The organism is Brevibacillus sp. SYP-B805 (assembly GCF_011059135.1).
In the GTDB taxonomy this organism is placed as follows: Bacteria; Bacillota; Bacilli; order Brevibacillales; family Brevibacillaceae; genus Brevibacillus_F.
Window position 1 is genome coordinate 399,083 of record NZ_JAALGD010000001.1, and the last position, 57,671, is coordinate 456,753.

At 53.2% G+C, this 57,671-nt stretch carries 57 protein-coding genes, 1 pseudogene and 1 riboswitch (2 of these 59 running past the window's edge); of the genes and pseudogenes, 39 read left to right on the forward strand and 19 right to left on the reverse strand.

What is annotated here, in order from left to right; translation table 11 throughout:
- The 3 genes in view from G3578_RS02020 to G3578_RS02030 are tightly spaced (at most 49 nt apart) and all read right to left on the reverse strand, a layout consistent with a single transcriptional unit that may run on beyond the window.
- On the reverse strand, positions 1–905 hold the 5' portion of the coding sequence (locus tag G3578_RS02020; protein WP_165208097.1) for an MFS transporter. It extends 259 nt beyond the left edge of the window; 905 of the gene's 1,164 nt are visible here — the first part of the coding sequence; it begins with the start codon at positions 903–905; its stop codon lies beyond the left edge, outside the window.
- A 24-nt stretch (positions 906–929) separates the two neighbouring features.
- The gene (locus G3578_RS02025; RefSeq protein ID WP_165208099.1) at positions 930–2,021 is read right to left on the reverse strand and encodes a citrate synthase/methylcitrate synthase; all 1,092 of its coding nucleotides are present in this window, start codon (positions 2,019–2,021) and stop codon (positions 930–932) included.
- A 49-nt stretch (positions 2,022–2,070) separates the two neighbouring features.
- A complete protein-coding gene (locus G3578_RS02030; protein WP_165208101.1) occupies positions 2,071–3,267 on the reverse strand; it encodes an acyl-CoA dehydrogenase family protein in 1,197 nt (398 codons plus the stop codon).
- Positions 3,268–3,424: 157 nt separating this feature from the next.
- Positions 3,425–3,510: riboswitch (cyclic di-GMP riboswitch) on the reverse strand.
- A 385-nt stretch (positions 3,511–3,895) separates the two neighbouring features.
- Between G3578_RS02030 and hemE the strand changes: the two genes are divergently transcribed.
- The 8 genes from hemE to G3578_RS02070 all read left to right on the forward strand — a co-directional run bounded on the left by hemE (position 3,896) and on the right by G3578_RS02070 (position 12,761).
- Positions 3,896–4,963, forward strand: coding sequence for a uroporphyrinogen decarboxylase (gene hemE / locus G3578_RS02035; protein ID WP_165208103.1), 1,068 nt, complete (start codon positions 3,896–3,898; stop codon positions 4,961–4,963).
- The gene (gene hemH, locus G3578_RS02040) at positions 4,960–5,895 is read left to right on the forward strand and encodes a ferrochelatase (RefSeq protein ID WP_165208105.1); all 936 of its coding nucleotides are present in this window, start codon (positions 4,960–4,962) and stop codon (positions 5,893–5,895) included. Before hemE ends, hemH begins: the two co-directional genes overlap by 4 nt.
- 6 nt (positions 5,896–5,901) lie before the next feature.
- Entirely contained in the window at positions 5,902–7,362 is a 1,461-nt protein-coding gene (gene hemG / locus G3578_RS02045) for a protoporphyrinogen oxidase (RefSeq protein ID WP_165208107.1), read from the forward strand.
- Between the two features lie 25 nt (positions 7,363–7,387).
- Positions 7,388–8,110: a YwiC-like family protein gene (locus G3578_RS02050; protein ID WP_165208110.1), complete on the forward strand. Its 723-nt coding sequence runs from the start codon at positions 7,388–7,390 to the stop codon at positions 8,108–8,110.
- 185 nt (positions 8,111–8,295) lie between these two features.
- The gene (locus tag G3578_RS02055) at positions 8,296–9,414 is read left to right on the forward strand and encodes a TIGR04053 family radical SAM/SPASM domain-containing protein (RefSeq protein ID WP_165208415.1); all 1,119 of its coding nucleotides are present in this window, start codon (positions 8,296–8,298) and stop codon (positions 9,412–9,414) included.
- Positions 9,415–9,418: 4 nt separating this feature from the next.
- Positions 9,419–11,701, forward strand: coding sequence for a nitric-oxide reductase large subunit (locus tag G3578_RS02060; RefSeq protein WP_165208112.1), 2,283 nt, complete (start codon positions 9,419–9,421; stop codon positions 11,699–11,701).
- A gap of 168 nt (positions 11,702–11,869) precedes the next feature.
- Positions 11,870–12,424, forward strand: coding sequence for a hemerythrin domain-containing protein (locus G3578_RS02065; protein WP_241254400.1), 555 nt, complete (start codon positions 11,870–11,872; stop codon positions 12,422–12,424).
- A gap of 25 nt (positions 12,425–12,449) precedes the next feature.
- On the forward strand, positions 12,450–12,761 hold the full coding sequence (locus G3578_RS02070; RefSeq protein WP_165208114.1) for a cupin domain-containing protein: 312 nt from the start codon (positions 12,450–12,452) through the stop codon (positions 12,759–12,761).
- A gap of 22 nt (positions 12,762–12,783) precedes the next feature.
- On the opposite strand, the gene G3578_RS02075 is transcribed toward G3578_RS02070, so the two are convergent.
- Complete coding sequence (locus G3578_RS02075; RefSeq protein WP_165208116.1) at positions 12,784–13,164, reverse strand: DUF488 family protein, N3 subclade; 381 nt, start codon at positions 13,162–13,164, stop codon at positions 12,784–12,786.
- 256 nt (positions 13,165–13,420) lie between these two features.
- On the opposite strand from G3578_RS02075, the gene G3578_RS02080 reads away from it, so the two are divergent.
- On the forward strand, positions 13,421–14,566 hold the full coding sequence (locus G3578_RS02080) for a hypothetical protein (RefSeq protein ID WP_165208118.1): 1,146 nt from the start codon (positions 13,421–13,423) through the stop codon (positions 14,564–14,566).
- Between the two features lie 12 nt (positions 14,567–14,578).
- Here G3578_RS02080 and G3578_RS02085 read toward each other — a convergent pair whose 3' ends face one another.
- From G3578_RS02085 to G3578_RS02110, 6 genes are all read right to left on the reverse strand, one after another.
- Positions 14,579–15,253, reverse strand: a complete 675-nt coding sequence (locus G3578_RS02085; RefSeq protein ID WP_165208120.1) for a Crp/Fnr family transcriptional regulator — start codon at positions 15,251–15,253, stop codon at positions 14,579–14,581.
- Positions 15,254–15,401: 148 nt separating this feature from the next.
- The gene (locus tag G3578_RS02090; protein ID WP_165208122.1) at positions 15,402–15,698 is read right to left on the reverse strand and encodes a metal-sulfur cluster assembly factor; all 297 of its coding nucleotides are present in this window, start codon (positions 15,696–15,698) and stop codon (positions 15,402–15,404) included.
- Positions 15,699–15,737: 39 nt separating this feature from the next.
- Positions 15,738–16,970 carry a hypothetical protein gene (locus G3578_RS02095; RefSeq protein ID WP_165208124.1) on the reverse strand — a complete coding sequence of 411 codons (1,233 nt, stop codon included), beginning with the start codon at positions 16,968–16,970 and terminating at the stop codon, positions 15,738–15,740.
- Between the two features lie 13 nt (positions 16,971–16,983).
- Positions 16,984–17,526 carry a DUF2249 domain-containing protein gene (locus G3578_RS02100; RefSeq protein WP_165208126.1) on the reverse strand — a complete coding sequence of 181 codons (543 nt, stop codon included), beginning with the start codon at positions 17,524–17,526 and terminating at the stop codon, positions 16,984–16,986.
- Positions 17,501–17,887, reverse strand: coding sequence for a hypothetical protein (locus G3578_RS02105; RefSeq protein ID WP_206529404.1), 387 nt, complete (start codon positions 17,885–17,887; stop codon positions 17,501–17,503). Before G3578_RS02105 ends, G3578_RS02100 begins: the two co-directional genes overlap by 26 nt.
- Before the next feature lie 14 nt (positions 17,888–17,901).
- Positions 17,902–18,135, reverse strand: a complete 234-nt coding sequence (locus tag G3578_RS02110) for a DUF2249 domain-containing protein (RefSeq protein ID WP_165208128.1) — start codon at positions 18,133–18,135, stop codon at positions 17,902–17,904.
- A 525-nt stretch (positions 18,136–18,660) separates the two neighbouring features.
- Here G3578_RS02110 and G3578_RS21240 point away from each other — a divergent pair.
- The 3 genes from G3578_RS21240 (at position 18,661) to hcp (ending at position 22,108) form a co-directional block, all read left to right on the forward strand.
- Complete coding sequence (locus G3578_RS21240; protein ID WP_346773940.1) at positions 18,661–18,951, forward strand: cytochrome c oxidase subunit II; 291 nt, start codon at positions 18,661–18,663, stop codon at positions 18,949–18,951.
- A gap of 33 nt (positions 18,952–18,984) precedes the next feature.
- Positions 18,985–20,670, forward strand: coding sequence for a b(o/a)3-type cytochrome-c oxidase subunit 1 (locus tag G3578_RS02120; RefSeq protein ID WP_165208132.1), 1,686 nt, complete (start codon positions 18,985–18,987; stop codon positions 20,668–20,670).
- 145 nt (positions 20,671–20,815) lie between these two features.
- Positions 20,816–22,108 (forward strand): hydroxylamine reductase, encoded by a 1,293-nt coding sequence (gene hcp / locus G3578_RS02125; RefSeq protein ID WP_165208134.1) that lies wholly within the window; start codon positions 20,816–20,818, stop codon positions 22,106–22,108.
- A gap of 127 nt (positions 22,109–22,235) precedes the next feature.
- Here the strand turns inward: hcp and G3578_RS02130 are convergent, their stop codons facing one another.
- The 3 genes from G3578_RS02130 to G3578_RS02140 all read right to left on the reverse strand — a co-directional run bounded on the left by G3578_RS02130 (position 22,236) and on the right by G3578_RS02140 (position 28,285).
- Positions 22,236–23,879, reverse strand: coding sequence for a 2-hydroxyglutaryl-CoA dehydratase (locus tag G3578_RS02130; protein WP_165208136.1), 1,644 nt, complete (start codon positions 23,877–23,879; stop codon positions 22,236–22,238).
- 27 nt (positions 23,880–23,906) lie between these two features.
- Entirely contained in the window at positions 23,907–27,404 is a 3,498-nt protein-coding gene (locus G3578_RS02135) for a BadF/BadG/BcrA/BcrD ATPase family protein (RefSeq protein ID WP_206529405.1), read from the reverse strand.
- Positions 27,405–27,607: 203 nt separating this feature from the next.
- Positions 27,608–28,285, reverse strand: a complete 678-nt coding sequence (locus G3578_RS02140) for a GntR family transcriptional regulator (protein ID WP_165208138.1) — start codon at positions 28,283–28,285, stop codon at positions 27,608–27,610.
- Positions 28,286–28,592: 307 nt separating this feature from the next.
- Between G3578_RS02140 and G3578_RS02145 the strand changes: the two genes are divergently transcribed.
- The 4 genes from G3578_RS02145 to G3578_RS02160 are packed head-to-tail and all read left to right on the forward strand — an operon-like array spanning position 28,593 to position 32,025.
- Positions 28,593–29,483, forward strand: coding sequence for a DUF6282 family protein (locus G3578_RS02145; protein WP_165208140.1), 891 nt, complete (start codon positions 28,593–28,595; stop codon positions 29,481–29,483).
- A 58-nt stretch (positions 29,484–29,541) separates the two neighbouring features.
- Entirely contained in the window at positions 29,542–29,880 is a 339-nt protein-coding gene (locus G3578_RS02150) for a cupin domain-containing protein (RefSeq protein ID WP_165208142.1), read from the forward strand.
- 16 nt (positions 29,881–29,896) lie between these two features.
- Complete coding sequence (locus tag G3578_RS02155) at positions 29,897–30,649, forward strand: HpcH/HpaI aldolase family protein (protein ID WP_165208144.1); 753 nt, start codon at positions 29,897–29,899, stop codon at positions 30,647–30,649.
- Between the two features lie 44 nt (positions 30,650–30,693).
- A complete protein-coding gene (locus G3578_RS02160; protein WP_165208146.1) occupies positions 30,694–32,025 on the forward strand; it encodes an MFS transporter in 1,332 nt (443 codons plus the stop codon).
- Between the two features lie 154 nt (positions 32,026–32,179).
- Here the strand turns inward: G3578_RS02160 and G3578_RS02165 are convergent, their stop codons facing one another.
- Complete coding sequence (locus G3578_RS02165) at positions 32,180–32,536, reverse strand: hypothetical protein (protein ID WP_206529406.1); 357 nt, start codon at positions 32,534–32,536, stop codon at positions 32,180–32,182.
- Positions 32,537–32,578: 42 nt separating this feature from the next.
- Positions 32,579–32,854 (reverse strand): hypothetical protein, encoded by a 276-nt coding sequence (locus G3578_RS02170; protein ID WP_165208148.1) that lies wholly within the window; start codon positions 32,852–32,854, stop codon positions 32,579–32,581.
- A gap of 176 nt (positions 32,855–33,030) precedes the next feature.
- Between G3578_RS02170 and G3578_RS02175 the strand changes: the two are divergent.
- A pseudogene (locus tag G3578_RS02175) lies at positions 33,031–33,382 on the forward strand (DUF4931 domain-containing protein); the annotation flags it as partial.
- 122 nt (positions 33,383–33,504) lie between these two features.
- On the opposite strand, the gene G3578_RS02180 reads toward G3578_RS02175, so the two are convergent.
- Positions 33,505–34,062 (reverse strand): DUF3231 family protein, encoded by a 558-nt coding sequence (locus G3578_RS02180; RefSeq protein ID WP_165208150.1) that lies wholly within the window; start codon positions 34,060–34,062, stop codon positions 33,505–33,507.
- 358 nt (positions 34,063–34,420) lie between these two features.
- Between G3578_RS02180 and G3578_RS02185 the strand changes: the two genes are divergently transcribed.
- Entirely contained in the window at positions 34,421–34,678 is a 258-nt protein-coding gene (locus G3578_RS02185) for a WGxxGxxG family protein (protein WP_165208152.1), read from the forward strand.
- Between the two features lie 207 nt (positions 34,679–34,885).
- Complete coding sequence (locus G3578_RS02190; protein WP_165208154.1) at positions 34,886–35,971, forward strand: S-layer homology domain-containing protein; 1,086 nt, start codon at positions 34,886–34,888, stop codon at positions 35,969–35,971.
- Between the two features lie 61 nt (positions 35,972–36,032).
- Here G3578_RS02190 and G3578_RS02195 read toward each other — a convergent pair whose 3' ends face one another.
- Positions 36,033–36,845 carry a polysaccharide deacetylase family protein gene (locus G3578_RS02195; RefSeq protein ID WP_165208156.1) on the reverse strand — a complete coding sequence of 271 codons (813 nt, stop codon included), beginning with the start codon at positions 36,843–36,845 and terminating at the stop codon, positions 36,033–36,035.
- 266 nt (positions 36,846–37,111) lie between these two features.
- Here G3578_RS02195 and G3578_RS02200 point away from each other — a divergent pair, with 266 nt between their 5' ends.
- The 5 genes from G3578_RS02200 (at position 37,112) to G3578_RS02220 (ending at position 42,076) form a co-directional block, all read left to right on the forward strand.
- The gene (locus G3578_RS02200; protein WP_165208158.1) at positions 37,112–37,561 is read left to right on the forward strand and encodes a YhcN/YlaJ family sporulation lipoprotein; all 450 of its coding nucleotides are present in this window, start codon (positions 37,112–37,114) and stop codon (positions 37,559–37,561) included.
- Between the two features lie 94 nt (positions 37,562–37,655).
- Positions 37,656–37,946, forward strand: coding sequence for a c-type cytochrome (locus G3578_RS20825; RefSeq protein WP_165208160.1), 291 nt, complete (start codon positions 37,656–37,658; stop codon positions 37,944–37,946).
- 74 nt (positions 37,947–38,020) lie between these two features.
- Positions 38,021–39,139 (forward strand): alpha-hydroxy-acid oxidizing protein, encoded by a 1,119-nt coding sequence (locus G3578_RS02210; RefSeq protein WP_241254401.1) that lies wholly within the window; start codon positions 38,021–38,023, stop codon positions 39,137–39,139.
- 64 nt (positions 39,140–39,203) lie between these two features.
- Positions 39,204–40,010, forward strand: coding sequence for a DUF2935 domain-containing protein (locus G3578_RS02215; protein ID WP_165208164.1), 807 nt, complete (start codon positions 39,204–39,206; stop codon positions 40,008–40,010).
- Positions 40,011–40,114: 104 nt separating this feature from the next.
- Positions 40,115–42,076: an electron transport protein gene (locus G3578_RS02220; RefSeq protein ID WP_165208166.1), complete on the forward strand. Its 1,962-nt coding sequence runs from the start codon at positions 40,115–40,117 to the stop codon at positions 42,074–42,076.
- A gap of 86 nt (positions 42,077–42,162) precedes the next feature.
- Here G3578_RS02220 and G3578_RS02225 read toward each other — a convergent pair whose 3' ends face one another.
- Positions 42,163–42,327 (reverse strand): hypothetical protein, encoded by a 165-nt coding sequence (locus tag G3578_RS02225; protein ID WP_165208168.1) that lies wholly within the window; start codon positions 42,325–42,327, stop codon positions 42,163–42,165.
- A gap of 302 nt (positions 42,328–42,629) precedes the next feature.
- On the opposite strand from G3578_RS02225, the gene G3578_RS02230 reads away from it, so the two are divergent.
- Entirely contained in the window at positions 42,630–42,947 is a 318-nt protein-coding gene (locus G3578_RS02230; protein WP_165208170.1) for a YbjQ family protein, read from the forward strand.
- A gap of 69 nt (positions 42,948–43,016) precedes the next feature.
- Here G3578_RS02230 and G3578_RS02235 read toward each other — a convergent pair whose 3' ends face one another.
- Positions 43,017–43,484: an SRPBCC domain-containing protein gene (locus G3578_RS02235; RefSeq protein ID WP_165208172.1), complete on the reverse strand. Its 468-nt coding sequence runs from the start codon at positions 43,482–43,484 to the stop codon at positions 43,017–43,019.
- Positions 43,485–43,617: 133 nt separating this feature from the next.
- Here G3578_RS02235 and G3578_RS02240 point away from each other — a divergent pair, with 133 nt between their 5' ends.
- The 14 genes from G3578_RS02240 to flgC form a co-directional block, all read left to right on the forward strand.
- Positions 43,618–43,776 carry a hypothetical protein gene (locus G3578_RS02240; protein WP_165208174.1) on the forward strand — a complete coding sequence of 53 codons (159 nt, stop codon included), beginning with the start codon at positions 43,618–43,620 and terminating at the stop codon, positions 43,774–43,776.
- 71 nt (positions 43,777–43,847) lie between these two features.
- Positions 43,848–44,126, forward strand: coding sequence for a hypothetical protein (locus G3578_RS02245; protein ID WP_165208176.1), 279 nt, complete (start codon positions 43,848–43,850; stop codon positions 44,124–44,126).
- Between the two features lie 490 nt (positions 44,127–44,616).
- Entirely contained in the window at positions 44,617–45,663 is a 1,047-nt protein-coding gene (locus tag G3578_RS02250; RefSeq protein ID WP_165208178.1) for a hypothetical protein, read from the forward strand.
- A 186-nt stretch (positions 45,664–45,849) separates the two neighbouring features.
- On the forward strand, positions 45,850–47,010 hold the full coding sequence (gene sucC, locus G3578_RS02255; RefSeq protein WP_165208179.1) for an ADP-forming succinate--CoA ligase subunit beta: 1,161 nt from the start codon (positions 45,850–45,852) through the stop codon (positions 47,008–47,010).
- Positions 47,011–47,058: 48 nt separating this feature from the next.
- The gene (gene sucD, locus G3578_RS02260; protein ID WP_165208180.1) at positions 47,059–47,970 is read left to right on the forward strand and encodes a succinate--CoA ligase subunit alpha; all 912 of its coding nucleotides are present in this window, start codon (positions 47,059–47,061) and stop codon (positions 47,968–47,970) included.
- A gap of 181 nt (positions 47,971–48,151) precedes the next feature.
- The gene (gene dprA, locus G3578_RS02265; RefSeq protein ID WP_165208181.1) at positions 48,152–49,264 is read left to right on the forward strand and encodes a DNA-processing protein DprA; all 1,113 of its coding nucleotides are present in this window, start codon (positions 48,152–48,154) and stop codon (positions 49,262–49,264) included.
- A gap of 83 nt (positions 49,265–49,347) precedes the next feature.
- Positions 49,348–51,426, forward strand: a complete 2,079-nt coding sequence (gene topA / locus G3578_RS02270; protein ID WP_165208182.1) for a type I DNA topoisomerase — start codon at positions 49,348–49,350, stop codon at positions 51,424–51,426.
- A gap of 36 nt (positions 51,427–51,462) precedes the next feature.
- On the forward strand, positions 51,463–52,767 hold the full coding sequence (gene trmFO / locus G3578_RS02275; RefSeq protein ID WP_165208183.1) for an FADH(2)-oxidizing methylenetetrahydrofolate--tRNA-(uracil(54)-C(5))-methyltransferase TrmFO: 1,305 nt from the start codon (positions 51,463–51,465) through the stop codon (positions 52,765–52,767).
- Positions 52,768–52,837: 70 nt separating this feature from the next.
- Positions 52,838–53,761, forward strand: coding sequence for a tyrosine recombinase XerC (xerC, locus tag G3578_RS02280; RefSeq protein WP_165208184.1), 924 nt, complete (start codon positions 52,838–52,840; stop codon positions 53,759–53,761).
- 6 nt (positions 53,762–53,767) lie between these two features.
- Complete coding sequence (gene hslV / locus G3578_RS02285) at positions 53,768–54,313, forward strand: ATP-dependent protease subunit HslV (RefSeq protein WP_165208185.1); 546 nt, start codon at positions 53,768–53,770, stop codon at positions 54,311–54,313.
- Between the two features lie 18 nt (positions 54,314–54,331).
- Positions 54,332–55,729: an ATP-dependent protease ATPase subunit HslU gene (gene hslU / locus G3578_RS02290; RefSeq protein WP_165208186.1), complete on the forward strand. Its 1,398-nt coding sequence runs from the start codon at positions 54,332–54,334 to the stop codon at positions 55,727–55,729.
- A 35-nt stretch (positions 55,730–55,764) separates the two neighbouring features.
- Positions 55,765–56,544, forward strand: coding sequence for a GTP-sensing pleiotropic transcriptional regulator CodY (gene codY / locus G3578_RS02295; RefSeq protein ID WP_165208188.1), 780 nt, complete (start codon positions 55,765–55,767; stop codon positions 56,542–56,544).
- A gap of 300 nt (positions 56,545–56,844) precedes the next feature.
- Positions 56,845–57,252, forward strand: coding sequence for a flagellar basal body rod protein FlgB (flgB, locus tag G3578_RS02300; RefSeq protein WP_165208190.1), 408 nt, complete (start codon positions 56,845–56,847; stop codon positions 57,250–57,252).
- Positions 57,253–57,258: 6 nt separating this feature from the next.
- A protein-coding gene (gene flgC, locus G3578_RS02305; protein ID WP_165208192.1) for a flagellar basal body rod protein FlgC crosses the window boundary here: on the forward strand, positions 57,259–57,671 show its 5' portion. Its footprint extends 49 nt past the window's final position; 413 of the gene's 462 nt are visible here — the first part of the coding sequence; its start codon is at positions 57,259–57,261; the stop codon falls past the right edge of the window.

Genomic DNA, 57,671 nt, shown 5'->3' on the forward strand with positions numbered 1-57,671 from the left:
AAATTTCCAAACGCGAGAATGGACGCACCGGCCAGCAGCGCAGGCAGCGACGGATAAAGCGTAAGCAGGATGCCTGACGCTCCGATCAGATGCCCGCAGGCCATGGTCGCTCTCCGGCCGATGCGGTCGGATAAGTAACCCGCTAGCGGAGCGGAAAAAATGCCAAACATGTAAGTAACATAAAGCATCGAAATTTGTGTTGCATTAAGATGAAAGGAAGCCCCGGAAGCATAGAAGGGCAGATAGGTGAAAAAGCCGATAAACGCGAAAAACTGCGAGAAGCCGATAAAAAATGTGCCGATCAGCGCCGGATTGCGGAAATGCGCCAGAAAACCGCCGATTGCCTTGTTGGTTTGATTCCGGGAGCCGGGCAAATACAGCCAGACAAGCACGGTGACCAGCAGGGAAAAGAGCCCGATCGCCAGAAAGACGGCATGCCATGAGAATGCTTCGGCGATCGGCCCGGCAATGACCCGGCCGGCCAATCCGCCGGCTACGGTGGCGCTGACGTAGGCGCCGAGCGCACGGCCGCGCCGGTCGGCCGGAAATTCTTCGGACACGTAGGCGACCAGTACGGCCGTCACGCCGGGGATGCACAAACCGTGCACGACCCGCCAGAACAAGATCCAGCCGAAAGAGTCTGTTATGGCCAGCATGGCGCTCGGAACAATCAGCAGCAGGCAAAAAACCCCGATCGCTTTCTTGCGGTCCCACCGGTCAAACAGCGGCGCGAGCGCGAGCGATGAAACCGCGAGCGCGATGATCGTCAGGGAGATCGTCAAGCTGGCGGTTGCGATCGAGATGCCGTACTTGTCGGACAACCACGGCAGCAGCGGCTGTGGCGCGTACAGCAAGATGAACACATTCATGGTGGCCAAAAATATAATCAATTGACGGCGTACCATTAGCGGTCTCCTTTTCCCCAAGCGTTATGCAGAAGGCAATCGTCCGATGTAAACGGAATCCGGATACACCAAACGGCCTTGGGAGGCTTCAAAGATATGCGCGCACCAGCCTACCGACCGCGTTAAAGCAAAAGTAGGCGTGAACAGTTCCGGTTCAAAGCCGATCGCATTCATGACGGCTGCCGCATAAAACTCCACATTGGTATACAGCTTTTGGTGAGGTTTATATACGGCCAGCAGATCCTGGGCCGTCTGCTCCACGTGCACGGCCAGATCGAGCCAGGCGTCACTGCCTGACAGTTCGGTGGCGATGAGCCTTAACGCTTCGGACCGCGGGTCTTTCGTTTTGTAAACGCGGTGTCCGAAGCCCGGCAATCTGCCGCCGCTTTCCAAGCGCTGCTTGATCCACGGCTCAGCGTTCTCCTTCGTGCCGATCTCTTTCAGCATATCCATCACCAGGGAAGGGGCTCCGCCATGAAGCGGTCCCTTCAAGGCGCCGATGGCTCCGGTGATCGCGGAAACGAGATCCGAGCGGGTGGAGGCAATCACGCGGGCGGTAAAGGTGGAGCTGTTCATCCCGTGATCCATCAGCAGGTTCAAATAGGCTTCCAGCGCCTGAACATGGACGGGGGACGGCTCCGTGCCCCTCAGCATGTATAAATAGTTAGCGGTATGCCCGAGGTCGGCCCGGGGAGCAACGGGCTCCAGGCCCTTGCGCCGACGGTAGCCATAAGCGATGATCACGGGCAGCTTCACAATGACGTCGGCGGCTTGCTCCAGCGTCGGCGGATAATCCGGGCTGCCGATGCCCAGCGCGGAGACAGCGGTACGCAGCACGCTCATCAAGTCGTGCGTTGCGGAAAGGGCGTCGATGACGCTGCGGACGGAAGCGGGGAGCTCCCGTGCGGACGCCCACTTGTCCAGCGTCTCCTTGCGCTCGTCTGTCTCCGGCAGCTTCCCGTGCAGGAGCAGAAAAGCAACTTCTTCGAAGCTTTTTTCGCGAGCCAGATCCCTGGCGCGAAATCCCCGATACACCAGGTCCCCCTTCTCGGCGTCGACAAGGCTGACCTCTGTTTTGGCGACAACGACGTTCTCAAGTCCTTCATTTACAGTCATGGTTCGCTCTCCAATCTGTTGCGGTGTCCGTTCGATAAGGTCAGGCGGGTTAAGGCGCCACTTTGACGGCGTGTAGCGGTTGTTCTTCCCGAGCGCGCCCCAGCATCGTATCGTAGATTTCCCTGCCCATCAAATCCCGACCGATCAACGATTTCAGCACGTCCGTACTGCCGTCGGCTATCATCAGGCCGCGCACGTCGCGCAGTTTCTGCTCGAGGCCGTATTCCTTGACGTAGCCCCGGGCGCCATGGATCTGCAGCATGTCGTCGATCGCCTTGTAAGCGGTGGTCGTTGCATACCATTTGGCCATCGAGGCTTCCATCGTATTGGAATGACCACGGTCCAAGACGTCCAGCGCCTTCAAGCTGAGCAGGCTGGCCGTTTCCAGCAGGGTTGCTTGCTCGGCGATTTTGTGCATGACGGACTGGAACCGGCCGATTGGACCGCCGAAAGCCATCCGTTCCTTGGCATACTGCACGCCTTGCTCCAGCGCCTTTCTGGCTGCTCCGACGCAGATGATGCCCATCAGCACCCGCCAATAGCCGAAGTGCTGGTTGAAGATCCGGAAGCCTTCCCCTTCATTCCCCAATCGGTTCGCCGCCGGAATCACGACATCGTGAAGCCGGAAGCCGCCATAGGACCAACCTTTCATTCCCATCGGCTCCAGGGCATATTTCTCGATATTGGGATCGTCCATATCGACAAGGAATGCGGTCAAGCCTTTCGTTCCGGAACCGTGCTTCGTCTGCGCGAAGACGACGAATACGCCGGCCTCCTCCACGCGGCTTACCCATTCCTTGCCGCCCGACAATATGTAATTTGCGCCATCTTTGCGAGCGAACGTTTCAATAGCGGCCAGGTCAGAACCGCAGTTCGGTTCCGTCAAACCGACGCCCACCAACAAATCTCCTTTCAGGAGGGAAGGCAGATACCTGCTTTTTTGCTCATGAGTTCCGAATTTGGCGATCATGTTGCCGTGTCCGGCGCCGATCACTTCGCGGGTGTTGACGCCGAATTTGCCGCATTCCTCGTAAAGAAGTCCCATTGTGACGGCGCTCAACCCTTCGCCACCGTATTCCTTCGGGACATCCAGGCCAATGAGTCCCCGTTTGCCGGAGGCTTGGCGGATATGCCAAGGCAGCTGTTCGCTATCGCTTTTTAAAGCATTTTCCACATCCAGGTCGAGCATGAACTGTCTGATCTTCTCCACCCACATCAATTGATCTTCTGTCCATTTGAATTTCATGGTATTTCCTCCGATATTCTATGTTTTTCATGTGGAAAGAACTGTCGTTTGACTTATTTGATTTCGCCAAACCTCCTTTATTTTGCATGTGAAAATAAAAAAGCCACCTTTTACATAAAAAGGCAGCCGAAAAAACACAAAATGGCAGAGAGCCAATTTCGGCAGCCCGGCGATCATGGTCGTTATGACTTTAGACCCGTAGCTTTGCGTCCTAACCTTTCGGATAGTTTGCCCTTAACGTAAATTTTTTCCTTTAGTAGTTCAATTGTAACGCATTTTCAAAATTTTTCATAGACCATTTGGTAAATTTTTTTCGGCTTATTGTTGGTATGGAATATTCAGCGGTGAAATCTCAGCAGGCGATCATTCAACGATATGGGCATATGATTGAAAAGGGTATTTAGTTTTTTCATATATTATTTGCAGCACATTGTCATTTCGCTGGTACCGCAGATGTGACGAAGGTCACAGCGGCAGCGCAAGGAGAAGGGCTAACATGAAGATGGTAAGCGTCATCATGCCAAATCTCCGAATGATTTTTTAAAGAACAACACGCGGCTAAGAGCTTCTTCCGTCCGGTTTCATGCGAAGGGTTTGTTCATGGCTCTTGGCATCCAAGGAGGAAACCATGAATTACAATGATCTTTTTCTCAGAAGCTGCAGGAAAGAAAAAGTCGACACGATTCCGGTGTGGTACATGCGCCAGGCCGGCAGATACGATCCTGAGTACCGCCGCATCAAAGAGAAGTATTCGCTGCTGGAGATATGCGCCATCCCGGAACTGGCTGCGGAAGTTACGCTGATGCCGGTGAAAAAATTGGGGGTGGATGCGGCCATCCTGTATTCCGATATCATGAATCCCGTCGCGTCGATCGGGATTGATTTCGATATTGTGAAAAACGTGGGGCCGGTCATATACAATCCGATCCGGTCCGCCCAGGACGTCGAACGGCTGCGTCCGATTGACGTGGAAGGCGATCTGCCGCACATTCTGGAGACCATCCGCATCCTCGACCGTGAGTTGACCGTGCCGCTCATCTCGTTTGTCGGCGCGCCGTTCACGATCGCAAGCTACCTGATCGAAGGCAAACCTTCGAAAAACTATTTGAAAACAAAAGCGCTGATGTACAGCCAGCCGGATGTATGGCGTTCCCTGATGGAGAAATTGGGGAATATGGCTGTCGCCTATATCCGTGCGCAAGTCGCTGCGGGAGCGAAAGCGGTGCAGCTGTTTGACAGCTGGGTGGGGGCGCTGTCGCCGGACGATTTCCGGCAATATGTACTGCCCGTGCTCAGCCGCATTTTCACGGAAATCGCCGATCTGCCGCAGCCGAAGATTTACTTTCCCGGCGTAGGCTCGGGAGAACTGCTTGCCGAATTGAGAGAGCTGCAGGCGGACGTGATCGGACTGGACTGGCGGGTGTCTATCCGGGAAGGACGCCGCCGGGTTGGAGAAAAATTCGCCGTGCAGGGCAATCTGGATCCGACGGTGTTAACCGCGCCGATGTCTGTGATCGAACAGTACGCCAAGCAGATTGTGGATCAGGGAATGGAGAAACCGGGGTATGTCTTCAATCTCGGTCACGGCGTGTTTCCCGAAGCTTCTCTGGACAAGCTGAAAGCGCTGACCGCATTCGTGCACCAGTATTCAGCAGCCGCATTGCAACAGCAGCCGGAAGGAAGGGAAGCGCGATGACGGACAACCGCGTCGGCGTTCTCGTCATGTCGTACGGGACGCCCAACAGCTTTGAAGAGGTGGAAGCGTATTATACGCACATTCGCCGCGGCATCCCCCCCTCTCCGGAACAACTGCAAGCCCTGATGGCCCGTTACGAAGCGATCGTCGGAGGATTTTTTCCGCTGCGCCGGAACACAGACAATCAGGTGGCCGCGCTGCAGCAGACATTGCAGCGGGATTATCCGGCAGTGGATTATGTCTGTGTGCAGGGATTGAAGCATGCTGCGCCTTTTATCGAGGATGGGGTTGAAGAGATTGCCGCCGCAGGGATTCGTCGGGCGGTCGGGATCGTGCTGGCCCCTCATTATTCCCGCATGAGCATTGGCGGCTACATTGAACGGGCCCGGAAGAAGGCGGAAGAAACGGGGGTTGCGATCCGCTTTGTGAAGAGCTACCACGATCACCCCCTGTTAATCGAAGCGCTGGCGGAACGGGTGAAGCTGGGACTCGAACGTTTCCCACCCGACAAACGCGCTCAGGTACGGGTTATTTTTACTGCGCACAGCCTCCCTGCCCACATTCTCGACATGCATGATCCGTATCCGCAGCAGTTGATGGAGACCTCCCGTCTGGTGGCAGAAACGGCCGGGGTAACCAACTGGCAGTTTGCCTGGCAGAGCGCGGGGCAGACCGGCGTGCCGTGGCTGGGTCCCGATATTTTGGAAGTATTGGAGACGGTAAACCGCGAAGAGGGCGTGAACGAGGTGCTGATCTGTCCGGTCGGCTTCGTCTCCGATCATTTGGAAATTCTTTACGACATTGACATTGAATGCAGGCGATTGGCACAGTCGCTTGGCATCCATCTGGAACGGACGGAGATGCTGAATGCCGATGCCAAATACATGAAGCTGTTGGCCGATACCGTTCACCGAACAGCGGAAGAAGGGTGATGTGTGATGAGCGAAGGCAAGCGCGTGCTGGTCGCCGGTGGCGGGATCACCGGATTGAGCGCCGCCTATTATCTGAAAAAATGGTTTGCCGAACGGGGCGAGCCGGTGCAGATTACCCTGGTCGAAAAAGAGGCGTCGTTCGGCGGAAAGATCGCCACGCTGCGCAGGAACGGATTCATTATGGAAAGGGGACCCGATTCGTTTCTGGCAAGGAAAAAGCCGATCATTGACCTCACGCGCAATCTCGGCCTGGAGCCGGATCTTGTCCCCACCAGGCCGGAAGCGAAAAAAACCTACATCCTGCGCAGCCGGAAGCTTGTCCCCATGCCGCCGGGACTCGTGCTCGGCATTCCCACCCGCTTGATTCCCTTTGCGAAATCGGGCCTGCTTTCGCCGCTTGGCAAAGCCAGGGCAGCCATGGACCTGATCCTGCCCGGCCGGAAAGAAGAAGGGGACGAATCGATCGGACGGTTTATCGAGCGCAGGCTTGGAAAAGAGATGCTCGATCGGGTCGTCCAGCCGCTGCTGGCGGGCATCTACGCCGGGGACTGTCATACACTAAGCATTCAGGCGACATTTCCGCAATTTCACGAGATTGAGAAAAAACACCGCAGCATGATGCTGGGAATCATGCAAGGCGCGGGTCGCGCTCCTGCGGCGTCAACTTCCGTCGAGCTTCCAGAAAGCGTAAAGCACAGCATGTTTCTCTCCTATAGAAAGGGGCTGTATACGCTCGTGGAAGCGTTGCTGGAACGGTTGGGCGATGTGGAAAAGGTGACGGGGGAAGAGATCGTGGATATCGCGCGTCAGCAAACAGATGGCAAGACCGCATATCGCGCCGTGACTTCAAACGGCCGGGAGTTTGCTGCGGACGCGATCATTCTGGCATTGCCTGCTTACGCGCTGGCAAGCGTTTTTCCACACCTCCCGGCGGCCCGGGCCTTCGGCAGCATGCCGTATGTATCCGTAGCCAATGTGCTGCTCGGATTTGAACGGAAGCACTTCCCGCACTCGCTGGACGGCTCGGGATTTGTCGTGCCCCCCTGTGAAAGACGCTTCATTACCGCCTGCACCTGGACGTCATCCAAATGGGGACATACGGCACCGGCCGGCCATGTGCTGCTTCGCTGTTATGTCGGCCGTATGGGAGAGGAAGATTGGATGCAGTTGAGCGACGAGCAGATCGTGGAAGGCGTCATGCGCGATGTGACGGATATGATGGGTATGAAGGATTTCCGGGTTCAGCCCGTTTTTGTGGAAGTCACCCGCCATCTTCGCTCCATGCCTCAGTATGAAGTGGGGCACATCGAGCGGGTCGCCCGCCTGAACGATGAACTGGCTGACGCGTATCCCGGTGTGTTTGCGACCGGATCGGCTTTCCATGGCATCGGACTGCCCGATTGCATCCGGCAGGGAAAAGAAACCGCCGAACAGGCAGTTGGTTACCTGCAAAACCGTGGATATTGATCGGTAGAAAGCGAAGGTGATCGCTATGAGAAAAGGATACGTGCCCAACCAGCATGGCGCCTGGGCGATGCTGCTCATCCCGTTTCTTTTCGGGATGTTGGCGGCCAAGCCCGTTTGGCTGCATGCGGTGCTGTTTCTCGGCTGGCTGTTGGCGTACTTGTTTTCGTATCCGTTTCTGCAATGGCTCCGAACCGGAAAGACACGGATATACGGGAGGCCGATGCTGCTGTACGGCGGTTTGCTGATTCCAACCGGCATCGCGCTGTTCGCATTGAAACCGTCACTGGTATGGATGGCGCCGCTGTTCCTCCCTTTGTTTCTGGTGAACTGCCACTACGCGAGACGCAATCAGGAGCGTTCGCTGATCAACGATATTGTCGCAGTCGTCCAGTTCAGTTTGATGGTTTTTGTCGCGTACCAGGTGGGAGGAGGAACCAACTGGCGGCTTGCAGCGGAGTTGTTCGGGTTCAGCGTCCTTTATTTTACGGGAACGGTGTTTTACGTGAAAACGATGATCCGGGAAAAGCACAATGTGATGTACTACTGGCTCTCCGTCGGCTATCACCTCGCCTTGCTGGCAGCAGCGGCTTTATGGTTTCCGCATGGCTTGCTGGTGCCGCTGGCGGTGCTGCTCGTCCGGGCCATCTGGTCTCCGCGCGCGAACCTGACAGTCAAACAAAGCGGCATCCTTGAAATTGCCTATTCCGTGATGATCGCCTGCTCGGTGCTGGTTATCTATCCGTCATAGATGCCCGGGGGCTGGCAACCCTGCCCGTTCGCCGGGCAGGACGTGCGATGAATGTTCAGAATATTATGTGAATTTTTCACAAAAAAAGAGGGCTCTGTGATGACGATCACTGTTTGCGGAAGCGCGCTTTTTTACGATGAAGTCGGTTAACGTATCCCGAAGGAAGGAGGATGGCAATGATGGCAATGCCGTCTTTGGTCAAAGAACGGGATTATCGCGAAAATCCGTTTATTGTCATTTGGGAAGTAACCCGCGCCTGTGCCTTGAAGTGTTTGCACTGCCGTGCCGAAGCGCAATATACGCCGGATCCGCGGCAACTTAGCTTCGAGGAAGGGAAGAGGTTGATCGACGATGTCGCGCGGATGGATCGTCCTTTGTTCGTATTCACGGGAGGAGATCCGCTTATGCGCCCTGATCTGTTTCGTCTTGCGGAATATGCGATTAAGGAAAAAGGGCTGCCCGTGTCGATGACGCCGAGCGCGACACCAAGGGTAACCCTGGAAGCCGTTCGTCAGGCCAAGGAGGTCGGGTTGTCCCGCTGGGCCTTCAGCCTGGATGGTTCCTGCGCGGACATACACGATCATTTTCGGGGAACAAAAGGTTCCTACGATCTGACGATGCGCGGCATTGCATACTTGAAAGAACTGGATATCCCCATTCAAGTGAACACGACCGTATCCCGTTATAACGTTCACGATCTCGAGGCGATTTCCGAAAAAGTGAAGAATATGGGAGCGGTGCTGTGGAGCGTGTTTTTCCTCGTTCCTACGGGGCGGGGGGTGCAGGAGGATATGATCTCTGCCGAAGAGCACGAAGCCGTGATGAAGTGGTTATGCCGCATTGAATCCGACATGCCCTATGGGATCAAGGCAACCGAAGCGCCGCATTACCGCCGCGTCTTCGTACAGGAGCGAATGCGCCCAGGATCCGGGGAACCGACGGCAGCGAAGCGTTCCGATCTGCTCGGGCGGGCCCCCAAAGGCGTGAACGATGGGGACGGTTTCGTTTTCATCAGCCATATCGGGGACGTGTACCCGAGCGGATTTTTACCCATTCCGTGCGGGAATGTGCGCGAGCAGTCCCTGGTGGATATCTACCGGCATTCCCCGGTGTTGCAGGAACTGCGTGACAAGTCGCGGCTGAAGGGGAAATGCGGCGTGTGTGAGTTTAAGGAATTATGCGGAGGTTCGCGGGCACGGGCTTATGCGGTAACGGGCGATTACATGGAGAGCGATCCGTACTGCGCTTATATGCCGAAAGCCTATCAGGCAACGCAAGTGTGGGAAAATGAATTTAGGCGGTGACTACATGACATACAAAAAACTTTGGATGGCGCTGGCGTTGGTGTTCTTTGCTTCATTTGCCGTATTGCTCTATTACGGCGGTGAGATTTATCAGGTGAAACCGCCGATACCGGAAAAAGTGGTCATGCAAGCAGGCAGCGTGGTCTTCACGAAGCAGGACATCGAGGATGGACAAAACATCTGGCAGCGCATGGGTGGACAGGAAGTCGGCAGCGTTTGGGGACACGGCGCGTATGTCGCCCCGGACTGGAGCGCGGATTGGCTGCACCGCGAGCTGACATTCATGCTGGACAAGTGGTCCAATGCGGCGTACGGCCAACCGTACGACAAACTCGATGAGGGCAAGAAAGGCGAGTTGAAGGCAAAATTAAAGCAGGAAATCCGAACGAATACGTACGACCAGCAGACCGGAAACCTGGTTATCTCCGATGACCGTGCCGAGGCGGCGCAAACGCTGGTCGACTATTACAGCAAAGTTTTCGGCGATGACCCGAGTATGGATCAATACCGCGAAAAAATCGCCATTCCGGCCAATACGGTCAAAAGCGCAGAGGATCGTTTCAAACTGGGAGCGTTTTTCTTCTGGGCGGCCTGGTCCACATCTACGAACCGTCCGGGTCAGGAGATCACGTATACGAACAACTGGCCTGGTGAGCCGCTGATTGACAACGTGCCGACCTCCAGTACGATCATCTGGTCGCTGGTGAGTGTCATTCTGCTGCTTGCCGGCGTCGGGGCATTGGGCTGGTATTTTGCCGTGCAAAGGAAAAAAGAAGAACACGAGCTGGCCGTCAAGATACCGGATAAAGATCCGCTGCTCAGCATCAAGGCCACTCCATCCATGCGGGCGACGCTGAAATATTTTTGGGTCGTCACCGCACTGATGGTGGTTCAGATGGGCCTGGGGGCGATCACGGCGCACTACAGCGTCGAAGGCAACGGATTTTACGGGATTCCGCTGGCTGATTGGCTCCCGTATGCCGTCACGCGAACGTGGCACACGCAGCTGGCCATCTTCTGGATCGCCACGGCATGGCTCGCCACCGGTCTCTACATCGGCCCGGCCATTTCCGGGCATGAACCGAAATTCCAACGTCTCGGCGTTAACTTCCTGTTCGGCGCGCTGCTGTTGGTGGTTGTCGGCTCGATGGCCGGGCAGTGGGCCGCGATCAAAGGGTATATTACGAATTTGTCCAGCAACTTTTATTTCGGTCACCAAGGGTACGAATATGTGGATCTTGGCCGCATTTGGCAAATTCTCCTTCTGATCGGCTTGTTCCTGTGGTTCTTCCTGATGGCTCGGGCCATTTGGCCGGCGCTGAAGCGAAAGAGCGAAGGGCGGCAGCTGCTCATGCTGTTCCTGATCGCATCGGTGGCCATTCCTGTGTTTTACGTGCCGGGGCTCATGTGGGATCAGAATTCGCACTTGTCGATGGTGACGTACTGGCGCTGGTGGATCGTGCATTTGTGGGTAGAAGGTTTCTTTGAAGTATTCGCCTCCGTTCTGATCGCCTTCCTGTTTGCGCGCATGGGTCTGATCAAAACGGCTTCCGCCACGGCAAACGTGTTGTTCTCGACCATTATCTTCTTGTTCGGCGGCATTATCGGGACATTCCACCACTTGTACTTTGCCGGCACACCGACAGGGGTGCTCGTGTTCGGCGCAGTGTTCAGCGCGCTCGAGGTGGTGCCGCTCGTCCTGATTGGATTCGAGGCCTACGAAAATTTGCGCCACAGCAAAGCAAAAGCGTGGGTGGCGAGGTATCGCTGGCCGATCTATTTCTTCGTCGCCGTGGCGTTCTGGAACTTGCTCGGCGCGGGGATATTCGGGTTCCTGATCAACCCGCCGATCGCCCTGTATTACATGCAGGGATTGAACACAACGCCGCTGCATGGCCATACCGCGCTGTTCGGAGTATACGGCATGCTTGGTCTGGGTCTGATGATGTTCTGCCTGCGCGGGCTCACAGGGGAAAGGCCGTGGAAGACGAAGCTGCTCCGCTTCTCGTTCTGGGCGTTGAACATCGGTCTGTTGACGATGGGCGTCACCAGCCTGCTGCCGGTCGGTATCCTGCAGACAATCGCGAGCATGGAGCACGGTATGTGGTACGCGCGTTCCGCCGAATTTTTGCACCAGCCGCTGCTGCAAAATCTTGTCTGGATTCGTGCAGCGGGTGACACGATTTTTGCCGCGGGCGTGGTCGGTATTGCCATGTTCGTGATCGGTTTGGCAACGGGCCGTTCGTACGAGAAATCGTCCGCCGCGAGCAGCCATGTGCAAGCCTGATCAAGAGATGGCGTGAGGCTTTGCCAGGGCTGATGCATACAGGCACCCTCGCGTAATGTAGATAAACGATACTGCCATTGGCAATAGTAAGTGTGATTCCCGTCACATTTTCCGGGGCAATGCGCACCTATACTCGTTTACAGATAGATGATGAAAGGAATGATTCGTATGACCGATATGCCTCATCATTGCAGCAGCATGATGGCGGGTAGCAATGGACAGGTGACACTTTGCGAACCGCTGGCCCAGTTGAAACGAGAGCATGGCCCCCTCAGGGAACAAATGGACGCCTTCGCCGGCATGGCAGCCGATATCGGCATGGATCAAGAAAAAACGGATTGGAGCCGGCAGCTTGCCGAGCTGAAAGAAAAGGTGGATGCCTTTGCCCGGGAGCTTGATCCTCACTCCGAGCGGGAAGAGGGAACCCTCTTTCCGCTCATGGCGAAATATATCGGCAGACAGATGGGGCCGATTGCCGTGATGGAATATGAACACGAACTGGCCAAGCAAAATCTGAAGACGTTCGGAGAAGCGGTGGCACAGGTGAAGGAGCCGGTGGATGCAGCGCGCGCGAAAGAGATCGCTTCCTATGCGCTGCAGGCTTATGCCGTGTTAACGGATCATTTCATGAAGGAAGAGAACGTACTGTTTCCGATGGCGGAAAACATGCTGAGTGCCGAAGAAAAGGAAGAACTCAGCCGTGCGCTGCGTCAACCGGATTGAAATTGACTTGCAGGAGTTGGGAAGAATGAAAGTATACCCACTGTCATTCGAGGAATCCTTTATCCATCCGGTGCTGGATAATGGTGTGTCCAAAGTCGTGAAATTCTCGTTTCCAAAAGGAAAGGTATTACAGAAACACAAGACGACCAGCGATATCCTGGTATTTGTGCTGCAGGGAAAAATCCGCTTCGTCGCCCATGAAGAAGTGGAACTGGCTCAAGCCAACATGATCTCCCTCGACAAGCAGGTGGAGCATGCCATCGAAGCATTGGAAGACAGTGTGGTTGTGCTGGTGCTGACACCCAGCCCGTCAGCTCATTCCGTGTTCAAACCGTAACGGCAGCGTGTCAGACCCGCCGTCAGCGTTCTTCCCGTTCGGACCGGCGGGTCAGCCAACGCTGCAGCACGATGGCCTGGTTGTGATCCGCATCTTTCGCGGCATAGAGAAGCGTGACCTTCTGTTCATCCGCCATGCCGCATATCCGGTCGACCAGTTCATGGCGGATCGGATCTTCTTCCAGTTCCCGTTCGTATCGTGCGCAGAATTCGTCAAACCGCTCCGGTTGGTGGCCGAACCATTTGCAAAGATCGGCGCTCGGTGCGATATCTTTCATCCACTCGTCGATCGCAGCCCGCTCTTTGGATATGCCGCGCGGCCAAAAACGGTCAACCAGGATGCGGACGCCGTCTTCGGGGGAGGGCGTGTCGTAAATACGCTTCACCAAAATCTGATGCATCATAGGAGTATCAGCCTTCTTTCACAGATTGCAGTGCTTTGACTGCGTCCATTATATCACTGCGGAGTCAGGAAATGAACCAAGGCCCGATGTTCAAGATACCGTCATGGTGAATCGCGAGGTGGAAACCGTGAGAGAGGTTAAGCGTCCAGCCCTTCCCCCTCATCTGCATATGTTTCCAGTAACATTCGCCTTTTTTGCTGCGGGAGCCTTGTTTTTTCTCGCGGCTCTTTTGTTTGGTGTATGGAAAGTGCCCCATTTGGTAAAAACAGCAGCTTTTCACTCTCCCGAGGGGATCCTGCTGGCCCATATGCTCCTGCTTGGTTGGGCAACGATGATCGCGATGGGTGCCAGCTACCAGGTCACACAGGTGCTGTTGCGCACCTCCATGTACAGTCGGAAACTCGCTTTTTTTCAAGTGATCGTGTATGTGGCAGGCGTGCTACTGTTGCTCGTCAGCTTTTGGAACTGGACGCCCCTTGGAATGGGGATGGGGGGCGGGCTCATCGTGCTGGCCGTCGCCGTCTATGCGTTCAATCTGGGCGTCACGTATGTTCGCAGCAAGCTGTGGACGCCGGTTACCGTGGGGGCAAGCCTGAGCCTGCTTGACCTGTGTGTGACGGTGGTGCTCGGCACGACCCTGGGCATTGCTGCATGGACGGGTTGGTCACCGGCACGATACGAGTTGCTGTTTTTCACGCATATGTGGTTCGGTCTGGTCGGCTGGCTGGCAGGTCTGCTCGTCAGCTACAGATTGAAGCTGCTGCCCATGTTTTATGTCTCAAGAAAGACAGGGACGAAGCTGAACTACGCGATCATCCTTTTCTTCCAGGCGGGAGTTTGGCTCGGGGCGGGGGGATGGTGGTCAGAGAACCGCATGCTTTCGAACACCGGACTGCTGTGCGTCGTCGTCTCCCTCGGCATACTTGGCTGGTTCGTGCGCGGCGTGCGGAATCAAAGCAGCGGCAAGCAGCCAATCGGCGCAGTGAGAGTGGCAGATGTGCTGATAGCCGTGACGTTTCTGTTGGCAGTGGTCTGGACACTCTTACATGTAGGCAGCGGGGCAGCCGCCCAATCGTACAGGGTCGTTTCCACCCTGATGCTGTATGTGGTACTCGGCTGGTTTTCCGCGTCCATCCTGGCGTATTTGACGAAAATCATCCCGTTTTTATGGTGGGCCCACCAGTTTCGTACCAAAGAGCAAAAAAAGGGAGCCGTGCTGTTGGCAGAGATGGTGCCACAAAGCAGGCTGACCATGGAGCTTTGGGGTTATCTGACAGGGGTTGGTCTGGTCATGTGCGGGAATCTTTTCGGCGCTTCCGCTGTTGCGGCGTTGGGAATCTGCATCATGCTTGCGGATGTCGCGCTCTTTTTGGTGGAATTGGCAAGGGTATTTCGGTATTGACATGAACCGCATTCAGAAGCGTTTCAGCGCATCCCTGTCCAAAATAATGATTTCCGAACGGGACATGTCAAGAATGCGCTGCTTTTTCAATTGATTTAACAGCCGATTTACCGTTTCTCTTGACGTTCCTACCGCATTTGCCAGTTCCTGGTGGGTCACGGGCAGCTCGATGTGAACAGAGGAACCTTTTACTTCTCCATGCTTGTCGGCCAATTGCAACAAAAAGGAAAGGATTCTGCCCTGCACGTCGTGGCCGGTAAACTGCTGAAGTTTTTGCTGCAGTTCAAGAATTTTGGCGCCCATGACATCGATAACCTTGATGGCGATCGACGGCATCGCCAGGATGAGCTTCTCAAAAGCGTGGACGGGAATCGCCAGGACGTGAGTGTCCACGAGGGCTTCCGTCGTTGCCGGATAAGGCGATTGATTAAAGAAACCGGTATGCGGAAACATATCGCCGGTTTGCAGCAGCGACACGATTTGTTCATGGCCCTCTTCGTCGGTTTTGTAGGCTTTGACGAGCCCGTCCTGAATGAAAAATACCGCTTCCTTTTCGCTTCCTTCCATAAAGATGGTCGACTTTTTCCGGAACACCCGGTCAATGGCAATTTCTTCGACGCGGGCCAGTTCCTGCTGGTTCAAGTCACGAAACAAGGGAACCTGCTGCAGCATGCGCTGTTTCTCCATAAATAGTCCTTTCCTCGCGTTTTTACTTACATTATAGCGAATAAGAGCGGTCTCTGGGTGTGAACATGATATGAACGAGGAACCAACCAGATTGAATAGCGAAGATGCGAAGCCCAAACGATATGGATGACTTGAAGGAAAGGTGCGCTTAACGGAAACCGAGACGCTCTTTTGCTTCTTCCGACATCTTGTCCGGCGACCATGGCGGATCCCAGACAACGTCCACCTTGACGGAGCGAATACCCGGTTGATTCTGCAGCAGTCGTTCGGCCCCGCCTGCGATGGTATCGTGCATGGGACAGCCCGGTGTCGTCAGCGTCATGCGAATGCAGACGTCTCCATCATCATTGTGAATCTCATACACGAGCCCCAAGTCGACAATGTTGACGCCGAGCTCGGGGTCGTATACCTGTTTCAACAGTTCGCGAATCTCTGCCGTATCCATTCTTACCACCTCCCATGTTCTCTGCGGGATCTGAACTGCCTATCGGGTAAATACGCGTGCGATCAGGCACACATAAGCCAATGAGAAAAGAGAAAGCGCCGCGCCGCTCCAAATGATCCACACATCGCTGCCCAATCCCAGACCGATGATCAGCAACAACAGACTGGCTGCGACCGCAGTCAGCACGTAGGCGACGTACCGATCTTCCAGCAGGTCAGCCATCGTTGGAATGGTGCCTTTGCCCACGCGGGGCCCGTATTTGTGCGTCCACCAGAGGAACGGGACGATCTTTGACAAATATCCGAGAATCGTCAGGGCGACCCAGCCCCACAGGTAGGCCCAGGCAAAGATCACAACTGCCCGTTCATCCGCTGCCCGTGCGGGAGCGAACAGGATGGCCGCAAATGCGATTGTGCTGGTCACGGCAAGTGCCCGCGTGCTGTAGACAGCCGCCAGCACGCCGGCGCCAGGGCTTTTTTTGTGATGCGCCTTGCGGATCTGCGTCGTATGCAGGTTGTAAGAGTATACCGCCAACGTGAACAATCCGACTGCCGCGCCAACAGCAGGGAAGGGGGCGGCGGTCAGGAAGGCGGCTGCTCCCGCAAGAACGGCAGCGTTCCACAAGATGGTAACCACGTATGCCGTTCGGTTGGACACACCGTGCGCCAGATAGAACATCGGCAGCATTTTGTAGCTGAAGCCGGTGATCAGCAGGCCGAACCAACCGAGCGTCCCCAACCAGATATGGGTGTAAAACAACCGTTCATGCCAGGTGGGCCACCAATGGAAGGCAAAGTTGAGACCCATGGCAAGTCCGATGAGCCCGGTCAGAAAGAGGTAGAAAACCGCGCTCGCCGTGCTGAACGTGATGGGATTCCACTGGGCGGCCCGGATCAGCGTCAGCGCAATATTGATGGCGAACAGGACGATGCCGATCCAGGCCAGTATGGCAAAGGCAGCGATCCAGCGTGTCTGTACCGCGGCAAAACCGGCTAGCAGACCGGCAGTGCCGACCGTAAAGACGGCATAGTTGACATACCCCAATGTGCGGCTGAACACTTCCTTTTGCAGCACAACGTGAAGGAGCTGATACACCGCACCCATGGCGATCATCGTCGCCCAACCGAGTACGAGCAAATGCACGTGAAACCACCCGGCAGGGCTGCGAGGGGGATGAACGATCCAGCCGGCCGCCTGCGCAAGCGTCGTCACATCGAGCAGCGCGAAACAAGCAAGCCCTGTTGCGATAAAGAGAAAAGGAAGGCGAAACATCAAACAGCCTCCTTTATGTTTTCTGGATCGTAACCAGCGCGGATCCGTCCGGCTGCTCCTCGATGGTATACGGATAGCCGAGTGTCGACAGCTCTTCGATCAAAAACACGGGAACCCGGTCGTTATGAATCACCACACGGTCACCTTTCCGGCATGTTTCCAGGGTTTTCAGGGTACGAACCATCGGCTGCGGAGGCTCCAGCCCCCGGTTATCCAATTCAATCGTCCGGGGAGAATCGCCATCTTCCTTCATTGGAGCGATGGACGGCCCCTGGTTGCTCTCTTCGTCCGATTCCCCATCTTGCAATTCATGTTTGCGGCTCTTGGGCACAAACGTCACTTTCCAGTGGTCTTGCGCCAACTGCTCGGTCTTGTAAGCAAACCCTTTCGTTTTCATGAGACCAAGCAGTGGAACGGGCTTGAAGGTGGCGTGCAGAATGAACGTATCATCCGGACCCAGTGTTTTGACCGTATCCATAATCAGTTGAAAAGGCTCCAGTTTTTTTCGCAAATGGGGGCGCACGTCCAATTCAACTGTTTGGGGAGAGGATTCCATTTTCATCATCTCCTTGTTGCGGCTGATTTATCAAAGCGTGACCGAGCGCGGATTTTGCCTTTTCATACAGCGCCGCCATGCCGCCGTAAAGCGCATAGAAGAAAGCGTCCGGCGCATCGAGCGAGAAGGATAAATACTCCTTCGGATCGATGTCAAGCATGTGCTCAAACAGGACGGCGCTGTCGTAGGCATAAAAACAAAAATGAACGAAGTGAAATTCCGGCATTTTCTCGTAAATGACCGTAATGTCTTTGGCGTAGCGCTCCACATTCCGCTCAGCCTCACGGATCATGGTGATGGCATCATCAAGGTCCACTTTGATGCGGATCGTTTTTTGGTCGAGAACGGTAACCGTTGCCACGGGCGATGTCCTCCTTATTTTTTGTCAATTTTCACCCGAAAGATGGCGGGGCCTTCCTCCAGATATTCCCAGGAAAATTGACCGGGATGCATCGATTCAAACTGGTATCGCAGCGGAATGGGATTATGGTCGTTAATCAGCAGCATCGCTTCACCGGGCTTCAATTTGTCGAACGTATCAAAAATAACCTTGTGCTTCAAATGCGGCGGATAATCCGGGGCATTGATCGTTGCGGCAAATTCGTTCATCTGAAAATCTCCTCCTTTAATAAAGTACCGGGATACATTTGATTATAGAAAGTTTGCCTGTTCCTCTTTGTGATAGGCATCACATAAACAAACACATAAGACTGGCGGCATGGTCAAAATGAATAAACGCATTCGTTTGGGAGATAATGGATAGGAAAATGTAGGGGGCGTTGACGCGTGGTCAGGCAAAGAAAAACGGATATTACCGAATCGAATGAGGAAGAGTTAAGGGGCACTTTTGTCTCCGTGCTTTTTGTTGGCGGATTTGTTTTGCTTTTGTGGCTCACGGTCTTCTGTCTTTATCTCCAGCGTTAACATCTTGCGGAAAATGGTGATCACATGTCACATGCTTATATGCCGCGATCAGAAAAGATTTGGCTTGCCATCGGCGGCTTTTCCCTGTTTGTGTTTTTGGTTGTGCTTGGAATATTGGCTTTTGGGATGGGGATGAATCCTCCTGGACATATGCGGACGATCGCCCCCGAGGCTGTGCATACAACCTCTCCCTTCCAGGAGCCCAAATTGGTGCAGACCGGGCCGAATACGTACAAGGCTACCATGGTTGCCCAGATGTTTAGCTTCGTTCCCAACGAACTCTCCATCCCTGTCGGTTCCACCGTCCATTTTGAACTGACGAGCCCCGATGTTGTTCACGGTTTGTTTATTCCCAATACCAATGTAAATATCATGGTGATTCCCGGTCATATTACGGAATTTACCTACACGTTTCACAGCAAGGGGGATTATTTGATATTGTGCCATGAATACTGCGGGGCAGGCCATCACTTGATGATGGGCAGATTGCTCGTCCAATAATCCCGTTCTCATACGAGCAAAGGAGTGCATGACATGAGTCTACCAGCACGCGAAGATGGAAAGGCGTCGCAATCATTCCGGTTTGATGTCAGCGATCGCACACTGATTCTTGCCCATCTGGGCTTCTCATTTATCGCCTTGTTGCTTGGAGCCATCGCCGGACTGTTGCAGGCCCTGCAGCGAACAGGTTTTATCACCCTGCCCGGCGGCATCGGGTATTATCAGCTGCTTACCATTCACGGTGTCATGATGGCGCTCATCTTTACCACCTTTTTCATTTTTGGCTTCCTCTATTCGGGGCTCGCCAAAACATTGGGCGGCACATTGCTGCCTTCTGCGCGCCTCTATGGGTGGATCGGGTATTACATGATGGTAATCGGCACGCTGATGGGAGCCTGGGCGATTCTCACAAACGATGCCAGCGTCCTGTACACCTTCTATGCTCCCATGAAGGCTTCCCCGATCTTCTACATCGGTCTTGCCCTTGTTGTCGTCGGCAGCTGGTTGGGCAGCCTGGCTGTATTTATCAATTATGCCCGATGGAGAAAAAATCATCGGGATCAGGCTTCCCCCTTGTTTGCCTACATGTCGGTGGCCACCATGGTACTGTGGGATATCTGCACCATCGGGGTCGCCATTGAGGTTGTGTTTCAATTGATTCCCTGGTCGCTTGGCTGGGTGGACCGCATCAATGTGGAACTAAGCCGCACCTATTTCTGGTATTTCGGCCATCCGTTGGTTTATTTCTGGCTGCTTCCCGCTTACATCTACTGGTATGTGAACATTCCCCACATCATCGGGGGCAAAATCTTCAGCAATTCGCTCCCGCGGGTGACATTTATCCTGTTTATCCTGTACTCCATTCCGGTCGGATTTCATCATCAACTGATGGAGCCAGGCATTTCTAACTTCTGGAAGTTCCTGCAGGTCGTCCTGACGATGACGGTCGTCATTCCATCACTCATGACCGCCTATGCCATTTTTGCCACCTTTGAGCTGGTTGGTCGCAAAAAAGGGGCAACCGGCCTGTTTGGCTGGTTCCGCAAACTGCCATGGTCAGACGTGAGATTTTTCTCCACCTTTTTGGGGATGGCCTTCTTTATCCCGGCCGGTGCGGGCGGAGTGGTCAATGCCAGCTATCAGTTAAACCAGGTCGTGCATAATACGCTGTGGGTCACGGGCCACTTCCATATCACGATTGCTGCCGCAGTGATCATGACCTTTTTTGCCATCGCTTATTGGCTGGTGCCCGCCTTGAACGGCCGCACGCTGACCCCTGCTGCCAATCGCTTTGGCTTGATTCAAAGCGGGTTGTGGGGCATTGGCATGTTCATCATGTCCACCAGCATGCACATCGTCGGGCTTCTCGGCGAACCGCGCCGAACGGCCTATACCGTCTACAATGATCATCCGGTTGTGGCTGCCTGGGCGGGCTATCGGTTCTTTACAGGGATCGGGAGCATCTTGCTGTTTACCAGCACCGTTCTCTTCCTTGCCATCGTCGCATACCTGTGGAGATGGGCGCCTCGCAGCAATCAGCCTGTCGAATACCCGATTGGACAGGCAGATGATCGCCATCCGCAGCCGCCCATGATTCTGGAACGTTGGTCGCTTTGGGTTGCCTTGACCGTCCTTCTCGTGCTGATCGCCTATACCATGCCCGTGTACGACATGATTCGTCATGCACCGCCGGGTTCACCGGGAATACGCAGTTGGTAAAATCGGCTTAGCAAGTACCGAATTGGGGATCTTGAAGTCCCCGATCATGTTGTTATTTGAAGTTTCGTGATCGCGCTCACATTTTCTTCTGGACGATCCCCTTATAATCAACACGACATCTTAAACAGAAGGAGTGGATGGGCCGATGTTTTGCTATCAGTGTGAACAGACTGCGCCGGGCGGCTGCAAGGTTATCGGTGTTTGTGGAAAAAATGAAGAACTTGCGAGTATTCAGGATACCATTATTTTTGCTTTAAAAGGAATTGCTGCCTATGCGACCCATGCTCGTCAACTTGGGTATATTGATCCGGAAGTGGACGGAATTACGCAGGAAGCCCTTTATTTTACGTTGACCAATGTGAATTTTAACCTGGAAGAGCATTTGCAGATGGCCATGAAGGTGGGGAAAGCGGCGATCAAGGTGATGGAGCTGTTGGATAAAGCTCATACGGAACATTTCGGCATTCCGCAGCCGATCACTGTCTCCCAAAATAAAATAGAAGGAAAATGTATCGTTGTTACAGGGCACAACCTGTATGCATTAGAAGAGCTGTTGAAACAAACAGAAGGGAAAGGAATCAATATCTACACCCATTCCGAGATGCTTCCCGCGCATGGCTACCCTGCACTGAAAAAATATCCCCATCTGAAAGGAAACATCGGGAAAGCCTGGTACGACCAACGCCGGTTGTTTGAGGAGTTTCCCGGCGCAATCCTGGCAACGACAAACTGTGTGATGCCAATCAAAGGTACCTACGCCGATCGCTTCTTTTCTTATGATGTTGCAGGCTTGGAGAATGTAACGAAAATCGAGAATGACAACTTTATGCCTCTGATTGAAAAAGCATTATCTCTGCCGGATGTTTCCATAGAATCGGAACAGACGTTGACGACGGGATTCCACCACGAAACGGTAATAGGGATTGCACCTGAGATTGTACAGGCGGTTAAGGAAGGGAAAATTAAACGCTTCTTTGTCATCGCCGGATGTGACGCTCCCGGCAAGGGTGGTGACTATTACCGTGAATTGGCAACATCTTTGCCTCAAGAAACGGTCATTCTTACTACTTCCTGCGGAAAGTTCCGCTTTAACGATGTGGATTACGGCACTGTGCCGGGTACCAACATCCCAAGATATATCGATTTGGGACAGTGCAATAATTCCATTTCTACCATTAAAATTGCAGCAGCGCTGGCTGAAGCGTTTGAGTGCGATGTAAATGAATTGCCGTTAAGCATCGTTCTATCCTGGTTTGAACAAAAAGCAGTCGCGATCCTTCTCGGTTTGTTTAGCCTGGGGATCAAAGATATCCGGATCGGCCCGAAATTGCCTGAGTTCATTCAGCCTGGGGTTCTGCAAGTGCTGCAAGACTTGTTCCATATCCAGTTGATCGGCGATGCCCAGGAGGATATGAAACAAATGCTGGGAATCAATTAACCCTTCGGGACTTGCTGATTCGGCACAAAAGTGGGACGTGAACTGGAATCCTGATCGCTGTGAACGATCATGCCAGTCACGTCCTTGTTTTGTACCACCCCGATATCGGGGACTTCCTACATGTTTCTCAGTGTGCCCCCTCCATCTCCTGCTTGCTGCGCCGGAAGGAGAAGACGTTGCCAAAACCGCGGATGTCATAAACGAGATTTGCCGCCGTGCAAGCGACGACGTGGCGGCTTGCGTGCAGCGGACGGACGATTTTTGCACGGCCGGACAAGTGGCGCAGCTGTTCAACCGTCACGCCTTTTTTGGCCAATGCTTCGTCAAACTCCTTCTGCGCCGCCTGTTTTGCTTTGAACAGCATCATCTGCACCCGGCTGTATACGTTGATCGCACCGTCTCCAGTCGTTTCAATCGGGAGAAAGATGGCATCGGGATATTTCTCCGTGATCAATGATTGAACCCCGTCGGATACGCCGGAAGAGGGCATGCAGCCGAACGGTTTGACGGAGACGGTCATGTTTGCTTTTCGTTTGGCTACGTTCAGGATGAGCTTCCCCACTTCCATATGCCCCTCGCCGCCGCGCAAATGGTTGTTATAGTGGCGATGGGCCACACGAGCGATTTCATCCATGTCGGGCAGGTGGTACCCGTACAGGCCGAGAGCGTGGGCATAGGTTTGGAACCAGACGCGGATGACGCGGTCCGCCAATTTGAGCAGGCGCAAACGCATGACCGGGTTTTTTCCTTTCAATCCGTAACGTCCGGAGTCCGCTTCCCGCAGGTACATCCGCTTCATCGTATCGTAACGGCCTTCCCAGATGAGATACAGGATCCAGGCCGTAACCGACTGCACATCGACCTCCGCGCCTTCGTTTTCCAGGAAACGCTGCAGCTGGTAGTTGCCGTCTCCCTCTGTGGTCATGGCCCAAAACTCGCCGATAATGCTGACTTTCGGTTTGACCCGGGTTCGATCCACCCGAACGGCTTGCAGTTCCTTCTGGCATTTCCATAATACCGGCATCAGATACTTTCGCCGGCTCAGGGCATCGTAGAGCATTCGTTTGCAGCGTTCAAGCGCGGCGTCCGTTGATCCCGGCACCACTTCGTAAGGACGAATCCGGTAGCCCAACGCATTCAAAATGTCTCCCAGCAGCACGGCCTTCAAAAAGCTGATAAAAAACGAACTGTCCAATTTGAGGGCGGAATCGCCCCCTGTTGCCTGTTTCAACCCGCTTTGCTGCTGGAACAAGAGGACGCGAAAACCGTCAAATCCCGCATCGCGCAGCGCTTTCCGGTACTCCGTGACATACGTTCCGAAGCGGCAGGGACCACAGGAGCCGCTGGTGACGAACAGATAGTTGCTGACGATTTCCTCTTTCGATTTTCCTTCTACATCGCGCAGATGATGCAGGTATTTGATCAGATTGCCCACCGTGAAGTACGTCGGGTTGCATTGGCCCCGGTTCCCGAATTCTTTGCCGAACCGGAGCGATTCGGTATCCGGGCAATCCAGGTGTTTTACCTTATATCCCAATCCGCTGAGGGCTCCCTCAACCAGATAATCGTGGGCCATCGTCAGCCCTCCGAAAAGGATCGTCGTGCTTGCGCGGTCTTTCGCCAAAAATTGGCGGGGGACCGGATCAAACCATTGTTCCTTTTTCTCTTGAGACAGCCCCAGCTCTTTTTCCAATTCGGCTTGAAATGTGACCAATTCGTCCTCATGGAATTGGCCGTTTTGGGATTGCTTGTCACTCATTGTCACAGACATGTTGGACCCTCCTTGTTTTGACATGTGCTAATTGCCTGTTTGTGAAGCCATGCGTTCCTCATAGAACACGGGTTGTTCAACCGGTCGCCGGTTCAGCAGCTGCGCGCGTTTTTCCTCCAGACGCTGCTGCAGCTCCGCTTTTTTGCGGGCCAAATCCTGCAATCTCTCCTCATGGAGACTCAAGCTGTGGGCATAGGTCTTGACGCGGATTTTGATGGAGCCGCTCGGTTTGTTGGCGTCGATGTCATGCAGGGCCGAGTAGGGAGTACCCGCCGTCGAAATGATCGAGTCGATCAATCCGTAGGTTGGAGCGTCATGCCCGCATTTAAAGCTGGACAAATCCAACACGGCCACATGGGGATGGCGGGCAGCGAATTTGGCCGCCCACACTTTTTGGACGCTGTTGGAACTGAAGTTTTCCGGCCATACATCGGTAACTTCCAGTGCATACTCGACACGACCGCTTTTGAGATCATCGCGGAAGAAGCGGCGCAGCCAGGCTTCATCTTTCGGGATGGAGCGCATGGAGAGAATGGGATAACCCAACACTTGAAACTCTTCCAATACCCCATGATTGAGACCCGGGTCCGAGTGATACGGCCGTCCGATCATCAGAATGGCGAGGCGGTTTTCCTTTTCTACCTGCTCCAGGATCATCCGTCCTTTTTCCTGCATTTCGGCATCGAACAGCTCCATCGCTTTCCAACCCTGATCCACGGCAAAATCGCTTTCGTCCTCCGTCATCTGCAGGTGCTCGCGAAATGCTTCGTACAGCTGCTTTTTCATCAGGTTGACTTCGGTAAAGGTGACCGCCGGATCCAGATAGGCCACTCCTTTTGTCGCGAAGAAGTCGATTTCCTTTGTGAAGGCAGCCTTGATCACATTGGGGGCGCCGGCAACGATCGGACAGCTGGCGGAATCCATCACATTTTGAAGATGGGTGGGAATATGGGTGATGCACGGGAAGAAGATGTAATCCAGCGGCTTTTGCTCATGGTGCTTGAACAGCAGGTTGTGGATATGGGCCTGTGCCACTTTGGAAGGGTAGCAAGGATCGATTGATCCGTATTTTCCCCCTTCCTGCCACATTTCCTCGCTGGTAAAATCGCTGAACACGATGTTTCGCTGATCCACCCCGAGTGTTTCGAAATACGTCCGCCAGAACGGGGCAGTAGACCAGATGTTGAGCACACGTGGGATGCCGATCCGGATCGTTTTCCGCCGTTCCGCGGCTTCTGCGGCTGACCGTTGGAACGACCGCCGGTAAGCCGTTTTTCGGACGCCGCCGAACCAACTGCGGGCAAGGCGGATGTCGTTCACCACCGTATCCGGCTCCGGCAGCGGATCCGGGTCATAGAAGTGCTGAAACATGCGGCGGGCTTCATAGTCGACCAGGTTCGGATAATGTTTTTTCAGCTCGTTTCGTTCCTTGACCAATTTGACCACGGCTTCTTTGTCTTCTACCGTCCCCTTTTCACAGCTGAAGCCGGATATGTATCGGGCCGTTTGTCCGTCCGGCGTCTGCGAATCGATAAAGGTGCGGCTGCAGTGGTTGGGGCAGAACGAGCAGCGGGTGGATTCGTCGTTGCGCGTGACATAGCGCAGGTTGATCGCCGCATCCAGACCAAGGAACGTCGAATAGCCGCGGCGTTTCACGACACGCAGCGTTTCCATGGCGGCTCCGATCGCTCCCGCTTCACCGGGATGGGGATGAACGAACACTTCCGCATCGGGAACCCTCTCCTTGATGTAATCGACCTGTGCCTTTACCGCGGCCAAGTTGTACTGCGTGCCTCCCTGCAGCACAAATTTGCGCCCCAGTTCCGCCATGCGCGGAATTTGCACCACGTATTGCCAGACGTTTTTCGGCAGCACGAGCGCCAAGCCGGCCAACAATTCTTCCTTGGAATAGCCCTCCTTCTGGAAATTAACCCGATCCGCATCCAAAAATACGGCGCACCCGTATGAAAATTTTGGTGTCAGCTCCGCCTTGAAAGCCGTTTCCGCGTACTCCTGAATCGGGATGCCAAACTGGTCGGCCATCGCCTGCAGCAGCATCCCGTTCCCGGCCGAACATTGATTGGACAGTCTGAAGTTGCGGATATCCCCGTTTTTCAGAAAAAGGACCTTGATATCCTGGCCGCCGATGTCGCAGATGACGTCAATGTCGCCGAACTGATGGACGGCGCTCATCATGTGGGCGACCGTCTCCACAATATTGACATCCGCATGCAGCGTTTTCTCCAGGACATCCGCCGCATAACCGGTAGCGCCAAACCCGATGATTTCCAGCTCGGCACCTTCGCCTTGAACCTTGTCGCGGATCCGCTTCAGCATCTCTTTCGTGTCTTCGAGCGGATTGCCTTTGGAAAGCTGGTATTCCTTCAGCAAGATGTTCCCGCCCTCATCGACCAAAACCGCTTTTGAGGAAGTGGAACCGCCGTCAAGGCCGATGACGGCTCTTACCTTGTCACCCGGCTTGAAAACAGCCGGCGTAAAGCGGGGGATGCTGTACAAACGTTTGAACCTTTCCAACTCCGTGCCGCCGACCACGAGAGGCGGACCAGCATTTTCGCCGAGTCTCGATTTGCGGCCGTGGGCGATAAATTCCTTCAAGCCTTCCAAGCCCAAGTAGCAGCCCACATCGGCAGGTTCGTGCATGCCGTACATGACGGCCCCATACGCGGCATAGTACTGGGAGTTTTCGGGTACGAAAATCAGCTCCTCAATGGGCATGTCTTTCGGATAGTCGTAACCCCGTTCCCGCCAGGTTTCAGGTATGCGCTTCCGCCAGCACTCTTGCAGGAAAGGCAAATAGGTATTCGGACCGCCGAGCAGCAGAACACGGTGTCGCAGTGTATTTCCGCGGGTGAGCACGGACAGGTTTTGCATGACAATGGCATCCGCCAGGGAACACATAATTTCTGAAGAGGGGATCCCGCTTTTGACCAGATTGACAATATCCGTCTCGGCAAATACCCCGCATTTCGCGGCCACATGGTGCAGTTTGGAATCGTCAAAGTGCAGTCGGCCGACTTCTTCAATCGGCATTCCCACTTTGATCATGCATTTGTCAATGGTGGCGCCGGTGCCGGACGCGCACTTATCATTCATGGAAGTAAGCGCCTGCTTGTCCCCGGTTTCCTTGTTTTCCTTGAAAATAATGATTTTGGCATCCTGCCCGCCCAGTTCAATGACGCTGCCCACATCGGGATGGAGGTGCTCTACCGCCATGGTGACGGCATTTACTTCCTGCACAAATTTCGCCCCGATATGTTCGGCAATGGGGCCGCTGCCGGAACCTGTCATAAATACGCGAATGTTTTCCTGTTTGACATGGGAAAACGCATTTCCGATCTCAATTAAGAATTCGAGAACCTTTTCGGCCTGCTTCGTATGGTGACGCTGATAGTCCGACCAAAGGATTTCCCGATTCCGGGGATTTACCACGGTAGCTTTAACGGTCGTCGAACCAACGTCAATACCGATAATGAATGATTCTTTCTGCTTGATGTTAATTTCCATGAAATCACTCCGTTTACAAGGGTAATCATATATATTGGTATATCCTTACTTAGCAACTTTTATAATCCGGAATGTTCTCTGGACAGTACTGGTCCGCCACATGCTTCCCCGCTGCGAAGATGAAACAAAAAAGCGTGCAGACCTTGTACCATTGGTACCTGTTCTGCACGCAGTGAGATTCATACAGCACTTTTGTTTGGTGACTAGCCGCCAAGAAGCGTCTTTGACAGCCTCAGCGCGTTTAAAACGACTTTAAAACCGTCTTCCTTTTGCGTACGGATGATTTCTGCCGCTTTTTTCTCGTCTTTGGCACGTATCGCTTCCACGATGGCCCGATGTCCTTCATTTGAACTGCGCAGTCGCGAAGGATCATGATAGAAAATCAGTTTCGAGTTTTCACTTCTCACAAATAAATTTTCAATGATTTCTGCAAGAATGGGCGAATGAGAACTGCGGTAAAGCAACCGGTGAAATTCCCGGTTGTACTTTGTATATTTCGCGATGTCATTACGCCGAATACTGTCATCCATTTTCTGAACGTAACTATCCAGTTGGTCGATTTCCTCGGGTGTCGCTGCATTTACGGCGAGACGCGTAGCGAGGGTCTCCAGTTCGACACGGATAAGGAAAATTTCTTCCAGATTCTTGATGTTTAAAGGCGCAATACGAGCGCCGCTATGGGACTTCAATTCCAGCAATCCATCGGCTGCAAGTTTTTTGATTGCTTCGCGAACGGGAATATCACTAACGCCTAACTGTCGGGAAACTTCGCGTATGACAAGGCGCTCACCCGGTTTATAGGCGCCGGTTAATATTTTTTCTTTCAAATATTCATAGACTTTATCTGATTTTGTATTCCTTTCAAAGTCACGGATGGTCATGTGCTTAAGCAGCTCCCTTACGCGTTATCAACGATTTCTTTCTTATATTCCGGAGGGCAAGATCCGGCAAATCTATATCATTTGTGTATGATATTATATATTATCTTCGCTTTTTTGTACAATTTCCATTCAAAGACAATCGATTTCGGGGTAAATCCGGCCGATGACGGTTAAAAAAAAGCACTTGAATAATTTAGACAATTCATATAATATATACCCGTAGATTAAATTATATATAATTCTATAATATATTATATCAAAAATTGGCGTGTTCAGCTTCACAACAACCAGAAAGCGAGATGGTACGATGTACACGGAACTGCTGGAAGGAGCTTATGATCTTCATGTCCACACAGGTCCCGACATTAATGACCGAAAGCTGGATGACCTTGAGATGGCAGAACGTATTCAAAAAATAGGCATGAAAGGATTCGGGATCAAATCACATTATTTCTGTACGGCTGAAAGAGCCAGATTGGTGAAAAAGCTGTATCCCGCCTTGAATCCTGTCGGCGCCATTACGCTTAACTACCCGGTTGGCGGCATTAATCCGCTGGCGGTGGAGATGGCTGCGCGTGACGGAGCCAAGATCGTTTGGATGCCGACGTTTGATGCTGCCAATGAGCTTGCCTTTTTGCTTCAAAAAAACAGCTATGGCGAACTGCCGCCGTGGGCGAAAGTGCAATTGGAACTGAATCAACAGGGGAAAACGCAGGCTGGCATTACCATTCTGAAAGACGGAAAATTGACGGATGAGATTCAGGAGGTTTTGGATATCATCGCCCACCGCGATCTAATTCTGGCGACCGGCCATCTAGGAAAACCGGAGATTTTCGCCCTGGTGAAGGAGGCAAGGGACAGGGGATTGCAAAAAGTGGTGGTTACCCATCCTACCTTTTCTTCTGTAAGCCTTACCAAAGAGGAACAAAAAGAGTTGGCGCAGCTCGGCGCCGTCATGGAGCAATGCTTTGGTGTCATCACGCCAACCTATGGCACTGATTGGGAATCTCTTTACGAGATGATCCGCTTTGTGGGGCCGGAGCATTCGATTCTCTCAAGCGACCTGGGACAAGTGAACAATCCTTACCCGGATGAAGGGTTGGAAACCTTTGTGAAAAACCTGCTGGACAACGGCTTTACCAAGGAAGAGATTCGAAAAATGGCCGTAGAAAACACAACATTTTTGGTGGAAGGTTGAGCCATTCCCGCTGTCGTTTGAAAAGCAGTCATCACGCAGATCACAGGAGGGTATAAGCATGCTTAACATCAAAGCTGCCAACTGGAATACATTACAGGAAGTGTTTGTGCGGGAAGGTGTGACACGGAAGGCTTTCAGTGGGGAGGGGGCCACGCTGGCCCTGCATGTGCTGCAGCCCGGGCATGAACCCAAGCCGCATAGCCATGCATACGAGCAAATTGTATATATTCTGAGCGGCAAGGTAAACTTCCATGTTGCCGATCAAACCGTTCTCCTGGAAGCGGGCGGCCTTCTTGTAGTTCCGCCAAATGTGGAGCATTACGCGGAAGTAATCGGGGACGAGCCCGTATACAACCTCGATATCTTTACGCCGAAACGAGCTGAATATGATGCGTAACATGGAGAATCGGACATTGAAGAAGCGCTTGGAGACGCCGCAATTGGGGACGTTCGTCAAGATCAATTCTCCGGAAATCATCGAGATGCTGGGCATGGCGGGATTTGATTTCATCATTATCGATATGGAGCATACCGCATTGCAATTCTCCCAGGTCGAACAAATGGTGCGTGTGGCTGAACTGCACGGGATGAACAGCATTGTGCGCATTCCGGAAGCAAGCAGAAGCGCCATTCTGCGCGCACTGGATATGGGGTCAGCAGGCATACAGGTCCCGCAAATCAGCGGGGCTGATGATGTTCGGGATGTGGTGGACAAGGCGAAGTATCCACCCCAAGGATCAAGAGGCGTCACCTATGCGCACCGCGCAGCCCGGTTTGGCTTTACCCCCGGGAATTATCTCCGGGAAGCGAATGAGCGAAGCACCATCGTCATTCATATCGAAACTGCAAGCGCTTTCGAACAAGTCGAGGAGATTTGTCAGGTTGCAGGGCTGGATGTTGTCTTTATCGGACCTGTTGACCTCAGCATCTCTTTGGGGACGAATGCGGACTTTATCAACGGGGAACTGGCCGGTCCTGTCCGGCACATTCTCGATGTCTGCCGCCGGCACGGCAAAAAAACAGGCATCGCCGTGTCGAATGAGGAGCAGTACCGATTTGCCGTGCAGCATCAGATTCCCTACATTGTCTGGTCGTCAGATGTCGCGATGTTTAAGCAATCGGCGGAAGAAGTCGTCAAGAAAACAGCATTGCTTCAAAATCGATAGGATTTCATGCATCGCATGAGTCGAATGTCAAGGGAGGATTGCACATGGGGAAGGTTGTTTCAAACAATGTGATTGCTGCCAACGGCTTGCAGGGCAGCCAGCTAAGCGGGGAGGGCAAAAAAACGCTCTTGGCGGCATTTTTTGGATTTACGGTTGATATGATTGACGTGTACTTGCCGATCATTGCGTTGGCCCCTGCGATGGCATATTTTCAGCCGGCTGATCTGCCGCCTACCGTTTCAACGACGCTATATTTTGTCGTCTTTGTCCTGTCACTGATCGGACGACCCGTCGGCTCTGTTATTTTTGGCTATTTTGGGGACAAGATCGGGAGACGCAAAACCACCTTAATCTCGATTTTGGGAATCGCCATTTCCACCTTGTTGATTGCGCTCCTGCCCGGATATGCGGCGTGGGGGCTTGGCGGTATCATCACCATGGCTGTTCTCCGCTTGTTGGCCGGGATATTTATGGGGGGCGAATACACCTCCGCCAATCCCCTGGCGATGGAATATTCTCCGAAAGAGAAAAGGGGCATGTATGGCGGATTTATCAACGCGGGTTTTCCCGCAGGAACCATCATTGTGTCGATTGTGACCATGGCTACCTTGAAGCTTTTCCCGGCAGGGGATGCCAACTCCGCTTATGCGGTATGGGGTTGGCGAGTTCCCTTTGTGTTCGGTGCTGCGCTGTCCTTTGCCCTGTTCCTGTACTCCTACTACAAGGTGCCGGAATCGGAAGTGTGGAAAGAGGCCAAAAAGGCAGAGAATCCACTGAAAGATTTGTTCAGCAAACAAAATCTTGCGCATCTTGGACAGGTTTTTCTCGTCATGAGCGGCGTCTGGTTTGTGACGAATGCGATTATTTCCTCCCTTCCCGGCATGCTGAAAATGTTAAAGGTGGACAGTATGGTCTCTACCAATGCCCAGCTTGTAACTAACATCATCATGTTCGTACTCTTCATACTTGCGGGCGCGATCAGCCAGAAAATCGGGAGAAAAGCGGTTCTCATCATCTTTGGCGTATTAGGCTTTACCGTATCGCCTGTGCTCTTTTACTATCTTTTGAGCAGTGGCTATCAAGATACCTTAACGTTAACCGTTCTCGTAGTGCTTGTGAATTCGCTTGTCATTCCCGTGTTTGGGGTTTTGACTTCCTATATCACAGAGCGTTTCCATACAGGTGTTCGAGCATCCGGATACGGAGTTGGCTACAGCCTTGCTTTAATTATTCCGGCGCTTACTCCATTTTTCATGCTTGGTTTACAAAACTTTATGCCGTATGTGTACACGCCGATTGTAATTCTCGTGATAGGTGGTTTATGTATTACCATAGGAGCAATGCTTGGACCTGAAACGAAAGATGTTGATTTTTAAAAGGCACGCTGCCCTTTTTTTCGACATCAAGTGGGTGTGGAACAGCCCGGGTCCCACAAGCAGCAGGCCGCTAGCCAAGAGAACCTTGTCTACGCATGCTACATCCTTTCACACAAAGAAAATGTACTTGCGTGGGTAACGCCTGCGGAAACTATTATTCTTCATGATTTTCTCGATTTGATGTGTCAATGTTGCTGATTGATTTGTCAATGTTGCTGATTGATGTGTCAATGTTGCTGATAGATCTCCGGTCCTTGTTTCGGTTCTCTGTTTTACAGATTTTCTTGATATTCTCTAAGCCATCTTTCAGTTGTCGTAATTGCTGCTGAATTTGTTCAAACTGCTTATCTTCCTGATTCTGCGGGGGACACTTTTCCACAGTGATTGGTACAGTGAGTGACGGCCTCGTGTTTTTACCTAATCTGGTTGTTTTATCGACTGCCAGAATGAAAAAACCAATTGCTATGATCCACAACGCAATAACTGCTACATCATCATCTTTAGATGACATAGGAATCCCCTTCTTCGCATTAATGATTGTCAGGTCCAATGACTAGTTTTTTTGTTTTACATGTTGTTCAAGCTCTTTGAGATCCTGTTGCATTTGTAAAAGTTGAAACTGTATCTGCTGCTTTTGAATTTGTTTTTTTTGAATATGCAATTGTTTTTGTAGATCATTCAATTGTCCCTGCATGTTATTCGCAGGAGCAGGAGCAGAATCGGTCTGTTCTGCTGAGACTGTGGTTCCTATGGCTGACATGAGATCTGCCAATACCGTCAACCAAACAGCAACATTTATTAGGTTTTTCCCGACATCGTTGTTACCCATGTGATACACCCCGGACGTTGAAAAGTTGATAAAAAATGGGAGCAGCTTTTGTATCATATTCGAAAGCCCATAAATGGTGAAATGGGATCGGGTTAAACCAAAAAGATAATGAAAGTTGGCCAAAATTCGTTATAAAGTAAAAAAAGGATAGTTTTTGATGAAAGCAGGGGACATGGATGCAATCACATCTTATTTTTAACACCGTGATCGGCCGGCAAAAGCCGGAAAACATCGTGAATCGAAGCACGTCCTGCCCGTTTTGCGACCGGAACCAATTGGAAGGCATCATGGAAGAACGCGGCCCGATGATTCTATTGCTAAACAAGTTCCCGGTGCTGGAAGAGAGACATTTCCCACCGTGCTGATCGAAACGGATGAGTGTGATGGTGAGCTATCGACCTATGCGAAGGAGCATTGCATGAACTGATCAGGTTTGGTGTGGAGAAATGGCTGGAAATGGAAGGGAGCGGTGAATATCGCTCCGTACTCTTTTTCAAAAACCATGGTCCGCTTTCCGGGGGAACGATCCTCAGGTTTCCAACAACCTGGATGAAGTGGTTCGCGACATTCAGGAAAAATATCTCGTTATCAAGCAAGATGGAAACAGAAAATAGGCCACCCAAAATTTTGGGCAGCCGTCTTGGACATCATTATACGTGAGCAGGTTCGGGTGTTTGTACATGTAGTGGCGGCGGAACCAGCCAGCCCTTCTCCTTGTTGATTCGCAACAGTCTCGCACCGTATTGGGCTTTTGTGATATGAAATTGACCAAACATCATCCCGATATCTTCACGAATTGACTGTCCCATGATCTGACTGCAAGATACTAATCCAGCAGCCATATCTAACGTTACGCGAGCAGCAATTTCCGGATCATTGAACCTTGCCCCAACAGGGATGCTTTCCAACGCTGCCGTCGGACGTTCCGGCGGAGAGGGGGGCAGCCCAATGCCGTTGGTTTTCAGTAAATTTTCAATCTGCTCAATTTCCTGTTTCATGCTTTGCGTCAAGTCCTCCAGGAATGTCCGCAAATCCTTGTCGCCAGTGTGGTTAATAAACGTTTGATATTCTGCGAGCAATCCTTTCGATACTGTAAGGTAACTCCAAACCCCAAAGACTTCACCGTAATGCATTGGCTCGTTTTGTGGATTTCCGCTTAAAATTCCCATAACCGTCCTCCCGGTATTGATAAGAGTTGTAAGATCCATTTGGGTTCTCCTAACCTTAAAGATTTGGCCCAAATATATCTTCTGCAGGGAGTTCGAAAATTTATGATGGGAATTTTATACATAGCGGGACTCGCGCATGAAAATGAGAAAAAGACACCAATAGATGAATGTCCTATAAGTTGGTCGTCTCGACGTATCGACCAATCTGGAACTGCAAATCGCATCACATACACACGGCACTGTTGCCAAGTTGGACATCATACTTTGTCTTACCTTTGATTCACGGGCCGGTTTATATTGTAAAGATTGTGTTGCGAGCTTTTTTTTCGCAGCGATTTGTATAAGAAACGTATTCAGAGGAGAAATTATTGTCAATACGAAGTAAGGGGGTTCATACATGCTGAAAAAGATAAACACAATAGTTCTCGTGTTGGTATTGGTTTTCTCAATGGGGTTAACGGTTTATGCTGAAACAGGTGGTGCTGGGGTGGGAGGAGCTGGAACTACAGGTACCTCTGGAGGAATAACAGGTAATCTAGGTTACAGAACTACCGCCACTAATCGTACAGATTGGGGTTGGGTAGGTTTGCTCGGCCTCGCTGGTCTCGCAGGGTTAATGGGGAGAAATAGGAATCAAAATCCAAATTCACGGTAAAAGATGTTAAACCCGCCTCCACTAAGTTCGGAGGCGGGTTGTTTACTTCTACCCTTGTTATGGAGCCCATTGTTGATTCGCTCGAAACTTTGGACAACTCATGATTCGTCAAAGTGGTAATGCTATTCGTAATCACAGTCCTTTCATTTTTGACACCTGGGAATGTGCGCGGATAACAATTGAGAAAAAATGGAGGGATGTGGATTGATGTATGTACAACAACTCGGGTATTTCTTGTTGGTCGTACTGATGGCTGCCATTTCGTTTTTTCCGTCGGGTGTTACGCTGGCAAAAGAAAAACCATTAGATGTGCAATTGGTTAGTCATCAGGAGCATGTTGGCAGCGGCGGCACACTTTCTTTTCATATTCTCTATCACAACGTGACAAACAAAAACATTTCGCAGGAATGGCTCAAAGTGAAAGTTCCCAATGGGCTTGATGTGAAGGGTGTGACAGGCGCCGAGTGGAATGTGAAAGAACGGCTTCTTCAATGGAAAGTATCTAATGTGAAAGCAAAGAGCGCAGGGGTGATACACTTCAATTTAAAGGTGAAGGATAACGTAAAAGCAGATACCGTATTTGAACTTTTTTGCGATTACGGGTATGACGGCAATGTAAAAGATATAACCAACAAAGTGTATGTCCGAGTAGGCAAGGAAATCCATCAACCTTTTTTTGTCGGATATCCGGATGGTAAATTTCATCCCCGGTCCTATCTAACACGTGCGGAAACCGCAGCCATTATTGCCCGCATCAAAAATTTAAAAGGATCCACCTCGAAACAGCTTTATCAAGATGTACCCTCCGATCACTGGGCCTACCGATACATCTCCCAAGTCACGAATGCCGGATATATGAACGGAAACAATCGATTTTTCCATCCGGATGACCCCATATCGCGTGCGGAATTGGTAACACTGGTGTTGAGATTAAGAGGCGTCCGGCCCGTACCATTGGAAGGTTTTACAGATACCACGAAACATTGGGCAGGAAATTTTATTGCCACCGCGAAAAAGTTAGATTTCATCGACGGAATCAATGATAAAAAGTTTCTTCCGAACGGCTATACAGAACGCCAGACAGCAGCCAAATTAATCAGCGTTGCCCTCTACCGGGGTCCTTTGGTGGATGGAGAGAGGAAAGTGGTGCAGCATTTTCCGGATGTGCCTCGATCCCATTGGTCGTTCGGGTGGGTTGAGGAAGCATCCATGGTTGCCCATGAATCCATTCGGAAAGGAATGGGCGAAGAACATCTCATCCGCTATCTTCCCGATCAAACCGAGCCTTTTTAATCATACCTGGCACCCATTTTTCGAGGGGATTTGCTGGTTGTAGACAGGAGTGGGACCGGCGTCAAAAGTCAACTCGATCCTCGAAAGGGAAATGCGAAAACGTATCATGGGGGAACACTCGCAGGCGCTTCAGACTGTAGCGCCCCTGAGCATACTCAGTCAGTCGGTTTTTTGTAGTAAAAGCTGCTTGGTACCCCATTGCCGAGAGAACAGGAAACCATTTTTTTGTGTATTTTCCGTAGGGATAGGCAAACATGCAAACTTTTTTGTGCAAGCGCGTTTCTAACACCCGTTTGGATTCCGCCAACTCATAATAAAACTGTTTTCTTGTGAGGTGGCGCACATCCGGATGGGTAACCGTATGGGATTCCACATCCACCAGTCCACTGCGTTCCATGATTTCCAGTTGACCCCAATTCAGGTAACGGGGTTTCCCGATACTTCCCGTAATGACGAACAGAGTGGCTTTCGCCTTGTATTTTTTCAGGATGGGAAAGGCATGCGTATAGTTGTCTTGGTAACCGTCGTCAAAAGTGAGCACAACAGGGCGAGAAGGCAGCTTCATTCCCGTGTCCCAAGCCCGAAATAAGTCGCGTGCGGTTATGGGGGTAAATCCGTGTTTCAACAAGTTGCGGAGTTGTATTTCAAACTGTTTCGGGCTCACGCAAAGAGGACTTTTTTCAAATGAGATGGAGTGGTACATCAATACGGGAACAGGTTCCGATCGGTTAAGTTGAATGGCGGTTTGCATGAGATCATGATTGGCGTAGGAAAACCTTGTTTCAAGAGTTTTCTGAGAGAGATGCGCGATTGGAAAAATGAGCCAAACGCCTGCCAAGAGAGAGCACACGTATGTGCCAAGATGTTTGATCATCGTTACACCACCTCCCCCAAATTGTTGGTCAATAAGGCGAAAAAAACAGTTGAAATCAATGCCATTTTTTCGATCGCTTGAGCATGATAAGCAGCTCGTTGCGAACCTCATTATCTGAATAACTGCCATACAGCCACGCCGTCCCTGCTGAAGCAGAGGCGGTTTTTACTTTTGCGGTGACCGGTTATGCAAGATTTCCTAATCATACAAACCAAGAGAAGGGGAAACGCTACAGGTACGTAAATCGCCGTCGGGAGGTTATTGACTTGCGTACCATCCTTTTGGTTTTGTCCCTGTTCTTTTTGTTCACCGGCTGCACCCAGCAGTCCGGTCCACAAACAAAAACAAAGTCTGCTGCAGAAGATCCCCAATGTATACCGACACCGGTCCGCCACTTTGATTCGGAACAGAAAGCGAAAGCGATTGCAGAACGTGTAGGCGGCATTGACAGAGCTGTTGCCGTGCAGATCGACAATGAATTGGACGTCGCCATCCAGGTGAGCAACTTTAATCGCCTTCGCCTGGAATCAATCCGAAAAGACGTAGCAAAAAAATTAAAATCGGCGTTTCCGAAAACCAATATTCATGTTACATCCGATAAGAAGTTAATCGATGAGCTGCAAAAACTGAGCGAAACCCCCTGGAGCACCAAAAAAGAAGAAGCGTGCAAACAAAAGAAAAAGATCAAGAAAATTGAACAGCAGATGAAAGGATAGGACTGAAAAAAGCTAGGATACAACGAATCACCCCCGGTGAACCGGGGGTTAAACCGTTTTGGACACACCACAAACCAATAAGGAGGAAACTGTTGTGAAAGTTGTGGCTCCTCTGCTGCTGGCCGTGATGTGGACATTCCCGTCACAGGAAGTCGGCGATTCTGCCAAAGCGGAACTGGCGTACCGAAACAACTGCATGATTTGTCACGGACCGGCTTTGGAGGGAGGATTCGGCCCCGCACTTTCCCATGTCGGTTCCCGAAAAACAAAAGCGCAGATCGTCCGGCAAATCCAAAACGGAGGGGTACTCATGCCGGCATTTCGCACCCAATTGGACGCCGGGACCATTCAGGTACTCGCTGAATGGCTGTTTGCGAAAAAGTGAGGGAAACCCTTCAAGGACGCCGTACATATTCTGGGGAAAGATAGGCTGCTGCCACCATGGAGAGAGGGATGGACATGAATGAAACAAAAGAACAGCCGCTTCCCGTTTCATTTGAAGAATGGGAGTCTCGGGCGAGGGGGGTGTTGGCGAAAGGGCCGTTCGACTATATTGCTGGTGGTGCAGGCGCTGAGGAGACCATCCGGAGGAACAGGGAAGCGTTTCGAAGCTGGCGGATTCAGCCTTTTATGCTGCGGGACGTTTCGACACGGGATGCGCGGGTGACCTTGTTCGGCCAGACATTTCCCGCCCCCATTCTGCTTGCTCCCCTCAGCATACAGGGAATTGCCCATCCCCAGGGAGAACTGGCTTCGGCCCGGGCTGCTGCGGCGCTGGGCGTGCCGTTTACAATCAGTACCGTTTCTTCCAGGCCGCTCGAAGAAGTTGCCGCTGCAATGGGCAGGGCCCCGCGCTGGTTTCAGTTTTTTTGGCCCAATGCCCCTGACGTGGCGGCAAGCCTGCTTCGTCGGGCGGAAGCGGCAGGTTACTCCGCTGTTGTCGTCACCCTTGACTTGCCCGTATACGGCTGGCGGGAAAGGGACGTGCGAAATGCCTATAATCCTTTTCTGAAAGGGGAGGGGATCGCCAATTTTGTGACAGACCCGGTTTTCCGTTCGAAGCTGAAAAAACCGCCGGAGGAGGATTGGAATGCGGCGATCGCTTTGTTCGGGAGCATGTTTTTCCATCCCGGACTTACATGGCGAGACCTTCCATTTTTGCGGCGTCATACCAGGCTGCCGTTCCTGCTCAAAGGGATTCTCCAACCCCGTGATGCGGAACTGGCCGTGCAACACGGCGCAGACGGCATCATTGTCTCGAATCACGGGGGCAGGCAAGTGGATGGCGAAGTGGCTGCTTTAGACGTACTCCCCGATATCATTGACATCGTTCGAGGACGGATTCCCGTGCTGATGGACAGCGGCGTTCGCGGTGGAGCGGATGTGATCAAGGCGATCGCGCTGGGCGCAACGGCCGTCCTGATCGGCCGGCCTTACATCTATGGATTGGCTGTGGCAGGTGAGGAGGGAGTTCGGCGGGTTATCGAAAATTTGCTGACCGATCTTCATCTGACGATGGCAAACTGCGGGATCAGGTCGTTGGCGGAATTGAATCGTTCCCTCCTGACCAGGCGGTAAGGCAGGTACCCCTTTGGGTGCACGCACATATGCTGTGGCGAAAGCTGATTCCGGAGGGAAGGTTTTGAGCGATCTAACATGGAAGCAAACAGCGGTGTTCGAGCATCAATTTTGGCTGCAAATTTTGGGGGATCACGCCCGCTTCATATTCAACGCTTTACCACGCCAAGCGGCAGCGGAGAGTGAACGCGCGCTCTGTTTTATTGCCGCATACGACCGCCTGTTGACGCAATCTCACGAAGAGTTGAGCGATGAACAATTGAAGGGATTGCATCAGCAGGCGAACGCTTTGACGCAGGAGTTTCGAAACTTCAAACTTCTGCTGATTCGGCAAGGGCTGATGGGGAAGGCGTACTTCCCGCTTACCTTTCTCAATCACATGGTGAACGAAGCGGATGAATATCTGGGGATACTGTCTTGGTTGTTGGCTGACAAAGCCCCGCCGCTTCAGCATCCGATCCACCATCATCTGCTGTGGCTGTCCGATGCAGCCGCGCATGCATCCGGGCTCGCTCGTTCGGTGGATCTGGTGGAAAAGCGGCTGCTGGAACAAAGTATGGATTTTATCAAGATCTTTGAAGCATTGTACCTGAAAGCGATTGAAATCGCTGGCTACATGCGCTCCCATCTGCACGAGTTTCCCGCCTTGACGCGGTTTAACCATGAGGCCGAATGGGAGATTCTGCTGTTTGCCAAGTTTCTGGAAGAATTGGAAGAGCTCAGCATGCGTGCACAGATGATCGGTACGCTGTCACCTCTCATTCCTGACCACATGGCAAGAGAAGAGTGCTACTACCTGACGAAGCTGTCGGAAGTAACGAACGTTCAACAACCGTTGTGCAGTCCGGTCAGGCCCCGTCCCCAAGCATAGCCGCATTTCTCGCGGGGGAGTATTTTTCAAAGAAAAGGAATAATTTTGGTCCAAAACATAACAATATACCTGGTACTTCATTCACAGATAAGGGAGAAAGGATCATGAGAAGCGCCAAATGGATCATATTCCTTTTTGCTGCCATCGTATTCTTGGCCAGTCTCGGCATCACTGACGCAAAGCAAAGGGAGGCTGGCGTGAAAAGCGGCAGTTTCCGCGGAATTGCCCAAAATGAACAACATGCTGGTGAAAACGAACCCGCTTACGACCTTTGGGGACGAACCATCACGCAAAAAGAAGCGGAAGAGCTAAGGAAAACAGCGAAAGGGCGAGCCCTGCTGTCGCCGCAAAACGGCGCGGTAATGATTGACCGGAAGCTGGTTGATTTGGGAAAAAAGGCGTTCTATGAAGAAACCTTCGGCAACGAAGTGTTTATCACCGACATCATGGGCGCCTTCAACGGCCCCATAACGCTGTCCAACGTGAAAAAAGCAATTGAGGAATTAAAAGGCGAGGGTACATCAAACCTGCAGGTGGAACTCGCCAAAACCGTTACCATAGGCGGAAAAACATTCAAAAAAGGAACCAAAGTGGACACGGGATTGGATGTTCCCAAAGGGTGGAATCAAATCCTCGGCATGCCGCTCAAGTATTCGGAAGGAACATGGAAAGCCGGGATTACCTGTGCGGCTTGCCATGCCACGGTGGACCGCGACACGAAACAGATTATAGAGGGTGCGCCGAACGCAGACATTAACGCAGGCTTGTTCCTGGCCATGGCAACCAACTCGGCCGCCTACTTTACACATACGGATATTGAATCGCTGAAGAAGTACATGAAAAATCTGGATCGAACGGTCGAAACCAGCGAGGGAAAAAGGGAGGCTCTCCCTGATCCCGAAACGCTGGAAAATGCCGTTGACGCAAACGCGCTGAAATGGCCCAAAGGCAATTTTGATTCCACCATTGACATGCAAAGCAATCCGGCGCAAATTCCCGATTCATTTACGCTCGGGGATTTTCCGTACGGTTGGAGCGGACATGCCATGGCCGGCCCCTTTAAAGGGTTAAGCACCTTCAACAACAACGTACACGCGCAAAATTCCGATTCCCTTACCCAGTCCGAAGTAAGCCGCGAATTGTTCGGCATCGATAAAGAGGTGTATATCGGAACGATCCTGCAGAATGCGGCCAACCCCAAATACCGTTATGCGCCGGGAAAAGGGATGAAGCCATCGGAGTTCTTCGCCAGCGTGGACCCGACGCCGGGGACGCCCGGTGTAAACCAAGTCATCTTGCCGCCTTCCTTCCCGAAATCAACGTTAATCGCTCCGGATGGGCTGATCGTCAGTTCGCCCGGAACCAAGGTGAACGAGCAAAACAATGCGATGTCCGTCTGGCAGAACCGGCTCGTGCCGCCTGCCCCGCCGATTGCGGCCGATGCGGCGACATTGGAAATGGGGAGGGACGTATTCCAACGGGCCTCGTGTATCAAGTGTCACGCCGGCGATTTTTACACGAACAATCGCATCGTTCCGGCCCCTGTCATCGGTACGGATCCGTCCCGAGCGAAAGCGCTGAAAAGAACGGAAAAAATCTGGGGAGAAGCGGTCATTTACCCGCCGGACACGCCGGTGCCCGTGCCGCCAAACGCCAAAGTCTTGAAGGTTCCGACAGCAATGCTTGATCCCGAACAAATTAGATTGGCCTTTGCCAAAGGGGATTCTCCCGGGGGATACAAAACGCCCAGCCTGATCGGACTGTACTGGACGGCTCCTTACCTGCATGACGGCGGGGTAGCGGTGGGACCTGACGCGAAGAAGCAGCTTGGTTTCCCCGGCACCCTGGACAAAGGCATCCAGCCTGATCCGGCAAACAGCTTGCGGGCGCTTGTGGACAGGCAGCTTCGGGAGCAAGTGGTTGCCGCGAACCGATCAGCCAAGTTGCAGCAGGTCCATGTGGAGGGCATCGGCCATGAGTACTGGGTAGACGCCGCCGCTGGATTTTCCCGACAAGAACAAGAGGCGCTAATCAAGTACCTGCTTCTGCTTAAGGCAAAACCATGAAACGCGATAGGGGGCAGCGAGAGTGTCCAGAAACGGGCACTCTCTTTCTGTCTGTTGGCGATGCGCCCGTGGTGACGTGCGAACGTTTACATGCGGCTTAATGCTCGCAAAACCACGTAGGTGAAGCAGGCAAATGCGCCCAGCAGCAACATTCCCATGATCTTCCATGCTGTTTTTCGCGTGATGAAACCAATGACCAAAAACAGAATGGCCAAGATGAACAACAACAATACAATACTTGAAATCGGCATTGCAGTCCTCCTGAAACATACAGCATACCCAGATTATACATGCAGGGCAGACGAAATTTTAACACAAGATTTCATGAGGATGATCGGAGACCGGTTTGTAATAGACGCGGCATGTCGGTATCTGTCGAATCATCTTCCTTGATGGCAAAAGTCCTGGTGCTCTATTCTGAAAGAAACGCATGTACCTTGGACTTGTCATCCTTGTCACTCGAAATAACGCCAGGGCTGCCAAGGCGTAAACAGAAGCGGAATTCACGGCAGGATTTAATGGGGATACTATTTCTACGAGGAGGGAATGGAGCATGATCGTAACCACCACCAACACGCTGCAGGGATTGGAGATTGAACAGTATCTGGGGATTGTCAGCGGTGAGGTTATCCTCGGGGCCAATGTGGTACGCGACTTTCTCGCAGGGATCACCGACATTATCGGCGGCCGCAGCGGTGCTTACGAGAGCAAGCTGGCGGAAGGAAGAGAGCTCGCCCTGCAGGAAATGAAGGAAAAAGCAAGACGGCTCGGGGCCAACGGCGTGATCGGCGTCGATCTGGACTTCGAAACGCTGCGGGAAGGCATGATGATCTGTGTGGCAACCGGGACGGCCGTCAAAATCAAAGAGTAGCGGAGAATGGCCGCAATATCCCCATAAACAGAGAAGCGGCATACCGGCTTTCGGATGCCGCCCCTTTCCTTATTCACAGCATTTTTCAACGGATTGGCGGTTGAGATATTTTTCCAGGGAGGAGAAGCTCATGCTCCACGCCTTGGTAAACCATTCCCGCGCTTCCTCCCATTCAGGCGTATCCCTCCAGCCGGTATGCAGCAGATGGATTTCCGTTCCTTCTTCCCGTGGATAGAAGAAGACCATCACGTGAGTCAGCGGACGAACCTCATTCATCACATGGTGAAACTGACTGGAGCCTTTCCATTCGAACGCCAGCAGCTTGTTCTCCTCGATCGCCAGCACCTTGCAGCCGATCGTGCTGTCCACTTCCTTGTTGGCAGGGTTCCAGTACAGCTCGTATCTGCCACCTACCATAGGTTCCACATTTGCTTCCTGCGTTAACCATCCTTGCAAATGTTCATTTACGGTAAACATCCGAAACACTTCTTCCACGGGCCGATTGATCTGTAAGGATAGTTGAATCAACTTGTCCACTACATATCCCTCCCTTGTACTATTCTAACTATACAAAATAATAAGAATTCACGAAAGGAGGGGCAATGGGTATCATCTATTTTTTACAGGTTTTCCTGGTTTCATTGCCACCCGGCTGATCAAACGGATTTTCTTGGGGAATCTCCGGGCCAAGTACGACAATACGATGGCCGCTGCCGACTTGCGTGTAGGCGGCATTGAATGTCCGCCATTATCTTTCTATCTCGACCGCTGTGTCACCTATTTTGCCAATCATCGCGATGACCCCGACAAACGGATTGCGGTTCATTGATTGACCCGGCCAGGCCGGAATGGTAGCATGATAGCGTTACAAGTTATCATCTGGCTGGAGGAGGTATCGGGATGGCATTGACAAAGAAACGTTCCGTTTGGATAGGGGTTGTGCTGCTCGTGGTGCTCGCCATCGCCGCCACCTGGGCGATCACCAGCAAGAAGGATAGCTCTCCCTATGTCAATTTGGTTTCCTACAAATTGTCCAAGAAGCAGCAGCAGGAAGTGGAAGCATTTCTGCAGAAAAAAGGCTATGACTATCAGGTGAAGGACCAAAACGTTCTGGTCCACCAAAATCAGCGGAATGATATCTTGGTGGAGATGGGTGCCGAGGGCATCCCTTCCCCATAATGGAACGTCGGGAGAAGAGCAGCGATGCTCTTCTTCTGTGTTATTTGGGGACAACCGGCGCATCAAAACGGCAAAAAAAATGCCTGGTTGGCTCAACCAGGCGAAATGAATGGTAACGAACGTCTATCTTCTTTATCGGTATTTTCATCCTTTTGATAAAGCTTTTTTTCTTCAGGACTGGTAAAAAAGTTAGCGTCATTTTACAATAATACCAACAAAAGTCCCGAAAATAGAAAAAGTTATCTAGGATATTTGAGCGATTTTCTCGCTTTCGGCAAACACGGATGGGCATGATGGCCGCTTTGATCAGTACCATTTTCCTAACCGGCGCTCACATCCCCGAAGCGTGACCCTGTCCGTTTTTCTGTCCTGCTGCCTCGCCATGACGGGCAGCGCGATCAGCCGCCGTCTTGGGCTCAAGCAGCCCGTGACCCAGGACATGCGCTTCGCCCGTTCGGATAGGTTCGCCGGGAAAAGGAGGAATTCCTTGATGAAAACGTGTTGGCGTGCGTGCTTCCCGCTGCTGGTAAGCTGTGTGCTGCTGGTTTCCTGCTCGGCCTCCAAACAGGAGCGCATGGAGCAGAATCGGTTTGACATGGAGCTGGAAGCGATCGAGAAGGTTTCCGTGCTGTCGACGGACGGGAAGGAGGTTACGCTGAATCTGCCGGTATTCCTGGAAGAGCTTGGCCAGCAGGATAAGGATCTGCAGCGGGTGGAAGAGCCGCTGCAGAACAGGGACCTGCGCTATACCCTGATCGTCCGCCGCAGGGGAGAGGCACCGCTGGTTGTGGAAGTAGGAAAAGAGGCAAGCCAGATTGGCAATGTCTCCTACAGCGGGAAAGGAGCAGGGGGCTTTTACCGTTGGATTCGGAAGCTGACGGCAGAAGCGATTCTTGCTGCCCCTGTACAGGCTGTGGAAGCAAGCGCGGGCGATCTGGATCGTTCGCTTGCCCTGGATGGCCGGCAATCGGCGGAGATTGCTTCCCTTTTGCGCACGGCGAAGTACCACCCCGGTGAAGAGCAGAAACGCTACCCCGTGTATCCCGACTATCGGCTGAAGCTGGATAACGGCGGGCAGATGATCGAGGTATCTTTGCTCACCCCGACGATGTTTGCCGTGAAATGGGGAAACGAAACGCTTTATTACGATGGCTCCAGCCAGCTCTTTTCGCGCTTGACGGAATGGCTGCCGCCGCATTCGACCGCACTCAATCCGATCGCCCCGCTTTTTAAAGCGATGGAATGCAGGTTATATCCGGGCAGCGCAGCCCAAGTCAAGCATCAGGTCTGGAAGGTGGACCGTTCCATCGAAAATCAAGCCATTCTGCATCAGATGATCCGGCTTCTCCATCAAGGGATTCCCTCCAACCAGCCCGCTGCGGCAGGGAAAGAGCTGTATACGGTCGTGTTCGTCGTCGGCGGGGTACCCCATACCCTGAAAATGTACGACAGTACTTTTGTGTTGGACGGGCAGCGCTATCGGCATCCGCACATTGACCAAACCTTGCTGCAGCTTGTTGGCAGCATGCAAAATTAAGCCGCTACTCCTCATGAGAAGCGGCTTATTTGGTGAGGCTAAGAGTGCAGCACTACCACTTTTGCAAAAATTGTCGTAGAATAGTAAACGTTGCATGATTGTTGGCAGGATTTCACCCGCATATAGAGAATACCTCATGCTGGGCCAAAATCTGCCTATCTTTTTACTGCCATAGGAGGATGGAGAATGAACATTCACGAGTATCAAGGCAAAGAGATACTTAAGCAGTATGGGGTGAAGGTGCCGGAAGGCCGCGTCGCGTTTACCGTGGAGGAAGCGGTAGCGGCAGCGAAAGAACTGGGCACCTCCGTCGTCGTCGTGAAAGCCCAAATTCACGCTGGCGGCCGCGGAAAAGCGGGTGGTGTCAAGGTTGCCAAGAATCTGGATGAAGTGCGCACTTACGCGGAACAGCTCCTCGGCAAAGTGCTTGTCACGCACCAAACAGGCCCGGAAGGCAAAGAAGTAAAGCGCCTTCTGATCGAACAGGGCTGCGATATCAAGAAAGAATACTACGTCGGCCTTGTGGTTGACCGTTCCACGGGACGCGTTGTCATGATGGCGTCCGAGGAGGGCGGCACGGAGATCGAGGAAGTAGCGGCACGTACGCCGGAGAAGATTTTCAAAGAAGTGATCGATCCGGTAACCGGACTGAATCCTTTCCAGGCCCAACGTCTGGCATACGCGATCAACATTCCGAATGAGCTGGTCAAGAAAGCCGCTCAGTTTATGATGAGCCTTTACAAAGCGTTTGTGGATAAAGATTGCTCCATCGCGGAGATCAACCCGCTGGTCGTAACCGGTGACGGCGAAGTGATGGCGCTTGACGCGAAGCTCAATTTCGACAGCAACGCGCTGTTCCGTCATCCGGAAATCGTGGCACTGCGGGATCTGGACGAAGAAGATGAAAAAGAAATCGAAGCGTCCAAATACGATCTTTCCTATATCGCCCTTGACGGCAACATCGGCTGCATGGTGAACGGCGCGGGTTTGGCGATGGCCACCATGGATATCATCAAGTTCTATGGCGGTGAGCCGGCCAACTTCCTGGATGTAGGCGGCGGCGCTACCGAAGAGAAAGTAACCGAAGCCTTCAAGATCATCCTGAAAGACCCGAAAGTAAAAGGCATCTTCGTCAACATCTTTGGCGGCATCATGAAGTGTGACGTCATCGCCAACGGGGTGATTGCCGCAGCGAAGCAGGTGAAGCTGGATCGTCCGCTGGTGGTTCGTCTGGAAGGCACCAACGTGGAGCTGGGCAAGAAGATCCTGAACGAGTCCGGCCTGAATATCGTAGCGGCCGAATCCATGGCAGACGGCGCCCAAAAGATTGTCTCGCTGGTAAAGTAAGCGGCGTTTTGATGAGTGCGACACGGAGAAAAGGTGGGGTAAAACGCGATGAGTATTCTGGTTAACAAAAATACGAAGGTTATCACACAGGGTATCACAGGAAAAGCAGGTCTGTTCCATACGCGTCAGGCGATTGAATACGGCACCAACATTGTCGGAGGTACTTCTCCCGGCAAAGGCGGCACCGAGGTGGATGGCATCCCGGTATTTAATACCGTGGCCGAAGCGGTAGCCAAAACAGGAGCAAACGCGTCCGTGATCTACGTGGCAGCGCCGTTTGCCGCAGACGCCATCATGGAAGCGGTAGATGCCGAGCTCGATCTCGTGATTTGCATCACCGAGGGGATTCCGGTGCTCGACATGGTGAAAGTGAAACGCTACATGGAAGGCAAAAAGACCCGTCTGATCGGGCCGAACTGCCCTGGCGTCATCACGCCGGGCGAGTGCAAAATCGGGATCATGCCGGGATACATTCACACGCCCGGAAAAGTGGGCATCGTTTCCCGTTCCGGCACCCTCACGTATGAGGCCGTTCATCAAACCACGTCGCGCGGCATCGGCCAATCCACGGCGGTTGGCATCGGCGGCGACCCGGTGAAAGGCATGGAATTTATCGACGTGCTGAAGCTGTTTAATGAAGATCCGGATACCGAAGCGGTGATCATGATCGGCGAGATCGGCGGCACCGCCGAGGAAGAAGCGGCCGAATGGATCGCGGCCAACATGAAAAAACCGGTTGTCGGCTTCATTGGCGGTCAAACCGCTCCTCCAGGAAAACGGATGGGCCATGCCGGCGCGATTATCTCCGGCGGGAAGGGTACGGCTGCCGAGAAAATCAAGAAGATGGAAGAATGCGGCATCCGCGTGGCAAAAACGCCTGCCGTGATCGGGGAGACGCTCGTGGAAGTGCTGAAAGAGAAAGGCTTGCTGGAGAAAGTCATCACCTCTCCCGTGAAGTAAGTGCAAATCGTCGAAGGGGACGCATGGGCGTCCTCTTCTTTTTTTCTTTGTTTTCCCCCGCAAATACCTTTTATAATGAAAAAACAAAACGGGCGAGTCCGTCTTTTGCGGCTGCGAACGGTCACGCCCGCATTTCATGAAAAACGTCAACAGGTTTTTCATCATAAAGGTGTTGGTGAAGATGACGGAACGGGCAGGACTGGAGGAGCGGGACTGGTTGTATGCGCTCGCGACGACGCCGGGTGTCGGGCGGAAGAGATTGCGAAACATTCTGGAAACATGGGGATCGTTGGCTGATTTTGCCGGTCATATTCAACAAAAGCGGGACGATTCGCTGCTGTTCGACACGCAGCTGCGCCGATTGCTGCGGGAGCGATTGACGCCCGAGCGGGTCTGGGAGGAGAAACGGAAGCGTGTGGCTGCCGGTATCCGATTCGTCTGCCTGCTGGATGCGGATTTTCCGGCCGCATTGACCCATATTCCCGACCCGCCTCTTCTGCTTTTTTACAAAGGGGAGCTGGGCTGGCTTGACCGGCCGCTGATTGCGGTCGTCGGGACGCGCAGGCCGACGCCTTATGGGAAAGCGGCATGCGCACGGCTGTGTGAACAGCTGGCGAAGGCGGGTTTTGTCATTGTCTCCGGCGTCGCCAGCGGGATTGACGCGGAGGCGCATCGGGCAGCCCTGCGGAGCGGCGCGGGGACGGTCGGGGTGCTGGGATGCGGCATCGATCAGGTATATCCCCCGGTGAACCGACCGCTGTACCGGCAGGTGGAATCATCCGGCTTGCTCCTGTCCGAATATCCGCCGGGTACGCCACCGCGGCAGGGGCTGTTTCCGGAGCGCAACCGGATCATCAGCGGCCTTTCGCTCGGCGTGGTGGTGATCGAAGCGGCGGAAAAGAGCGGCTCCCTGATCACGGCCGACTGTGCGCTGGAGCAGGGCAAAGAGGTGTTTGCCGTGCCTGGGCCCATTTTTTCCGAAGTCAGCGCGGGCCCGCATAACCTGATCAAACAAGGTGCAAAGCTAGTAACAGGATGGGAAGACATTCTTGACGAGTTCCCCCATCTTGTACCGGCCTTGCGCCGCAGCATCCAACCGGCGGCAGCGCCTCGGCTTGAAGAGGCGGAGCGGAAGCTGCTCGCCTTGATTCCGTACGAGCCCGTCCATTGGGACCATCTTCATGAGGCTTTGGACCCGGAGGCGCGGCGCACGATGGATCGGGAACTGGTTTGCCTGGAGACCAAAGGATGCATCATCAGCCTGCCGGGAGGTTACTATGCGCGCCGTGAGTAGCACCGGCAGGCATATGGCGTTTGACAAATGGAAAACCATATTGAATAATAGGGGAGATTATTACCTCGAGGGGGAGGAAATAAATGGCTGAAGCACTCGTAATAGTCGAATCCCCGGCAAAAGCGAAAACGATAGGCAAATATTTAGGCAGCAAATATATCGTCAAAGCGTCCATGGGCCATGTCAGAGACCTCCCGAAAAGCCAGATGGGTGTTGACGTTGAAAAATCGTATGAACCGAAATATATCACCATTCGCGGGAAGGGAGATGTCCTGAAGTCGCTGAAGGATGCGGCGAAGAAAGTGAAAAAAGTATATCTCGCCGCCGACCCGGATCGCGAGGGGGAGGCAATCGCCTGGCATTTGGCCCAGTACCTGGGACTGGATATGAGCCAGCCGCTGCGGGTGGTGTTTAACGAGATCACCAAGGATGCGATCAAGGAGGCGTTTAAACATCCGCGCCACATCAACATGGATCTGGTGAACGCCCAGCAGGCCCGCCGCATTCTCGACAGGCTGGTGGGCTACAACATCAGTCCGCTCCTGTGGAAAAAGGTGCGCAAGGGGCTCAGTGCCGGACGCGTGCAGTCCGTCACGGTCAAATTGATCATCGACCGTGAAAAGGAGATCCGCAGCTTCACGCCGGAAGAATACTGGACGATCACCAGCAAGCTCGTATCCGACGGAAAAGGGTTTGACGCCAAGTTCCACGGCTTCGGCGACGAGAAGGTGGAGCTGCGTTCCGAAGCGGACGTGAAGGAGATTCTCGACCGGGTCGCCGGCCATCCGTATGTGGTGAAAAAAGTGCAGAAGCGGGAGCGCAAGCGGAATCCCGCCCCGCCGTTCATCACCAGCTCCCTGCAGCAGGAAGCGGCCCGCAAGCTGAACTTCCGCACCGCCAAGACCATGATGATCGCCCAGCAGCTGTATGAGGGGATCGATCTCGGCAAGGAAGGCACGGTCGGGTTGATCACCTACATGCGTACCGATTCCACCCGGATTTCCCAGACTGCCCAGCAGGAAGCCAAAGCTTATATCCTGGAGCATTTCGGCCAGGAATATGCGCTGACCGAAGCGCGGGAACACGGCAAAAGCGAACGGGCCCAGGACGCCCATGAAGCGATCCGTCCGACATCGGTGATGCGCACGCCCGACTCCGTCAAAGACTACTTGTCGCGCGACCAGCTGCGCCTGTACCGGCTGATTTGGGAACGCTTCCTGGCAAGCCAGATGGCATCCGCCATCCTGGATACGATGAGCGTGGAGATCGAGGCAAACGGCGTCCATTTCCGGGCTTCCGGTTCCAAGGTGAAGTTTCCCGGCTTCATGAAAGTGTACATTGAGGGAAGCGATGACAGCGGCAATGAAGAGGATGCCTTATTGCCCCCGCTGGAAGAAGGACAGACGCTGACCCAGCAAGGCATCGAACCCGCCCAGCATTTCACCCAGCCGCCGCCGCGCTATACGGAGGCGCGCCTCGTCAAAACGCTGGAGGAACTGGGCATCGGGCGGCCGTCCACCTATGCCCCGACGCTGGAAACGATTCAAAAACGGGGGTACGTGGCGCTGGAAGAGAAGCGCTTCGTCCCCACCGAGCTGGGCGAGATCGTGATTTCGCTGATCGAGGAGTTTTTCCCTGAAATCCTCGACGTCGAATTCACCTCGCAGATGGAGTCGGAGCTGGACGAAATCGAGGAAGGCATCATTAACTGGGTGAAGGTACTGGATCAGTTCTATCAGGATTTCGCCAAACGGGTGGAAGTAGCGGAAGAGAAGATGGAAGATATCGAGATCAAGGATGAAGTGGCCGATGAACAGTGCGACCTGTGCGGACGCCATATGGTGTACAAGATGGGCCGCTTCGGCAAATTCCTGGCCTGCTCCGGTTTTCCGGAATGCAGGAATACCAAACCGATCGTGAAAGAAATCGGGGTGACCTGCCCGCACTGCCAAACCGGTGCCATCATCGAACGGAAAAGCAAAAAGAGCCGCGTTTTTTACGGCTGCAGCCGCTATCCCGAGTGCGAGTGGGTCTCGTGGGACAAACCGATCGCGCGGCCCTGCCCGAAGTGCGGCGGGCTGCTTGTGGAGAAGAAGCGGAAGAAGCAGGGGATCGGCGTTGCCTGCACCCAGTGCGACTACCAGGAAGAAGCAGACGCGTAAGAGATGGAGGAGAACCTCTGCTGGGAGGATTGCATCATGACAGAAACATACGTCACGGTTGTAGGGGCCGGGCTGGCCGGCAGCGAAGCGGCCTGGCAGATTGCAGAAGCGGGGGTGCCGGTCAAGCTGTACGAAATGCGCCCGCTGAAACAAACCCCGGCGCATCATACGGATAAATTCGCCGAATTGGTCTGCAGCAACTCGCTGCGGGCCAATACATTGACCAACGCCGTCGGAGTCCTGAAGGAAGAGCTGCGCCGGCTGAACTCCGTCATCATCGCGGCGGCGGACAGGTGCGCGGTCCCGGCAGGCGGCGCCCTCGCCGTGGACCGGCACGAATTTGCCGGATACGTCACCGACACCATCCGCAATCATCCGCTGATTGAGGTGATCACCGACGAGGTGGCGGAGATTCCGGCAGGCATTACGGTCATCGCCACCGGCCCGCTTACGTCTCCGGCGCTGTCGGAGAAGCTGAAGGTCCTGACCGGTGAAGAATACCTGTATTTTTACGATGCGGCGGCGCCGATCGTGGAGAAAGATTCGATTGACATGGAAAAGGTGTTTGTCGCTTCGCGCTACGACAAAGGAGAAGCGGCCTACCTCAACTGTCCGATGACGGAAGAGGAGTTCGACCGGTTCTATGAAGCGCTGATCTCGGCGGAGGCCGTGCCGCTGAAAGAGTTTGAAAAAGAGATTTACTTCGAAGGCTGCATGCCGATTGAAGTGATGGCCAAGCGGGGACGCCAGACGATGCTGTTTGGTCCGCTGAAGCCGGTGGGACTGATTGACCCGCGGACAGGCAAGCAGCCGTTTGCCGTTGTCCAACTGCGGCAGGATAACAGTGCGGCCACCCTGTACAACATCGTGGGCTTTCAGACCCACCTGAAATGGCCGGAACAGAAGCGCGTCTTTTCGTTGATCCCGGGCCTGGAAAATCTGGAGATCGTCCGCTACGGCGTGATGCACCGCAACACGTTCATCAATTCGCCCAAACTGCTGCGCCCCACCTATCAGTACAAGCACCGCGACAATCTTTTCTTCGCGGGGCAGATGACAGGGGTGGAAGGCTACGTGGAATCGGCTGCGTCGGGGCTGTTGGCGGGATTGAATGCGGCGCGGCTGGCAAAAGGGGAGGAACTGCTTGTCTTCCCGCCGGAGACGGTGATCGGCAGCATGGCGCATTACATCACCACGACCGATGCGAACCACTTTCAGCCGATGAACGCCAACTTCGGCCTTCTGCCGCCGCTGCCCGTCCGTATCCGCAACAAAAAGGAGAAAAATGAACGCCTGGCCGCACGGGCGCTGGACACAATTCAGAATTTTACACGAAAATGACACAATTTTAGTTGCTATCCATTTTTACGCTGTGTTACTATTAAGTTGCCCTTGGGGGAGTGCGTCTGGGATGGACATTTCGGAGCAAATATCCACGGAGATGGAACATTTTTCCCGTTACTTAAAGGTGGAAAAAAACGCATCGCCCTACACCCTCAGCCAATACATGGCCGATATCCAGGAATTCGTCGCATTTATGCAACAGCACCAAATCACCGCATTTGCTGCTGTTTCTTATTTAGACGGACGCACGTTTTTGGCCCAGTTGGCCAAAAGGGGGATCTCGCGGCGCACCATCGCGAGAAAACTGTCCAGCCTGCGCAGCTTTTACCGCTTCCAGCTGCGGGAAGGAAGGGTAACGGAAAATCCGTTTCAAAGCGTCTCGACGCCGAAGCTGGAGAAGAAGCTTCCTTCCTTCATGTATCCGCAGGAGATCCAGCAGCTTCTGGAATTGCCGGACTGCTCCACGCCGCTCGGCCAGCGGGACCGGGTCATTTTTGAGCTGCTATATGCAAGCGGCATGCGCGTCAGCGAACTGGTCACCCTTCCCGTGCACGCCATCAACCTGTCAATGGGGATCGCGCTGGTATACGGAAAAGGAGCCAAGGAGCGTTATGTGCCGATCGGCAGTTATGCATTGGCGGCAATCAGGCAATACCTAGAAGTAGGCAGAGTGAAGCTGCTTGCGGGCAGGAAAGAGAACGGCATGCTTTTGCTGAATTACCGCGGTGAACCCCTCTCCGACCGCAGCGTGCGCCGCGTGGTGGACAAATATGTGGAGCGGGCCGCCTTGTCGGCTGACATCTCGCCCCATACGTTTCGGCATACCTTTGCGACGCACCTGCTGAATGCGGGAGCGGATTTGCGCACGGTACAGGAACTGCTCGGGCATGTGAACATCTCGACGACACAAGTGTATACGCATGTAACAAAAGAGCGTCTGCGTCACGTTTACGAGTCAGCGCATCCGCGCGCGCAGAAACGCGGGAGGTGAAGAGACGTGGAGCAATTTCACGCGACAACCATATTTGCCGTCCATCATCAGGGAGCAGCCGCGATGGCAGGGGACGGTCAGGTGACGTTTGGCAACAGCATGGTGATGAAGCACGGCGCGAAGAAAGTGCGCCGCCTTTTTCGCGGAGAGGTGATCGCCGGCTTTGCCGGTTCCGTGGCGGACGCGATCACCCTGTTTGAGAAATTCGAAGGCAAGCTGGAGGAGTATCACGGCAATCTGCAGCGGGCCGCCGTCGAATTGGCCAAAGAATGGCGCTCCGACCGGGTGCTCCGCCGGCTGGAGGCCATGATGATCGTGATGAACCGCGAGCATCTGTTGCTGATCTCCGGCAACGGCGAGATCATCGAACCCGATGACGGCATTCTCGCCATTGGTTCGGGCGGCAGCTATGCCCTGGCTGCGGGGAGGGCGCTGAAAAAGCATGCCCCTCACCTGAGCGCGCGGGAGATCGCGGAAGCGGCGCTTCTCACAGCCGCGGAGATCTGCGTGTTTACGAATGCCAATCTGGTGGTTGAAGAGATGACTAGCTAAGCTGGGAGGATACGGGCTATGAACCTCGAACAATTGACTCCCCGGATGATCGTGGAACACCTGGATAAATATATCGTCGGCCAGGCCCAGGCGAAAAAGGCCATCGCCGTGGCCCTGCGCAACCGCTATCGCCGCAGCCGTCTCCCGGAAAGCATCCGGGAAGACGTGGTGCCGAAAAACATCCTGATGATCGGGCCGACCGGGGTAGGGAAAACGGAAATCGCCCGCCGCATCGCCAAGCTGACCGGCGCCCCCTTCATCAAGGTGGAAGCGACCAAGTTTACCGAAGTGGGCTATGTCGGCCGCGATGTGGAGTCCATGGTGCGCGATCTGGTGGAGACCGCCATCCGCAACGTCAAGGCGGAAAAGATGGAAGCGGTGAAGGAGAAGGCGGAGAAACTGGCCAACGAGCGAATCGTGGAGACCCTTGTCCCATCCCGCAAGCAGCAGCAAGCGTTTAAAAATCCGCTGGAGATGCTGTTTGGCGGACAGCAGCAGACGCAGACGAACGCGACCCAGGCCGAAGATCCGTCCATCGAACAGCAGCGTCGGCAGGTCGCCTGGCAGCTTGATGCCGGCCAGCTGGAGGAACAAATGATTGAGATCGAGGTGGAAGACCAATCACCCTCCATGCTCGACCTGTTCCAGGTTCCCGGCGCCGAGCAGATGGGGATGCAGATGCAGGATATGCTCGGGAGCTTCCTGCCGAAGCGGACCAAGAAGAGAAAATTGCGAATAAAGGAAGCGCGCAAGGTATTAATTGCCCAAGAAGCGCAAAAACTGGTGGATATGGACGAAGTGGTGCAGGAAGCGGTCCACCGCGCCGAACAGCACGGCATCATCTTTATCGATGAAATCGACAAGATCGCCGGCAAGGAGGGGCGCGGCGGCGCCGATGTGTCGCGCGAAGGCGTGCAGCGCGACATCCTGCCCATCGTGGAAGGCTCGACCGTCATGACCAAATACGGCCCGGTCAAAACGGATTACATGCTGTTTATCGCGGCCGGCGCCTTCCATATGGCCAAACCGTCCGACCTGATCCCGGAATTGCAGGGGCGCTTTCCCATCCGGGTGGAGCTGACCAGTCTGCGCGTGGAAGATTTCGTCCGGATTCTGACGGAACCGAAAAACGCGCTGATCAAGCAGTATACGGCGCTGCTGGAGACAGAAGGCGTCCGGGTGGAATTTACCGCTGAGGCGATTCAGGAACTGGCACGCCTGGCAGCCGAAGTGAACCAATCGACGGATAATATCGGGGCCCGCCGATTACATACCATCCTGGAAAAATTGCTGGAAGATCTCTCCTTTGAAGCCCCGGATATTCACCTGGATGTGGTGAAAATCACACCCGAGTATGTCCGCGAGAAATTGGCCGGCATTGTCGGAAATCGCGACCTAAGCCAATACATCTTATAAACAGGTTGAAAGGAAACCGTCAGGAGGAAATGGGAATGGATTTGCTGTCCAAAACAAGAAGAATCAACCGCATGCTTCAAAAATCGGCCGGACACGCCGTCAACTTCAACGAGATGGCGGAAGTGCTGTGCGATGTGATTGAAGCCAACATTTTTGTCCTGAGCAGAAAAGGAAAGCTGCTCGGTTATGCGATTGCGCAGGAGATTGACAACGCGCGCATCCGCAAGATGCTGGAAGAGCGCCGCTTTCCGGAAGAGTACAGCCTGGGGCTGTTAAAAGTGGAAGAAACCTCTGCCAACCTCGACGTTGACAGCCCGTATACCGCGTTTCCGGTGGAAATGAAAGAGGTGTTCCGCACCGGCTGGACGACGCTGGTTCCGATCATGGGCGGCGGCGATCGCCTTGGCACGCTGATCCTGGCGCGCCTGAACAAACAGTTCGTGGAAGATGACCTGATCCTCGCCGAAGTGGGGGCAACGGTGGTCGGGATGGAGATTCTGCGGGAGCGGGCAGAGGCGATTGAAGAAGAAGCCCGCAGCAAGGCGGTTGTCCAGATGGCAATCGGCTCTCTCTCCTACAGCGAATTGGAAGCGGTGGAACATATCTTCGAAGAGCTGGAAGGCAAGGAAGGACTGCTGGTGGCGTCCAAGATTGCCGATCGCGTCGGCATCACGCGTTCCGTCATCGTCAACGCGCTGCGCAAGCTGGAAAGCGCCGGTGTGATCGAATCCCGTTCCCTGGGGATGAAGGGAACGTTTATTAAAGTGCTGAATGAAAAGCTGCTGCCGGAATTGGAAAAATTAAAAACGTCCTAAGCGGCAAACCCGTAATCAGAAGGTTTGTTTTATAGGAAAAAAGCCAGACATTGTCTGGCTTTTTTTGTGTCCAAATAGGCAATTAGTCTCACATGACCCGGGAAAATCACCGTCATTTTTTCCAACTAATGGATTATTTCTATCGGATTAACGAAGAATTCATCTCCTTTCCACAAGATTGTGCTTTTTTCATAAAGTTGGATTTGTTATGATGATGTCGTATTTAGCTGTCGAAAAAGAAGGAAATACCAATTTAATCGTAGAATATTCTGGATAAATTTCAGTGTGGAGGGAAAAAAGTTGTTTAACACCGATCAGCTGCGGATTTTAGAACGCTCCCTGGATGCCAGCATGCTTCGGCAGCGAACCATCGCCAACAACATTGCGAATATGGACACCCCGTATTTCAAGAGCAAGCAGGTTGTGTTCGAGGAACTATTGCAGCAGGAATTGAACGGTACAACGCCCACCCTCTCTGCTTACCGAACGGATCCGCGCCATATACCGTTCGGCAATGGATCCGATGTGCCAGCTCCGCAGATCGTTTCCAATCCCAATGCCTTTGTGCAAAACAACGGAAACGATGTGGATGTGGAGTACGAGATGAACCGTCTGGCGAAAAACCAGATCTGGTACAACGGTTTGGTTCAACTGACAAACGGCTATTTTTCAAAATTGCGCAGCGTGATTGACGGTGGAGGGAGGTAATCAGCCATGAAGTTGTTTGGAGCCATGGATACGAGTGCGTCGGCATTAACCGCGAACCGCCTCCGCCTGGATACGATCGCGGCCAATGTGGCCAATGCCAACACCACGCGGGCCAGGATGGTCAACGGGGTGTGGGAGCCTTACCGCCGCAAGATCGTGGAAGTGACACCGAAAACGAATGACAGCTTCGACGACCTGCTGCAGGCGGCCATCGGCAACATCACCGGCGGCGTGGAACAGGGCGTCCGCGTGACTGCTATCAAAGAGGATACGACGCCGTTCAAGCGAGTTTATGATCCGGAACATCCCGATGCAGATGCGGAAGGTTACGTGCTGCTCCCCAACGTTGACATGATGAAGGAGATGGTGGACATGATTTCCGCCTCCCGCTCCTACGAAGCGAACGTAACCGTTTTGAA

Bases quoted from the DNA above. Each gene is read 5' to 3' on its own strand.
- G3578_RS02025 (WP_165208099.1), bottom strand. From the start codon at position 2,021: ATGACTGTAAATGAAGGACTTGAGAACGTCGTTGTCGCCAAAACAGAG.
- G3578_RS02030 (WP_165208101.1), bottom strand. From the start codon at position 3,267: ATGAAATTCAAATGGACAGAAGATCAATTGATGTGGGTGGAGAAGATC.
- hemE (WP_165208103.1), top strand. From the start codon at position 3,896: ATGAATTACAATGATCTTTTTCTCAGAAGCTGCAGGAAAGAAAAAGTC.
- hemH (WP_165208105.1), top strand. From the start codon at position 4,960: ATGACGGACAACCGCGTCGGCGTTCTCGTCATGTCGTACGGGACGCCC.
- hemG (WP_165208107.1), top strand. From the start codon at position 5,902: ATGAGCGAAGGCAAGCGCGTGCTGGTCGCCGGTGGCGGGATCACCGGA.
- G3578_RS02050 (WP_165208110.1), top strand. From the start codon at position 7,388: ATGAGAAAAGGATACGTGCCCAACCAGCATGGCGCCTGGGCGATGCTG.
- G3578_RS02055 (WP_165208415.1), top strand. From the start codon at position 8,296: ATGCCGTCTTTGGTCAAAGAACGGGATTATCGCGAAAATCCGTTTATT.
- G3578_RS02060 (WP_165208112.1), top strand. From the start codon at position 9,419: ATGACATACAAAAAACTTTGGATGGCGCTGGCGTTGGTGTTCTTTGCT.
- G3578_RS02065 (WP_241254400.1), top strand. From the start codon at position 11,870: ATGACCGATATGCCTCATCATTGCAGCAGCATGATGGCGGGTAGCAAT.
- G3578_RS02070 (WP_165208114.1), top strand. From the start codon at position 12,450: ATGAAAGTATACCCACTGTCATTCGAGGAATCCTTTATCCATCCGGTG.
- G3578_RS02075 (WP_165208116.1), bottom strand. From the start codon at position 13,164: ATGATGCATCAGATTTTGGTGAAGCGTATTTACGACACGCCCTCCCCC.
- G3578_RS02085 (WP_165208120.1), bottom strand. From the start codon at position 15,253: ATGGAGAAACAGCGCATGCTGCAGCAGGTTCCCTTGTTTCGTGACTTG.
- G3578_RS02090 (WP_165208122.1), bottom strand. From the start codon at position 15,698: ATGGATACGGCAGAGATTCGCGAACTGTTGAAACAGGTATACGACCCC.
- G3578_RS02095 (WP_165208124.1), bottom strand. From the start codon at position 16,970: ATGTTTCGCCTTCCTTTTCTCTTTATCGCAACAGGGCTTGCTTGTTTC.
- G3578_RS02100 (WP_165208126.1), bottom strand. From the start codon at position 17,526: ATGGAATCCTCTCCCCAAACAGTTGAATTGGACGTGCGCCCCCATTTG.
- G3578_RS02110 (WP_165208128.1), bottom strand. From the start codon at position 18,135: ATGAACGAATTTGCCGCAACGATCAATGCCCCGGATTATCCGCCGCAT.
- G3578_RS02120 (WP_165208132.1), top strand. From the start codon at position 18,985: ATGAGTCTACCAGCACGCGAAGATGGAAAGGCGTCGCAATCATTCCGG.
- hcp (WP_165208134.1), top strand. From the start codon at position 20,816: ATGTTTTGCTATCAGTGTGAACAGACTGCGCCGGGCGGCTGCAAGGTT.
- G3578_RS02130 (WP_165208136.1), bottom strand. From the start codon at position 23,879: ATGTCTGTGACAATGAGTGACAAGCAATCCCAAAACGGCCAATTCCAT.
- G3578_RS02135 (WP_206529405.1), bottom strand. From the start codon at position 27,404: ATGGAAATTAACATCAAGCAGAAAGAATCATTCATTATCGGTATTGAC.
- G3578_RS02140 (WP_165208138.1), bottom strand. From the start codon at position 28,285: ATGACCATCCGTGACTTTGAAAGGAATACAAAATCAGATAAAGTCTAT.
- G3578_RS02145 (WP_165208140.1), top strand. From the start codon at position 28,593: ATGTACACGGAACTGCTGGAAGGAGCTTATGATCTTCATGTCCACACA.
- G3578_RS02150 (WP_165208142.1), top strand. From the start codon at position 29,542: ATGCTTAACATCAAAGCTGCCAACTGGAATACATTACAGGAAGTGTTT.
- G3578_RS02160 (WP_165208146.1), top strand. From the start codon at position 30,694: ATGGGGAAGGTTGTTTCAAACAATGTGATTGCTGCCAACGGCTTGCAG.
- G3578_RS02165 (WP_206529406.1), bottom strand. From the start codon at position 32,536: ATGTCATCTAAAGATGATGATGTAGCAGTTATTGCGTTGTGGATCATA.
- G3578_RS02170 (WP_165208148.1), bottom strand. From the start codon at position 32,854: ATGGGTAACAACGATGTCGGGAAAAACCTAATAAATGTTGCTGTTTGG.
- G3578_RS02180 (WP_165208150.1), bottom strand. From the start codon at position 34,062: ATGGATCTTACAACTCTTATCAATACCGGGAGGACGGTTATGGGAATT.
- G3578_RS02185 (WP_165208152.1), top strand. From the start codon at position 34,421: ATGCTGAAAAAGATAAACACAATAGTTCTCGTGTTGGTATTGGTTTTC.
- G3578_RS02190 (WP_165208154.1), top strand. From the start codon at position 34,886: ATGTATGTACAACAACTCGGGTATTTCTTGTTGGTCGTACTGATGGCT.
- G3578_RS02195 (WP_165208156.1), bottom strand. From the start codon at position 36,845: ATGATCAAACATCTTGGCACATACGTGTGCTCTCTCTTGGCAGGCGTT.
- G3578_RS02210 (WP_241254401.1), top strand. From the start codon at position 38,021: ATGAATGAAACAAAAGAACAGCCGCTTCCCGTTTCATTTGAAGAATGG.
- G3578_RS02220 (WP_165208166.1), top strand. From the start codon at position 40,115: ATGAGAAGCGCCAAATGGATCATATTCCTTTTTGCTGCCATCGTATTC.
- G3578_RS02225 (WP_165208168.1), bottom strand. From the start codon at position 42,327: ATGCCGATTTCAAGTATTGTATTGTTGTTGTTCATCTTGGCCATTCTG.
- G3578_RS02230 (WP_165208170.1), top strand. From the start codon at position 42,630: ATGATCGTAACCACCACCAACACGCTGCAGGGATTGGAGATTGAACAG.
- G3578_RS02245 (WP_165208176.1), top strand. From the start codon at position 43,848: ATGGCATTGACAAAGAAACGTTCCGTTTGGATAGGGGTTGTGCTGCTC.
- G3578_RS02250 (WP_165208178.1), top strand. From the start codon at position 44,617: ATGAAAACGTGTTGGCGTGCGTGCTTCCCGCTGCTGGTAAGCTGTGTG.
- sucC (WP_165208179.1), top strand. From the start codon at position 45,850: ATGAACATTCACGAGTATCAAGGCAAAGAGATACTTAAGCAGTATGGG.
- sucD (WP_165208180.1), top strand. From the start codon at position 47,059: ATGAGTATTCTGGTTAACAAAAATACGAAGGTTATCACACAGGGTATC.
- dprA (WP_165208181.1), top strand. From the start codon at position 48,152: ATGACGGAACGGGCAGGACTGGAGGAGCGGGACTGGTTGTATGCGCTC.
- topA (WP_165208182.1), top strand. From the start codon at position 49,348: ATGGCTGAAGCACTCGTAATAGTCGAATCCCCGGCAAAAGCGAAAACG.
- trmFO (WP_165208183.1), top strand. From the start codon at position 51,463: ATGACAGAAACATACGTCACGGTTGTAGGGGCCGGGCTGGCCGGCAGC.
- xerC (WP_165208184.1), top strand. From the start codon at position 52,838: ATGGACATTTCGGAGCAAATATCCACGGAGATGGAACATTTTTCCCGT.
- hslU (WP_165208186.1), top strand. From the start codon at position 54,332: ATGAACCTCGAACAATTGACTCCCCGGATGATCGTGGAACACCTGGAT.
- codY (WP_165208188.1), top strand. From the start codon at position 55,765: ATGGATTTGCTGTCCAAAACAAGAAGAATCAACCGCATGCTTCAAAAA.